The organism is Bacillus sp. 2CMS4F, assembly GCF_023161785.1.
Taxonomy (GTDB): Bacteria; Bacillota; Bacilli; order Bacillales; family Bacillaceae; genus Bacillus; species Bacillus halotolerans.
The window spans coordinates 172,356-221,706 of the sequence record NZ_JALNTO010000006.1 but is presented as its reverse complement, the minus strand read 5'-3'; the positions used below and the strand labels follow the sequence as shown (position 1 = coordinate 221,706).

Sequence of the window (49,351 nt, the reverse complement as noted above, 5' to 3'; positions counted from 1 at the left end):
CTTTCTTTTATTTTATTACATGAGAATGGATATTTTAAGAAAAAATAAAGGCTGTCGAGATTTTCTCGACAGCCTGACTGCCTTTTCATAAGGCAGTCTTTTTTTATTCTCCTGTAATCAAAAGAATGATTTGAAGCGGTTTTGGAAAATTGCTCATACACACACATCATCACATTCCGCTAATCGATTTGTCATTTGTATGACCGACAGTCTCAATCAAATTTCCTTTCACTGCGAGACGCCCTTCGGTTTCCACAGCTTTGTCGCATGTGATTAATGTAATTTCCTTTTCTTTTGTATCCTGAATCACATCTGCATCTATTTGAGAAATCATTTTTATTGATGTCACAGAGTAAATATAATCTTTTTTGAAATCTGTGATCACAATTTTGGCGCCTTTTTTTATGTTGGCCAGAGGTCCGAATAAAAGGTTCTTCTGCTTCAGGTGATGGCCTGCCAATGGATAGTTTCCCTCGCCCATTTTCTGATCCGGGCGCATTGTTGCCGCTCCGATCAACAGGTTTTCATTGGTGGTGCCTTTTAATATGGGGAGCTCCAGATCCACACTTTCAATGGTGATCCTGCCGATTATTGTCTTCGGATCCCGATCGAAGCCCGCCTTTATAGCTTCCGATAGCGTGGGCGGCTGTATGGAATCGAAATCAAATTCTGCTTCTTCCTCATTATTTTCTTGCAGCTGCTTCACAGTCAATTCCGACTCATACTGGTTTTTGCTAAGGTAAGCGATGAGACTTCCTTTTATGAAAGGAGAAAAGATAAGCAGCAGGCCGGAAAGAATAAACACCGCAATGATTATCTTTTTATACATGCAGTCCATTCCTTTCTTATGCGTCATGCTATGAGGGATGATCTGTTAAAAAAGCACCTGATCTAATCTTCAATGATCAGGTGCCATCACATTTATGCCTTTCTTTGTTTCTTTCTTGAGACATGTGCCAAAGTTCCGCCTGCTAAGAGCAGAAGAATGCCGATCATAACCGGCACCGTACTGTCTGTATCACCGGTTTTTGGAAGAGAATTGTCTGTTTTTGTGTGGCCAGCTGTATCATCGGCTTTTGGATGTGAATTGTCTGTTTTCACATGACCATCTGTACCATCGGTTTTTGGATGCTGTCCATCTCCCTTCACGTTTTTATCCGGTGTATCATTGCTCGGCGTTGGCGTTTTTAATTTTTGATTAGAGGCGATAACCTCAACAGGTTTTGACTGTCCTTTTTCAATGGTGAATCCAATTGGTGTGTCATCCAGTTTATAGCCATCGGGCGCCTTCGTTTCGATAAGCTGGTAGCGCCCCGGCGCAAGGCCTTTAATAGTGAATTGTCCATTTTGATTTGTTTTCCATAATTTGGAGATTCCTTTGCCGTTACCATCAGTTGTTACAGGCTTGCCGTTGGCGTCCAATAACTTGAATTCAGCACCCTCTAAAACGGCTTTTTTATCGTCTTGATCCACTTTTGTCAGTTTCACGTCGCCTGGTGTCAGTATATTCTCCGCGGTGATTTCGACTGGCTTTGTTTCAGTATTGGTGATCTTGAACGGTATTGGCGTTTTATCCAAACTGTAATTCACTGGCGCTTTTGTTTCGACAAACTGATACTTGCCTGCTTTAAGACCGTGTACGGTAATCTGTCCCTTGTCATCAGTTGTCAGGCCGGATTTCAGAACTTTGCCGTTGGCATCAGTCAGATTAAACTCCGCTCCTTGAAGAACTTTCTCTTTATCATGTTGATCCACTTTTGTGAGAACGACACGGTTCTCGGTGTTGACAGCTGTTACTTCAACTTGTTCTGGTTGGCCGCCATGTTCAGCCTGAATCGTGAACGGCACCGGGCTTTCGGATAGGAGATAGCCGTCTGGCGCCTGTTTTTCAACAAATTGATAACTTCCCGGAGCCAAACCTGCAACCTCAATTTTACCGCCTTCTTTTGAGACAAGGTCAGCTTTTACTGTGTTTCCGTTGTGATCAACAATTTTGAAAACTGCACCCGCTAATCCTTTTTCGTCTTGATCTACTTTCGTCAGTTGAACGGAGCCTTTATAGTTAACGGCTATCCCGGCATCTGCTGATTCCGGCTTTCCTTCTGCTGATTCGGAGATGGTGAACTCTTTTCTCTCCGTGTTCAGTACATAACCCTCAGGCGCTTTCGTTTCAACAAAAGCGTAACGTCCTGGTGCGAGGCCTGAAGCTATGATCTTTCCGTCTTTATCCGAGGTCAGCTCTTCTTGAACCGTATGGCCCTCGTCATCGACAATCTTGAAAACGGCCCCTTCAAGTTTCTGCCCTTTGGCATCTTCCTTCACCAGCTGAACGGAGCCTTTATCGTTAACGGCTATCCCGGCATCTGCTGATTCCGGCTTTCCTTCTGTTGATTCAGAGATGGTGAACTCTTTTCTCTCCGTGTTCAGTACATAACCCTCAGGCGCTTTCGTTTCAACAAAAGCGTAACGTCCTGGTGCGAGGCCTGAAGCTATGATCTTTCCGTCTTTATCCGAGGTCAGCTCTTCTTGAACTGTATGGCCCTCGTCATCGACAATCTTGAAAACGGCCCCTTCAAGTTTCTGCCCTTTGGCATCTTCCTTCACCAGCTGAACGGAGCCTTTATCGTTAACGGCTATCCCGGCATCTGCTGATTCCGGCTTTCCTTCTGTTGATTCAGAGATGGTGAACTCTTTTCTCTCCGTGTTCAGTACATAACCCTCAGGCGCTTTCGTTTCAACAAAAGCGTATCGTCCCGGTGCGAGGCCTGAAGCTATGATCTTTCCGTCTTTATCCGAGGTCAGCTCTTCTTGAACCGTATGGCCCTCGTCATCGACAATCTTGAAAACGGCTCCTTCAAGTTTCTGCCCTTCGGCATTCTCCTTCACCAGCTGAGCGGAGCCTTTATAGTTAACGGCTATCCCGGCATCAGTTGATTCCGGCTTTCCTACTGCTGATTCAGAAATGATAAATTCTCGTTTCTCGGTGTTTAATACATATCCGTTCGGGGCTTTCGTTTCGACAAAGGCGTATCGTCCCGGCGCAAGGCCTGATGCCTCTACTTTTCCGTCTTTATTCGAAGTCAGCTCTTCTTGAACTGTACGGCCTTCGTCATCGATAATCTTGAAGACGGCTCCTTCAAGTTTCTGTCCTGCGGCATCTTTCTTCGCTAAATAGGCCCTTCCTTGATAATTGACCATTTCTCCCAATTCTACGTCAGACACTTGATTCTTATCATTCTTTGCGATTGAGAAATGAATCGCCTTCGTATTCACGATAAAGCCAGCAGGGGCTTTCGTTTCTGTCAGGCGGTAATAGCCCGCCGGCAAACCATTCATTTCGATTTTTCCGTTTTTATCGCTTTTGATATCCGTTTCTACCAAAGTATAGGTGCCGTTGCCCGCCTTTTTCTCCAGCTTGAAAACAGCACCAGCTAAAGGATTTTTTTGTTCGTCTTTTTTGATAAGCGTCACCTTGTTCTGTTGATTTACGACTTTGTACAGCGCTCCTGTCTTGGATGAGTTGCTGTCTATCTTAACAGAGACTCCTTTTGCATAAGCATCGCCGATGGTATATCCGTCAGGCGCTTTTACTTCTTTTAATACGTAAGAGCCGTAGCGAATATTTCCGAATGTAAGCTTACCATCGGCACCTGTTGTGCCATTGCGCAGGAGCTGCTTGGCGTCTTCAGACCATAACTGAAACTCTGCTCCTCCAAGAGCTTTATCGTCCTCTCCTGTCTTTAAAATCGTCAGGCTTCCTTTTTCTCCAGATCCGGAACCGTCGCCGCTTGAAATGGCAACAAAGATCGAGCTGCTGGTTTCTTGGGTCTGCTCTTTCACATTTGTCCCAGAAATGGACACCTTATTTTTAACGTGCCCGTTCGTGCCGGCTATGTTAATCAGAGACCGGTATTTGATCACATAGGCACGGTCAATTTGCTTATAGCTGCCTATGAATTGCAGGACAAACGATTGTTCACCTGTTGTATTGTCGGTTTTGATGTCTACCGTGTAGTCTTTGTCTTTTTGGAGCTCGACATCGCCCGCGGTCAGATTTCCGCTGCTGTCTTTGACCACACCGTTTTCATCATATTTTGCTTGATATACTTTAAAAGAATCTGCATCTAGTATTTGATTATCATCTGGCGTGTCAGTAACTTTCACGTCATCCAGCGTTGATTGGCTGGAGTTGACGTTGATATTCCAATCAATGTAGCTGCCATTTTGTTTGCCGCCTTTGAAAACCAGGTTTCCTCCGTTCACAACTGAAACAGAACCCGTCAACGTGCGGTCTGCATAACCGTCATTATAGTATGTTGCCTTGTTTGTGTACTGGTTCTGATCAATGACCTGCCCCTTGAGTGATGTCTTAAACTCAATCAGATATGGTACAGAATCGCCTGTTTTAAGGTGTACCGTCAGAGTGCGTTCATTTTTCTCTGAAGGCTCTTCGACATCATACTTGGAAGGGTCAAGCGCGTCTCCTTCTGTGATGGAGCCGTTTTTATTGATCGTATAGCTCTTTACCACAACGGAACCCGGCACAAATTGCTGAGGATCTGTTATGGCATCTTTTATATAAGGGTTTTTCATCGGCTCGCCATTATAATTGACGCCGATTTTCCACGTGATTTCCTTTGAAACTGCGTTGTATGAACCGTTTTTGAAACCATTATTTGAAGTCTGATGATTCGGCGTAAAACCGCTTGATACCTTATTCGTGCGCTCATTGCCGTTTTGATCAGTCCATGTCGACTGAGCTGTATTCTTAACACTTTCGTTAGAATAATCGGCATTGAAAGTTGTCGTATAAATGATCTTAAACTGACTGTCTGTTTTTTTGTAATCCCCGATCAATGCCAAAGTAAAGCCTTTATGATCCGGTTTCTTTGTGAAATTGTAGTCTTTGCCTTCCTGCAATGTTTTGTTATTGGTTGTGTCTTGAATCTTGAATGACCCGTCAATTAATGCCAGACCGCCGCTGTCGAATTGATCATCTAAAGTCCAATTGTTCATTGTATAGCGGTTTTTATTAACTGTGATCGTCCAATCAACCGTCTTCTTCTCATAATCAACGTTTGAATATCCTTTGATGAGATTCTGCTGAATGGCTATGCCAGAAGCTTCTTTTGAATCCCCTGTTCCGGTCACCACGCTATTGGTGTACGTTGTCGATTTATCAATGATGACTCCGCTGTTGACCTTTGTTTGATATGTGATTTTGTAAGCGCTGGTAACGGTTTTATTAAATTTGATTTCAAATCCGCTTCCATTATCGGTCAGCGTGTAGTCCTCGCCTTCCTTTAAAGGCGTTCCCGCTTGCTCGCTCCCGTTCTGTCCAAAGGCAATAGGAATAACCTTCAAAGAATCTTTTACGAGGTGCAAATCGCCAGTTCCAAAAGAATCCTTAATGCTGGCCTTGGATTGATCGATCTGTTTCTCACCGTAGTTGTATGAAAGAGCCCAGCTGAATGTTTGAGATTCTCCATCATATCCTGTTGATGATTTCGCGATCATTTTTCCATATTTGGCTGCAACAGTGGCTTCGGCAGAGATGGGTTCCAGGTCATCTCCGCTGAATGCTGCCTTGTTCGTCAGCGTTAGATTTCCACCTTCACTCGGCTTCGCACTATTATCAATGTCAGTTTCATATACAAGGCGGTAGGCTGAATCGATTGTCCCGTCAAATGTGACATTTCCTTTTGAATCAACGCTGTAACCGGAAGAAACTTCATTTCCTTTGCTGACAGACCCATCAATGTTCACATTGAGTTCATACACTTTAACTGAACGGTAGATTAAGCCCTCTGGAAGGCTTTCCGTGAGTTTGGCATTTTTGACTTGATCCAACTTTTTATTGACATCGACCGTCCATGTTACTTTACCGGGGTTGATGCCTTTATCCAGTGCACCTGATTTGTCAATGGTTTTACTCACATTTGGTTTAAAATAAACTGTTGTTTCAGGAGTATCGGAACTCACAGGGAATGGAATCTTTTGTGTTGTCGAACCCGTTATTTTTTTCTCGTTGAACTGTGTATTGATAACCAATGTGCCTTTGACATTAGAACTTTCTTTTACCTCGCCGTTAAATGTCATCACCACATGTCCGTTCGTATCAATAGAAAATGTCCCGTAGGTGGTGTCTCCGGCGCTTAACGGCAGGTTCAAAATGTCATTATGCATAATAAATTCTTTAGGCAAATCAAATTCATATTTATCGCCGGCATTGATTGTTTTTCCCAAATCATCAGGAATGGCCCAATCAATTGAAATTTTCACCGAAGAATTCGTATCGGCGCGATTGCCCTTGTCATATGGCTTTCCGTTTTCATCCGTCAATGTCACGCCGGTTAAAATATGTTGCGTGATTTGTTTTTCTTCAGTTTGCAAGCTTTTGAAAGCTGATTGACTTGAGGATGACACGTTTTTTGAATCATCGCTCTTAGGAGAATCACTGCTCTTAGAGTCTGCCGATGGTTTTGGTTCCTCTTCTTTTTGATCCTTGCTGACTGAAGGCGCAGATTTGTCATCTGTCCCTTTCTGATCTCCCGCAGTATCAGAAGAGTCGTTTTTTGGCTCTTCCGCCTCGGCGTCTGGTATCTCATCTTTCTTGATAGGGATAATCACCTGCTGGGTTTTGCCTCCCCCTAGTTGAAAAAGGGCTGCTGCTGTATGTTCATCGTCTTTTACATCTGCCGTAAACGCGGCTGGCAGTGTAATGGTCCCCTTGGCATTCGGAGAATCCGCGGATGCAGTTATTAATTTCACCGTCATGGTGCTGCTGCCCGCCGGCACTTGATAGCTGCCGATGACCTGATCAGCAGATTTGATCTCACCTTCTGCACCTTTATCAAATGTAAAGCTTTCAGGTATCTCCACATGGATATCCTGTTCGCTGTCAGCTTCTTTATCCTTTTTCAATGACCATTCATATGTCAGTGTCACTTCATCCCCCGGCTTTAATGCCGGTTCGTTTCCTTTTGACCCGTCAACTACCTGATGATTGACGTCTTTGACCGTCACCGAATCGAAGAATTGGCTGTCGTTTGACGATACGCCCACAGCCTCCGCTGTAAGAGTATAGCTGGCAATCTGGCTGAAAAAGAATAAGATGGCCAGACCGATGATCATAACGATCCGCCCGCTTTTTTTCAGCCCTGAGGGAAAGCTCCTACTTCTCAACTTTTCATTCCTCCCTTTTCATATCTATTTTTCACTTGCCGATTGATCCGCGAGACCATAACTCATGTCTCATCCCCAAAAATAACTGTTCATGCCGAATGAGTGTAACAACTAAGATTTGCCATCCGAACCAAACTACATTGTATGAAATGAAACTATACAAATTCTGTACAACTAAAACATCATGTATGATTCAAGTGAATGTGAGATTTGAAGTTTCAAGCGGAGACATATGGAGAGGGACTGCCCTGAGGATGACATGTACAAAAAGCGTATCCAGCCAGTGTGCATTGATAGGGCACACTGGCTGGATACGCTTTTTGTTATGAACATTTTTTAATTAATCTGATCCTTTATTTGTTTGTAGCGCTGATATTCTTTTATCGCCTCTTCTATTTTCCCGTTTTTGTTAAATAGCTTCAGCTTAAATTGCATAATGTTATGATCGAAAGGCTCAATTTTCTCTGCCTGCAGGCAGATGTCCATCGCTTGATGATCGTTCCTTTCACGAATGAGATAATCGATCAGTTCATAAGCCTTTCCAAGCCAAAGCTGGGCAAGACGCGCCTTTTCCGGTTCTGCCCACAGATATCCGTGCTCCGTCAGGTAATGATTTTGATAGGACATGAACATATCCATGTGCAGATGTAATGTAGCTGTATTTAGCGAGGGCGCCTCTTTTAGTGACTGTTCCCATTCCACAACATCGATTTTTGCGCCTGAGAGCCGTAGAATATACCCTGTTTCGGTCTTCTCGATTGTTTGGCTGAAAGGGATTTGGCTGATTACTTTCCGTATCTGATATATGGTAGAGTAGAGTTGGGTGCTTGCTTTTGTGACATCATAATGAGGCCAAAACAGATCGATTAATGAGTCTTTACTGACTACACGCCCTTGGTTATGAAGTAAAAAGGTGTATATTTCGCGTGCTTTAGATGTTCTCCACTTGACGGAAATGTTTGTTTTGACACCTTTTAAAATCTGATGAAACTGCAGGTTTCCAAAACATTGGATCAAATAATGCGCCTCGTTATTTTCTACAGATGCTTTAAGCATGTTATTCGTTTTGATTCGCTCAACAGTTGTTTCGAGCCGCTTGTAAATAACAGGCTTTAGCAAATAATCGATAGCATTAATCTCAAACGCCTTAATAGCAAACTCATTATAGGCCGTGATAAAAACGACTTGGATGTTCTCATTCAATGATTGAATCGCTTCAGCAAGTTCAATGCCATTTACCCCCGGCATTTCAATATCAAGAAACACCGCATCTACAGCAGCAACCTCAGGTGACTCCAGAGCTTCAATCGGATCTTGATACGCCATAATCGATTGAAAGGCGTTTGTCCGTTCAAGCAAATTTTTAAAGTGAAGCAATGCCAGGTGCTCATCATCAACAATTAACGCTTTCACAAAACATCCCCCCTATATGTAGAATCAAGATATTAGTAAATAACTTCTATTATATCATGCCAAATAGCCCCTTTAATTGGATTCTTTTTCTTTCTATTGTAGCTTTTGAAAGTTTACATTTACAATATTTATAAAAAATAGGAATGTAGAATGATCCTATTATAAAGGAGCATTGATATGAAAGAAAAATTCATTTTCATTTCGATTATTTTCGGTTATGCCGCTTTTTTTATGGCTTTTATAGCGATTGATCATTTTACTGGATCAACACTTCCTGAAGCAAAGCATGGGGTCATGAACTTGGAGAACTGGGATTTTCAGAAGGATGGGAATATACAGCTGAACGGAAAGTGGACATTATATCCAAATCAGATTTTATCGCCAAAAGAGATTGCTTCAGCAAAAGGAAAAGATCCCCTCTTCGTTGATGTCCCCAGTAATGTGAAGCTGGCCAAGCAAGGTATCAACGTGGATTACGGAACGTACAAGCTGACGATCAGATCAAAGCTAGACAATCAGGTTTTCGGGATCAGCACGTCGTTTATTTACAGTGCAAATCGCATCTATTTTAATGGACAAACCATAGGGCAAAGCGGCAGCCCCTCAAATAAGCCTGATTTTACAGCACAAAACAGACCGTATACGAGCTTTTTTTCGCTTCACAAGGGCGATAATGAACTTGTCGTACAGTTTTCGAACTTCGGAAAAACGCCGGGGTGGGGAATCGCAAAGCCGATTACCTTTGGAATCCAGGACCAAATAGTGCGTGAAAATAAAATTTCCTTTCTTAATGATACGGTCATGATTACGGCATTTTTCATTACCGGATTATATTTTCTGGGCTTTTACCTGCAAAGAAAAAAGGATAAACATTTGCTGTTTTTTTCTGTTATGTGCCTTCTGTTTTCATTCATTATTCTGATGATCGGAAAAGAGCGGATTATATTCCTCCTCTTTCCGTCCATTTCATTTTCATTGTTAAATTCAATGAGGGCAATCTCAACTGTGTTTGTCAGTATAGCGGTCTTTCTCTATCTCTATTTTGCTTACAGAGAGATTGTGTCAAAACGTTTTATTCTCATAGCCACTGTTTCTTGCGGGCTGGTCTTGATCATAGATTTTTTAACCGTTGGGTTTATCGGCCACTCCTCATACATATTACATTCTGTGCTAGCCGTTTCGACCCTGGTTTATATCACATATATTTTTACGATCGCAGCGATCCGCAAAATGGAAGGAAGCCTGTATCTGACAATCGCTTCTATATCAATGAGTGCTTTTGTCATTTTAACGACCATCTCCGCTTACACAGGAAAAACGGCTTTTTCTTTTAATTCGATCTACTCTTTGCCGACAGTCATTGCGTTGCTGGCGATTGTTCTTCTAATGGCACAGCAGTTTGCCGGTGCATTCCGCGAAAATGAAGTGCTGTCGTGGAAATTACTCAGGGTTGACCGGCTGAAGGATGAGTTTATAGCGAAGACATCGCATGAATTTAAAACACCGCTGAACAGCATTATTAATATATGCCAAACGTTGCTGGCCGGGAAAGGGAAAAGAACGATAGAAGAAGAGAAAGAAAACATGCAGCTTGTTATCCGCATGGGTTATAGGCTGTCCAATCTGGTAAATGACATCCTGGATTTAGAAAAAATAAAGCAAGGCATGCTTCAGATTCACCCGGTTCCTGTTGATATTTATACTTTAGTTTGTTCGGAAATGAATTTCTACAATCTCTTATCAAGACATAAAAACTTAAATATTAAGAATGTTATTCCAGATGATCTTCCTTTAGTGCTCACAGATGAAAACCGTTTTCGTCAAATATTGACCAATTTAGTAGACAATGCAATCAAGTATACAGCGGAGGGTCAAATCACACTTTCTGCTTCAAAGCTGAACGATAACATGATCAAGGTGACAGTTACCGATACCGGAAGCGGCATTTCCAAAGCCGATCGCCAAACCATTTTTGAGTCTTTTCAGCAAGCAGAAACGAATAAAGACGACGGAGCCGGTCTTGGCCTTAGTATTGTCAAACAGCTGGTCCAGCTCCAAAACGGAGACATTTGGGTTGAATCAGAAGAGGGAAAAGGTTCGGCGTTCCATTTCACATTGCCCGTTGTCCATCATGAATCTGTGCCCGAAACCAAAACAAGTCTTCCAGAATTACAGTCCGGGCTAGAGATGTCAGGTATCTCTTTAAGCACGCCCTATTACTCTGAGAAAATTGACGCTCCAACCATTCTGATTGTGGATGATAACATTGACAGTTTAAAAATTTTAAGCGATATGCTTGAAGGTGTCCCCTACAATGTAATTGCTGCAAAAAACGGAACGGAAGCATTAGAAGTGGTTTCTTGCACGAAGCTTGATTTAGTGATTCTGGACTTGATGATGCCGGATATGACTGGTTTCGAAGTCTGTACGAGAATTCGTGAACGATTCAGTATGGTCGATCTTCCGGTTCTCATCATTACAGCAGCCATTATCGGCCATGACAAATACAAGGCTTTTCATTCCGGAGCGAATGACATTTTGCAAAAACCTTATCATTACTCTGAATTTATGGCGCGTATCAAAAACCTGATTATGATGAAGCATACAGCAAATCAAGCCACAAGAATGGAGATGGCTTTTCTCCAGTCGCAAATTAAGCCTCATTTTCTTTACAATGTATTAAACACAATTATTTCGCTCAGTCATTTGGATATTGAAAAAGCGCGAGAGATAACAGCTGAATTCACCAACTATTTAAGAATGAGTTTTGATTTCCAAAATACATCAGCCATCAGTTCATTCAGAAACGAGCTTTCTATTATCAATTCCTATCTCTCCATAGAAAAGACGCGCTTCGGCAATCGGCTGGACATTCTTTTCGATATAGACAAAGACATTGACTTCATCCTTCCGCCTTTAATGATTCAGCCATTGGTGGAGAATGCAGTTCATCATGGCGTCAGCAAGAAAAGAGGCGGTGGATGGGTCAAGCTGACAGTTAAAAAACAAAGCGGGAATGAGTATTACATTAGAGTAGAGGACAACGGCGTCGGTATGCCTCCGGAACAACGAGAAGATCTCCTATCCTCCGATTTCGATCGCAGCGTCGGATTAAAAAATATCAACCAGCGGCTGAAACATTTTTGCGGAAGTGAATTGAAGATCAAAAGCACCCCGGATGTCGGCACCTCTGTTTCGATGCTTATTCATCTTGCTGAAACAATAGAAAGCCACGAAACATTAAACGAAGTGAAGGGTCCAGAACTGACCTGAAAGAGAACTCTCCCTTTCCAAACAAAAAGACCGCCGTTTTAAACGGCAGTCTTTTTTTATTCCGGCGATTTTATTTGCTGCTTCAGCAGGTCTCTGATTTCTTTCAGCAGCTCTTCTTGCGCATCCGCCGCTTCCGCCTCAGCCTCTTCTTCCGCTTCTTTCTTGCGCTTCAACTGATTCAAAGTCCGAATCACAATAAAAATAGAGAACGATATGATTAAGAAATTTACAATGGTTTGAATGAAGCTGCCATATTTGACGACCGCATCACCGAATGTAAAGGACAGCCCCGAAAAATCAAGCCCGCCCAGAAGCAAGCCAACTAAAGGCATAATGATATCATTAACGAGCGATGTGACGATCTTACCGAACGCGCCCCCTATTACAACACCAATCGCAAGGTCAACAATGTTCCCGCGCATGGCAAAGGTCTTAAACTCTTTCCACATACAATCACCTGCTTTTTTTTGTTTTGAAAGAAAAAAAGACAAATGTGCCGCTGCCCATCTGTCTCTTTTCACTTACTCGCCGAGGGCAAAAGTCAGTTCAACTTCGCAAACCACTTCGCCGTCAACTTGAGCCACGCCTTTTCCGCGCCCGATTGTACCGCGCGCACGTGTGATTTCAACCTCAAGGTGAAGCTGGTCACCAGGTTTCACTTGTTTTTTAAACCGGCAATTGTCAATGCCGGCAAAGAAAGCCAATCTGCCGCGGTTTTCTTCTTTAATCAGCATCGCAACAGCCCCGACTTGAGCAAGCGCTTCTACAATTAATACGCCGGGCATTACCGGATACTGTGGAAAATGTCCGTTAAAGAACTCTTCATTAGCAGTTACATTTTTATAGCCTTTCGCCCGTTTGCCCTCTTCAACTTCCGTAATCCGATCTACGAGCAAAAACGGATAGCGGTGAGGAATAATTTCTTTAATTTGCTGAGTATCAAGCATTCTCTTGACATCTCCTTCATCTGCGTTAGTATGTATAGCAATCATGTATGATCTAATCTGTACATTTGAAAAGTATATTATGAATTAACCTCTTTTTCAACCGACGCCTAAAGTGTAACCAACTGTCAATGAGAGCCGTCAAAAGTTGTGATATGATAATTATAGATTTTACCATTAGCAAAGAGGTAGGAAAATGATTTCGAAGTTTATTGAGAAAAGAATTCAAAAAATGTTAGACGAGTGGTACACCGCTATTGGCAAACGTAAAATGGATGACGCAGCAGCACTTAAAGAGAAAATCGACCAGCACCTTCCGAAACTGAAAAAGAACACAAAACTTTGGATGCGTTATCAATTGTTCTTCGCACGCCACCAGCTCCTTTTTGAAAACCAGGACGGGATGGATTCATTATTCCATGAGTTATATGAACAGGAAGACAAAATGGATGATGAATTGAAATATTATCTGCATTTTTTCTCAGGGTTATATGAAATGGTCAAAACCGCTCCGAAGCATGCGGTGAATGGTTTTAAGAAAGCTGAGCAGTATCTGCACGCGATTCAAAACGCATTTGAAGCCGCTGACTTTTATTATCAAACCGCCGGCGCCTATTACTTGATGAAATCACCGCCGCTTTCCATCCAATATGTTGAAAAAGCATTAAATATCTACTTGCATCAATTCGGCTATGTCAAAAAGGTGATCAGCTGCAAACTGCTCCTCGCTGTAAACTATATTGATCAAGAGCGCTATGATGAGGCTGAACAGCTTTTCAAAGAAATCATCAGGAAAACCCAGCAAGTAAATGACGATAATCTGCTGTGCCACGCTTACTATAATTTGGGCTTTTTAAAAGCAACCGAAAAGAAGGACCATGAAGCGCTTCTCTACTTTAAAAAGGTATTGAAGAATCATGAATTTGAAACCAATTCTCCAGTATCCTATCTGCACTGCGTGTATGAATCCGTCAGAGCCCTTTTTAAAACAGAAAAGATCTCAGAAGGAAAAGCGGTTTTGCAAAAAGGGAAAGAATTATCTGAAAAGGTAAACATTCAAACAATTCAATTGAAACTAAAAACACTTGAAGCGCTCTACACGTCTGCTGAAGATCCTTATGATACCTTGCTTGAATATGTGCTTGAATTAGAAAAAATCGAAGCTTGGGTGGATTTAGAGGTGCTTTTGGAGGACATCACGGAATACTATAAAAAAAAGGACGATTTCGAAAAAGCCGCCTTTTTTATTATGCGCGGCTGATTGAAAACGCCCATCTTTCTATTATCTGACAGAATTAATCAAACCAAGCATCTGATCACCCATTGTGATCGTTCTGCTGTTCAGCTGATAAGAACGCTGAGACGCAATCAAATCTGTCATTTGCTTAGAAATATCCACATTTGACATCTCAAGTGCACCCTGCTCCATGCCGATGTTTTGTCTGTTTGCGCCATTCAGCTCTTCAAAGGCTGCCGCATTATCAATGGAGAAAAGATTATTTCCTTCGAATTTCAGCTCTTGAGGATTGTTCACTTGGACAACCCCGAGATTAAACCGCTGCACCGTATTCCCGTTAGATGCGGTTAAGGTCCCGTTTTCATTGATCGTGATTTTTTTCATTGAGCTGTCTATGTTTACTGTATTGCCGTTTTCATCAAGCACGGGATGACCGTTGCCTGTCACGAGCTGAAGCTGGTTGGCATTATCAGCGGAAGGCGATAAATAAAGCGCTCCGTCCCTCGTATATTGGCGATTGCCATTCACGTTAACCTGGAGGTATTGGTAAGGAGACGTAAAAGCGATATCCAGATCGCGCTCCGTCTTCTTAATGCTTCCTTGATCGGATACGAGCCGTGAATTCATCATCGCTCCGACGCCAAGGCGCAAGCCGGGCGGCGTTTTTCGGGATTGTGCCACTTCTTCATTTTTTTCATCAACCTGATCGAATTGCTGTCTGACGAGCTCAGAGAAATTCGTATCCTTAGCCTTATAGCCGGTTGTGTTGCTGTTGGAAAGGTTGCTGCTGATTGTGTCAATCTGCTGCTGCAGCTGGTTTAAGGTTGTTGATGCCGTTAGCATTGACCTGAGCATAGTTGATGTCCCCCGTTTTTTCTTCCGTTATCTTATATTTTTCCGATTTCATTGGCTGCTTTGTCCATACTTTTGTCATACGCTTGAATGACCTTTTGGTTTGCTTCAAACGATCTGTACGCTTCAGTCATTTCTGTATAGGCGCTCGTTACATCAACATTCGAAAGCTCAGAAACGCCTTGTTTTAATGAATAGGATACTTGGTTATTGCCAGCCGCACTCGGCAGGTCATTTCCGTCAGCCGTGCTGTACAAATCATTGCCATCTTTTTTCAGATTTCTGACGTCCTCTGCCATTCTGACATCAATCTGTCCGGCTGTCCGTCCATTCGCAGTAACAGTACCGTTTTCAGACACAGTGAAATTTTCATTATCGACCGTAATCGGCTGTCCTGTCGTTGATAAAATGGTATTTCCGTTGATTGTCAGCTGATTGTTCTCATTTAAAGAAAACGTGCTGCTTTTGGAATAACGGACACCATTCGCCGTTTGAACCGGATAAAAAAGGGCCGCATTTTCATTTGTTTCTGCATTTACCGGAACTTGATGTTCAATCAATGTGATGTCTGTAGGCTGATCCGTCGACTTAAGGCTTCCCTGTGTGAAAAGAGGCTTAAGCTCCTGCATATATACACCGGTATTAACGGAACCGATTTCTGTTTTCGATGTGCCGGCCGGAGATTTTGCTTCAATTCTGCTGAGAAGCATCTCAGGGAACGCACGCATCGAGCCTTGTTCTGCTTTATATCCGGATGTATTTGCGTTTGCGATATTATTTGAAAGCATTTCCGTTCTGCGCTGCTGGGCAATCATTGCGGATGTTGCGGTATATAATCCTTTTAACAAGTTTTCCACCTCTAAAATGGCATTTTTTCCAGTTGTCATGTAGGAACATTCGTTCTATAATACAAATAAGTATTTTATCCTATTATCGGCATTTCTCATCAATTCGTGAAGAGTTTTCATAAAAAAACCCCATTCTTTTTCAGAATGAGGTTTGAGTGATCAGCTTAGTTTGCGTTTAGGAAGCTTGTCCATATTATCAAGCATAACACCTGTGCCGACCGCCACACAATCCATTGGATTTTCAGCGACAAGCACCGGAACCTTCAGCTCTTCAGCGAGCAGCTGGTCGAGGCCGTTTAAGAGCGCGCCTCCGCCGGTAATGATAACGCCGCGGTCAATGATATCAGCGGACAGTTCAGGCGGTGTTCTTTCAAGCACTTGTTTCGCTGCCTGCACAATAACAGCTACAGATTCACGAAGGGCTTCTTCTACTTCTTTGCTGTTTACTGTAATTGTTCTTGGAAGACCGGAAACCATGTCCCGTCCGCGAATGGAAATTTCTTCTTGACGTGCGTCTGGGAAAACTGTTGCGACTTTAATCTTAATATCTTCCGCAGTACGTTCGCCGATCAGCAGCTTGTACTCGCGTTTGATGTAATTTAAGATTTCCATGTCAAACTTGTCCCCAGCCATTTTAATAGAAGAGGAGGTGACAATATCGCCCATTGAGATGACTGCGATATCCGTCGTCCCGCCTCCGATGTCTACAACCATGTTACCGCTCGGCTGGAATATTTCCATACCCGCGCCAATAGCGGCAACTTTCGGTTCTTCTTCAAGGTACACATGTTTACCGCCGCTTTTTTCAGCAGCTTCTTTGATTGCTTTTTGCTCAACTGATGTAATATTCGTCGGGCAGCAAATAAGCATGCGCGGTTTTGAGAACAGGCCTTTTACGTTCAGCTTGTTAATAAAATGTTTCAGCATTGCTTCTGTTACTTCAAAGTCAGCAATAACTCCGTCTTTCAGCGGGCGAATCGCAACAATATTCCCAGGTGTACGTCCAACCATTCGTCTTGCCTCTTCGCCAACCGCCAGCACTTTGCCGCTGTTTTTATCAAGTGCAACTACGGAAGGTTCATTCAGAACAATTCCTTTACCTTTAACATGGATCAGTACATTTGCAGTACCGAGGTCAATACCAATATCCCTTGCAAACATCTATTTATATCCTCCTTGAAAATCTGTTTCACAGTAAATATCCACATTGTGCCCTAATTATATATATTATCATAAAATATAGAAAAAAAGTTGGAAGCACATTAAGTTCTTTACAAATTTTTGCGGATGATCTACAAACGATTTCCGGAAGACAATGCAGTTGATTTGTCCTAAGTGATTATGGCTGGCGAACGGGCTCTCCTTCAAGAATTTCATCCTTTTTATACTTGAGTTTTGTTGCTTCTCCTCCTCTTAAATGCCTGATGGATTTATGATAATCGAGTATTTCTTTCACTTCGTTTGCCAAGTCAGGATTGATTTCAGGCAGACGCTCTGTTAAATCCTTGTGTACTGTACTTTTGGAAACACCAAATTCCTTCGCAATGACACGAACGGTTTTCTTTGTCTCCACGATGTACTTTCCTATCTTGATTGTTCGCTCTTTGATGTAATCGTGCACACCACTCGACCTCCCTAAAATGGATGTGAGAAGTGTGAAATGAGATCCGTATTCTGTAAAGAGTCATTCATTATGCAGCTTCTTTGTTGTATGGTTTTAAAAGTAAGTTTGTGAAATATGCCCACGATCCCTCACCTCAAACACTCTCTTTGTTAGGTTTGTAACAGTGTATTAGCATTCTTGTGGGAATATGCTAAAAACTCAATAAGGACAAGGGGTGAAACGAACTTTTCAACTTCCGCTAATTATTTCGCGTCACTAAATTTATATCTTTACATCCTTTCATCGCTCCTGTAAAATGAAAAAAGCAATTAGTTACTTAGGTAAGTTTTTTTTAGAAGGAGACCGAAATGACCTACGTCAACAGACACCTCATTCATCAAATCAACCAAAGCGCCCGCCTGATTGCCAAAAAAGCCAATGAACAGCTGGAGCCATTCGGCCTTTACTCATCTCAATGGTCAATTTTATATTGTTTGCGTACGATCGGACCAATGACTCAAAAGGAGATTTGGTCCTATTTAAATGTGGAAGCGCCAACGGTGACCCGGACGATCAAACGCCTTGAAGAAAACGGATGGGTACAGAGACGGCAAGGTGAAGACAAACGGGAAAAACTCGTTGTCCTCACAAAAGAAGCAGAGAAAAAATACGAAGAAATCAATGTGAAAATGCTTAAATTTGAGGAAGAACTGCTTGCAGATTTCCGTGATGAAGATAAAGAAGCATTTTCTCATTTATTTCGTTTGTTTTTACAACAATGAAATAAGGAAGTGACATACATTTGAAAAAGTCTGAACCGATTTGGACCAAAGATTTTATTATGGTCGTTCTCGTGAACTTGTTTGTTTTTGTGTTCTTTTATACATTTTTAACTGTTCTGCCTATCTATATGATGCAGGAGCTGGGAGGTACTGAATCTCAGGGAGGGCTGTTGATCAGTCTGTTCCTGTTATCCGCCATTTTCACACGTCCTTTTTCAGGAGCTATTATAGAACGGTTTGGGAAAAAGAGAATGGCGATTGTATCGATGGCGATTTTTGCCCTTTCGTCTTTTCTTTACCTGCCAATCCATAACTTCTATCTGCTGCTAGGATTGCGGTTCTTCCAAGGAATCTGGTTCAGTATTTTAACCACTGTAACCGGCGCGATCGCAGCTGATATCATTCCAGTTAAACGCCGCGGCGAAGGGCTTGGATACTTTGCCATGTCTATGAACCTCGCAATGGCTATCGGTCCGTTTCTCGGATTGAGCCTGGTGAAAATTGTGCCTTTCTCTGTCTTCTTTACAATTTTTGCAGTGTTTATGATTGTCGGGCTGTTTGTTACATTACTCATTAAAGTGCCAAACAGCATCAGCAGCGGAACGACTGTATTCCGCTTCTCTCTGTCGGATATGTTTGAAAAAGGCGCGCTTAAGATTGCGATTGTAGGGTTGTTTATATCATTCTGTTATTCAACAGTTACGGCATTTTTGTCCGTTTTTGCTAAGTCTATTGATCTATTAAATGTCAGCGGCTATTTCTTTGTATGCTTTGCCGTTACGATGATGGTCGCGCGTCCGTTTACAGGCAAGCTGTTCGACAAAGTCGGACCGGGGATTGTGATTTACCCTTCAATCCTGATTTTCTCTGTCGGACTTTGCATGCTTGCCTTTACGCACAGCAGCTGGATGCTGCTATTATCCGGAGCGGTGATCGGGCTCGGATACGGCTCAATCGTGCCGTGCATGCAAACGCTGGCGATACAAAATTCACCGGCACACCGTTCAGGATTTGCGACAGCGACGTTCTTTACGTTCTTTGACAGCGGAATTGCCGCTGGATCGTATGTGTTCGGATTATTCGTTGCTTCCGCTGGCTTCTCATCTATTTACTTAACAGCGGGTCTATTCGTTCTGATTTCTCTTCTCCTCTATGCATGGAGCCAGAAAAAAACGGCTGTAGCCGAACCTGAAGGAAAAGTGTCGATTGCAGAATAGCTTGTCAGACTGCCGGAGTTTGCGGCAGTCTTTTTTTGCAGAAAAAAACGGCATTCTGCTCCGTTGAACGGAATAGAATGCCGCTTCTTTCATGATTCAATAATCGGACGCGCAGGTGAATCCGGATCTAATGTAAAATCAAAAGACTCTTCGTCACGATACATCGGATCTGCATAAATAGAACCGACATCATTTTTCGTTGCTTTTTGATAAGATGAAAATGAGTCGTATTCAGTCTTTTTCCACATCCATAAGCCGTCCTTACCTGCTTCCTTATGGTAAACGTTATGATTGACTGTATTTCCTTCATTGGCTTTAAATTCGTTGGCAATAAACAGCCTTGAATCACTTGCCGTCATGATGTTCTTTTCTATTACGTTGTTTTTTGTATCGTGCTGCAGCAATAGCTGTCCGCCATACAGCTCTTTTGTATCGTTGCGGAAAATAATGTTGTGAGCAATCACAGAACCGGTGGTGCCGCCACGCTCTTTGTCATATCCGCCGATTGAAATACCCGTGTACGCATTCTGGTACACTTTGTTGTCGGTAATGTTTATATCCTCAGCATATTTTCCTTTGTGCTCAGAGGTTGCTTCAATACCGATATCGTTTCTGTAAACCGTGTTTTTCCTTATGTCAATATGGCGTCCTCCGTCGACATATATTCCGCCCGCTGAGTACTCATCTCCATAAGCGGGATTTCCGAAAGTTGAATGATGATAGACAGTATTGTTTTCTACGACGCCGTTTCGAACATAATCGTTTTGATCTGCCGTTCCTTCATATCCGATAAGATCGATGCCAATATTGTTATTATCACGGACCAGATTGCCTGCAATCGTAAAGCCGTCAATGTTTCCGTTCAGCACAACCGCTTCACTCGCTCCGAGTGTCAGCTTTTCAACGGTATTATCCGTAATCTTAATGTCTTTCATGCTTCCCGTCCCATAAACTGCAATTCCGTGGGCATTGCCCTCATCCGCCGTTGTTTTGATATTCCGAACATGATTATCCTTAATCGTGATATGGCTGCTGGACCCAGTCACATAAATTCCCATGGCGGTTGCTTCTTCAGATGAAACAGAGAGATTCTCAATCGTTAAACCGCTGATTGTGATGTAATGTTTATTGTCTATGCGGATTAACGGCGTTTCATATTCTGCACTCGTCATCGTTTTCCCGGTAATGACTGCTTTCTCGTCCTGATAGTTTCGAAACGTGATAGGCTTCCCGTCCGCGCCGCTATGCTTCACATCAAGCGGTTCATCATACGTGCCTCCCCGGATGATTACGGTTGTTCCGGCAACAGCTTCCTTAGCGGCATGCGCCAGTGTACGAAATGGCTTTGTTTTCGTCCCTTCATTTTGATCATTGCCGTCAGGAGAAACATATAAGCAGTTCACTGAGTCTTGTTCATTTGCTGCCGTCTTATCATAGGTTAAAGCGATAATAACAGCAGTTAATACGGCTGCCGCAGAAATAAAAAATATTTTCATATTGGATTCTCATTTCTATTTAGTATGGATTTTCTTATATCATTATAAGTTATCCATTTATGGAAAACCATCTCAACTTTCACCTGCATAAGTTCTTATTCGGCTCGACGCACCTGCCCAGAATCATACTTTCCAATAGCCGATGATACCGGCGGGTGAATCCGCATCAGAGCAATATAGACAAGAAATGATGTCAGCACACCTACAAACCATGAGATGTCATATAAGCCTTTTAATGCGGGGACATACATTCCGATTAATGAGATCAGTGCGCCTAAAAGCGTGGCTGCGAATGCCCGGTAGTTATACCCTTTAAAATACACATACCGTCCGGTTTCGGAATAAAGGTCATCAACCGAAAGCTCCTGCTTGCGAATAATAAAGTAATCAGCCATCATGACGCCCGCCACCGGACCGAGCATGCCGCCGATTAAAGCGAGAAACGCATAAACGCTGGTTGCGCTCCATGAGCTTCCACGGAACCGTAAATAAAGCGAGCAGGGCTGTAATAAAGCTGCCTCGTTTAAAATTAATATATTTCGGCAAAGCATTCGCAATATCATAAGCCGGAGAGACGATGTTTGCTGCGACATTAACTGATATGGTGGCAATACAGAGTGTAATCACAGATAATACGATGACATAAGGATTATCAAATCTCGCCAAAATATCAACCACGTCCCAAATTGGCTCGCCGAAAGCAACCTGCGAACCGGAGGTCACCGTAATACTGGCAAACGCAAATAATGCGAAGGTTCCCGGCAAGCCGTAAAACTGGCCTTTAATCTGCTCTTTTTGCGTTTCAGCAAACCGTGTAAAATCAGGTATATTTAAAATTAACGTCGCCCAGATGCCGATAATGCCGGTGACCCCTGCAGCAAACGGCCAAAATGTTTCTGAAAACGTATGAAATTTTCCAGGTTGCGAATAGATCGGCCCGAGTCCTCCGGCTATATCGACCGCCCACCATACCATGCCGCCAAACACCACATATACTAAAGGACCTGCCCATACCTCGAAACGCTTAATCGATTCCATGCCGTGATGCAATACGAGTAAATGCACAGCCCAAAAGAATACGAAAGAGAGGAAACCAGACAAGTGGATACCCAGAATATTCCACTCCCCGCCAATCTCTCCCCAGCCGGGCCACATATTTAACAGCAAAATGTTCAGCGCCGTGCTTCCGGCAAAGGTTTGAATGCCAAGCCACATAATGGCCGTAAAAGCCCTCAGAAGCGCCGGAATGTTTGCGCCGTAAATTCCATATGAAGCCCGGATAATCACAGGAAACGGCAGCCCGTATTTTGTCCCTGCATGCCCGTTTAAGGCGAGTGCGCCAAACAAAATAAGCGAGGCCGTAATAATGATCGCCATCACCTGCCACGGTGAAAGCCCGATTGCAATTAATCCGCCCACTGTCGCGTAGGTCGGTATATTATGTATGCACCCCATCCAAATCGAGGCAAAGTTCATTGCTTTCCAAGTGCGTTTTTCCTGCCCTAAAGGCAGCAGATCCTCATTGCTCAGCCTGTTTGATTGCTGCTGACTCTCTTTTAACTCCATAGCCGGCTCCCCTTTCAGTATTGTCTATCTTCCGTTATATGTATTGTTTCCTAACATCATATGTTACGTAATATAACTTAAGAGTCAGACAAATACATTGGCTATGGTACACAATCCTTTTATTCATTTTTGAGCATTCTAAACAAGAAAAAGAGACAGACTCGCATATCTGTCTCTTTTCTCATGATCTTGTTTTCATTAAGGCCGTGAATCTCAAAGCCATGAAGAGACTCAATGCGCCTACAGCAATAAGGATCATTCCCATGATATCAAAATGAGCCGCTGTAATCTCTTTACCGAACAGGAGGCCCAGAATCACAGAGGATAAAATTGAGCCGAGGTAACGGCACGTTTGGAACAGGCCCGAGGTCGTTCCCACCATGTCTGAAGGGCTCGTTTTCAGCATCGCCGCCTGAAGCGCCACGTTTCCAAGTCCGTAACCGATGCCGAGCAGCGACAGGATCAAGCCTTTCCCGATGACCGGAACGCTGATAAAAAAGACCGTTAAGAGTACAGCGCCGGCCGTCATCAGAAGCGCCCCCGCCAAAATCGGCTTGATGACTCCCGATCGGTCAATCCACTTGCCTGTAATGGGTGATACAGCGATGCTCATTCCTGACATGAACAGCATAAACAGACCGCTCGTTTGGACAGAAAGATGCATTTCATCCTGAAAATAACTCGGCAGGCCGAAAAATAAACAGTAGAAGAATACATTGAGTAAAATAAACTGAACGTATACCGCTGACAGGCTTCGCTGCGTTTTAAACAAACGGACATCAATAAACGGCTTATCCGTTTTCAGCTCACGCCAGATAAATGCGACAAGCAGAATGATACCAATCACACCTTCTGACGCATGCGGGGATGTGCTGAATGAAAGCAAAAAGGACAAAAGCAAAATAATCCCTCCGGCAAACAAAAGGATTCCCGGAACATCAAGCTGCCGGATAACCGCTCTGATCCCCACCCCTTTTTTCTGATCCTTCGGGAACATGTACATCCCCAATAGGAAGCTGAGGATAATAAACGGCAGATTGACGATAAAAATCGCCGGCCAGCCGCCCCACACAATCAAAAAGCCGCCAACTGTAGGCCCCAGCGCCGTCATTGCAGACGCAAATATAGAAAGCACCGCCAAGGCTGAAGCCTGACGCTCATGTATGTGACTTCGTATCAGCCCGACTCCCGACGGATAAATCGCACTGCTCCCCACCGATTGAAACAGCCGCATGACCAATAATGTCATAAAGGTTGGCGCAAACGGCGCCCCGATGGCAGAAACCGCCACAAGAATAAGCCCGAATAAAAACAAACTTTTGCGCCCAATCAAATCGCCAAGCTTTCCCGTCACGGGCTGGGCCACAGCACTCGCCAAATAGAACGAGGAGATCAGCCAGGAAACCGTTGTAAATGACAGGTGAAACTCATGCTGGATGCTGTGGAGCGCCAGAGAAATCATAGACGAGTTCAACGGATTCAGCATCGTTCCTGAAGCTACCGCCGTTAAAAAGACAGCACGGCTCTTTTTTGATATTTTCATTTCACTTGTGATAAAAATTCTTCTGTTGTCCGCGATTTACCGATTCTCGGAAAAATAAAACGCAGTGTGGCTTCATGCTCTTCCTCACTGAACGTGGACATCGCGTCAGTAATAAAAATCTGCTGATAGCCAAGCTGAAAGGCCTCGCGAGCCGTACTTTCCACTCCGATATTTGTGGCAATGCCGCACAGTACAATGGTATCAATGCCGCGGCGTCTCAGCTGCAAATCTAAGTCCGTGCCAAAAAATGCGCCCCACTGGCGTTTGGTCACTGTGTAATCTCCGTCCTGCACACCGATTTCCGGAACAAATTCCGCCCAATCCGCCGGCATTTCACCTGAACCTCCCTGCGCCTGTTCATCCGTTTCCGGCTTTAGCGCATCCGCTCCGTCATGGAAGGCTACATTCACAAAGCTGATAAAGCCGTTATGTTTCCGGAATTCATCAACAAGCTTTTTCGCATTCGGGACAACCTGTCCGCTTTTATCTATTGGCACGATTCCTTTTTGCAGATCAATGATAACCAATGCTGTGTTTTGAAAATCAATGTTAAGTGTGTTCATTTGCGTTTCCTCCTGATGCTGTTAGTGTTTCTCGCATTCCATATTTTACTCTTCACTTCACATGAATTCTTGCAAGACGCTTGTGAAATTCTCAGGAGAATCGCTTAACTCACGATTTTTCTTTTATATAAAAATAAAAGGTGGTGCATACAAACATACCGGCAAGCACTGTGATCATAAAAGTTGTCATAGCTTCGTCACCTACCTGCCGTTAATCGGCTGCTGATTAAACATGCCCATAAATTTGCGGCGGTCAATCCAAAGCAGAATCAAACACATGATCATTAATATCGTACTGAGATCCTGCACGCCAATATCAAAACAATAGTTAATCATGACGATGTTCACAATAATCGGCATAAATACAACGGCGCCTAACGCAGATGTTCTTGGAATCAACAGCAAAACTGCAGCAATGATTTCTCCAAAGCCTATAAATACTTCATAGACATGAGAATAACCAAAAAATGTCCACGCAATTGTAAATCCCTTTCCCTTTCCCACCGCAGCTGCAATTTCAGGTGTTACTCCCCCAAACTGCCCTATGACCACTTTCGCCAGGCCGTACACAACAAAATTAAAGGCCAAAAACAACCGGAATGTCGCCGGAATGGACTTTCTTAACGCTCTCAGCAGCCTGCTGCCTTTATTCATATCGCATCCCCCTTAGTGTATTATATTAACTAGTACACTTAATACACTATACATAATTCTATTTATTGTCAATTCCCTTTTTTCTCATAAAAACAGAATTATTTTATAGACATAAAGTCTTGTATGGCAAATAGCGTTTTTTCTTTCTTCGCCCGCATCGATAACACACACTAAAAAAACATGTCAGGAAATCTCACATGAAAATGTTTTATCATTCTTTTTTCTCTATAATGAAGAAATATAATAATTGCTTTTATTCTGAAAGATACGGAGGAATGAGACATGCAAATGGGCGATACAGTATTTATGTTCTTTTGCGCTTTACTCGTGTGGCTGATGACCCCGGGGTTAGCGTTATTTTATGGAGGAATGGTAAAAAGCAAAAATGTGCTGAGTACAGCAATGCACAGTTTCTCTTCCATTGCCATCGTTTCCATCGTTTGGGTGCTGTTCGGATATACACTTGCCTTCGCACCAGGCAATTCAATCATTGGCGGACTGGAGTGGGCCGGTCTGAAAGGGGTCGGATTTGATCCGGGTGATTACAGCGACACGATTCCCCATTCATTATTTATGATGTTTCAAATGACGTTCGCGGTTCTGACAACCGCCATCATTTCCGGGGCTTTCGCAGAACGGATGCGATTCGGCGCTTTTCTTTTATTCTCGGTTTTATGGGCTTCATTGGTTTACACACCGGTTGCTCACTGGGTATGGGGCGGCGGCTGGATCGGCCAGCTTGGCGCACTTGATTTCGCGGGCGGAAACGTTGTTCATATTTCCTCCGGGGTGGCTGGCCTTGTTCTGGCTATCGTGCTCGGCAAACGGAAAGACGGCACAGCGTCTTCTCCGCATAACCTCATTTACACCTTCTTGGGAGGCGCCCTGATTTGGTTCGGCTGGTTCGGTTTTAACGTCGGCAGCGCCCTGACATTAAACGATGTGGCCATGTACGCCTTTATTAATACAAACACGGCAGCTGCAGCGGGGATTGCCGGCTGGATATTGGTTGAATGGATCATCAACAAAAAACCGACGATGCTCGGCGCGGTATCAGGAGCAATCGCAGGGCTTGTGGCCATCACGCCGGCGGCCGGGTTTGTCACACCGTTTTCTTCTATTATCATTGGCATCATCGGCGGAGCGGTTTGTTTCTGGGGGGTCTTCTCGCTTAAACAGAAATTCGGGTATGATGACGCGCTTGACGCCTTTGGCCTGCACGGCATCGGCGGCACATGGGGCGGCATCGCGACGGGATTGTTCGCAACAACTTCAGTCAACTCCGCTGGTGCAGACGGTTTATTCTACGGGGATGCAAGTTTAATATGGAAACAAATCGTAGCGATCGCTGCCACTTATGTTTTTGTATTTATTGTCACTTTCGTTATTATTAAAATAGTAGGCCTCTTCCTTCCCCTTCGCGCAACCGAAGAAGAAGAATCCCTTGGGCTTGACTTAACAATGCACGGGGAAAAAGCATATCAAGATTCTATGTGAGGAGTGACGTTATGAGCGGTCAAATGTTCAAGGTAGAAATTGTAACGCGTCCGGCAAATTTTGAAAAGCTGAAGCAGGAACTCGGAAAAATCGGAGTCACCTCTCTGACCTTCTCCAATGTTCACGGCTGCGGGCTTCAAAAAGCACATACGGAGCTTTATCGAGGGGTAAAAATCGAAAGCAATGTATATGAACGGTTAAAAATCGAAATTGTGGTCAGCAAGGTTCCTGTTGATCAAGTAACTGAGACCGCTAAGAGGGTTCTGAAAACGGGATCACCGGGTGACGGTAAAATCTTTGTCTATGAAATCGGCAATACAATTAATATCCGCACCGGCGAAGAAGGGCCTGAAGCGCTGTAATATCGTTAAGAGATTCGGACACTCCGGATCTCTTTTTTCGCGCGGAGAAAAAACCCCCAGAAACCGTGATCACCATTCGAATCCTCTTCAAGCGCCATGATTTGAGACAATCTATCTTTTATTTGAAACTTTTCCTGAGTAAGATGAGTCTACTTAATATAAAAATGTAAAAGGTGATTATTTGAATTACGAAATATTTAAAGCTATCCATGGATTATCTCATCACAATTCTGTTCTCGATTCCATTATGGTTTTCATAACGGAATACGCGATCGTTGCCTATGCGCTTATCTTATTGGTGATGTGGCTGTTCGGGAACACACAAAGCAGAAAGAACGTGCTTTACGCAGGAATTACGGGAATTGCGGGTCTTGTGATCAATTACTTGATTACACAAGTTTATGTTGAACCGCGCCCTTTCGTCGCTCACACGGTTCATACGCTGATCCCGCACGATGCGGATGCTTCTTTTCCGAGTGATCACACAACGGGAGCGCTAGCCATTTCGATCGCAATGCTTTTCAGAAACCGTAAAATCGGCTGGCCGCTCGTCATCTTCGGGCTTTTGACCGGTTTTTCACGAATTTGGGTGGGACATCACTATCCGGTAGATGTGTTGGGCAGCCTTGTTGTCGCGATCATTATCGGGTTCCTGTTCTTTAGATTTTCAGATCTTCTTCGCCCGTTCGTTGATTTCATCGTTCGAATCTATGAAGCGATTATCAACAAGATTACGAAAAAACCAACCGATCAAAATTTCTAAGCAAAAAAGCCGGCCTCTGAATGCAGAGCGCCGGCTTTAATATTTTTCATACACCTCATGTTTTTTCCGCTTTGCGATAACAAATAATCCAAGAAACAGGGCAATCCCAACACTGTCAATGAGCACATCCCGGATACAGCCGTTTCTGCTGAAGAAAAGCTGAATGATTTCCGTAAAAACGGCAAACACGAATGCTCCGGCCGAGACCCATTTTATACAGCTCCATTTCTTCCAGAGCAAATATGTCAGCACAAAAAAAGAAAACGCGTGCCCGATTTTTTGAATAACAGCTTCGGGCGTAGTCAGCTGAGTAAAATCCATGTCTAAAAAACGGTTTAGATCAGGATGCGGATGAAAGTGAAATGCCACTTTCTGCGACACCACCATATCACTGAAGCTTTCTGTACAGACAGAGAGTAAAATGAAGAAGATCCAGCCTGCGAGTAATAGACGATGCATAAAAACAGCCTCCTTTCCAGCGGCATCTTGTGCATGTAAATACATAGACGGCACAATAAACAAAAAGTAACAAAAAAAAACGCCTATCACACCGATAGACGTTTTCTTCATTAGGACTGTTCAGTGCCTTCTGTTGTGCTGCTTTCTTTGGAACCTGATTTGTCAGTTGAATCATCCGTTTTGTCCTCGGATTTTTCGTCAGTTCCTTTTTCAGTCGAACCATCCTTTTTTTCTGATGATTGCTGAATGGATTCTTCTGTTTCCTCAGTTGCAGCTTTTTCTTCTGCAGCTGCCGCTTTTTCAATAGAAGAAACCGGCTTGTCCATAAAGTTCAGCGGGTTCATAGCAACTCCGTCTTTACGGATTTCAAAGTGTACGTGGTTGCCGCTTTCTTCGCTGTAAAGGTTCTTGCCAGACTTTCCGATGACCTGGTTTTGCTTCACCTTATCGCCTTGCTCAACACCTACTTCAGAAAGTGATTGATACACAGTAGATAACCCATCAGCATGTTCGATTTCCACAACATATCCCAGCACTGGATCTTTTTCAGCTTTCACAACCGTACCGCTTAGAGAAGCAGAAACATCGAAATCTTTTCCGTCTTTCTCAGCTAAGTCAATTCCTTTGCTTAGGCTGTACGTGTTATTATAGGTAACGAGTGCTGCTTCTTTTTCTTCTTTTGCGGCATCAGTTTCATAGAACTTTTTCACAACAGAAACATTTTCAGAATCAACAACCGGCATTGCGACATTTTCCATAGACTTTCCTACTTCAACTGCATCGTCGTTGTTGTCATACGCGGAGCTTCCGCCGTTATCAGCTAACTGATCCTTTACCTCATCATTTGATACAGATTGATACCAAAGGACAGCTGTTAAAATGACGGCCGCACTGACTAAGTAAATTGCAGGGAACACCCAGCGTTTACGAAAAAACTGCTGAAGTTTTTTGACTTGAGAAGTTTTCTTTTCTTCCTCTCTCATTGTTTCATCACCTCAGCAACATTCTGAACACTTTTCTGAAAATATATACACCGATATAAAAAACTTTTTTAGATATAGTTTGTGCAGGCTGATAAGAAAGTATGTAATTTTTTTTTGAGAGGAGAACCAAATACGTATGAACTTAACATTACGTCTTGCTGAAAAAAAGGATATAGAAGCGGTTGTAGCGATTTATAACTCCACGATTGCCTCACGAAAGGTAACAGCCGATACTGAACCGGTAACTCCGGAAGACCGGATGGCATGGTTTTTGGGACATACAGACGAACGGCCGCTATATGTTGCTGAGGATGAAAGCGGTGACGTGGCTGCCTGGATCAGCTTTGAAAGATTTTACGGCAGGCCTGCTTATAATAAAACAGCCGAGATCAGCATATACATTCATGAATCATGCCGCGGCAAAGGCGCCGGAACGCATTTGCTTCAGGAAGCGCTCCGCATCGCGCCGGAGCTCGGCATCCGCTCGCTTATGGCCTTCATTTTCGGACATAATAAGCCTAGCCTGAAGCTGTTTGAAAAGCACGGTTTCAAGGAATGGGGGTTATTCCCCGGCATTGCCGAAATGGACGGCAAGCGATATGACTTAAAAATATTAGGGAGAGAGCTATCATGATTAGTCTTGATAAAGATGAAAACCATATTGAAAATCACCACGAGGAAAACAGCGTGATCGAGCAGGAGAACAACAGCACAGAGGGCGAAAAACGGGAGCTGAGCGCTGCTGCTGTCAAATCGCTTTCAGACATTGCAAAGTGGGGCAAAATAACAGGAATTCTTTTGATTGTCATGGGCGCGCTGGCTGCCCTGTCGGCTTTAATGACAGTCATAGGCGCTATTCCAGGCGTTCTGCTCATTATTTCAGGCGTATTTCTGATGCGGTCAGCAAAATCAGCAAAAGAGGCGAGCGGAAATCTGACCGGCAGTGCGGGTGAAAGCATGCTGGAGAACTACGGAAAATTTATTAAAATGCAATTATTCTACGCTGCATCAAGTATCGCCGCAGGCCTTATCGGAATCATTTTGCTCATTTTCTTCCTCGTATTTGTCGGCATCGCCGCTTTTGAGGATATGGATACGTATGAAGACCCGGATTCCTATTATTATGAAGATGAGCCCGTATTTGAATAAAAAGAGCTGACCCATGTCAGCTCTTTTTTAATACAGCATTTTCTTGCGTCTGTCTTCTTCAGTCAAAAACTCAACAAAGCTCCGCATCGCAAACGGTTCTTCCTTGATCTGGCGTGTATACGTGTTTTTGCGCTCTTCTGAAAGAATTTCGCTCTTTTTGATTCTGTTCAGCATATAAATATGAACGGTCTTTTGAATTTGTTTATGCTGATAGCCCGCTTCTTTAAAAAATGCTAATCCAAGTGCAGCAAGAAGCGCAAAAAGTCCGGCGCTGATCAGAGACTCTCTGTCTGCTGAAGCATGAAAAAGGAAAGCAGCCAAATTAAAGAGAGAGAATGCAGCAAGCGGAACAGCAAGAAAACGGTAGATGACAGTTTTCTTCATTAAAGGCTGTACAGCCTTTTGAATTTTTTGCATTTCTGTTTTAATGAACCCCGGCATTTGTTCAATTCTGTAAAAGTTCATGTAATTCTCCCCCTTTATTTGATTTTGCAAGGCTTCACGAACGTTATCATATGAGTTTATTTTAACGCAGGTGCAAGCTGGTTTTAAAGAAATCTGCCCGTGTTTTTCGCGAAGAATCTGGATCAACACACTTTATTCTTTTAAAAAGTCAGTGTTATAATTTGTAATGGGAATCAGATTGCTGTTATTCATGGAATACTAATGGCAATCTTCTTGATAAATATGAATTAGCGGGGTTACAAAGTGAGTATTTCTTCCATCCTTTTGTCACTTTTTTTCATTTTGAATATTCTTTTGGCCATCATTGTCATATTCAAAGAACGGCGCGATGCCAGTGCATCATGGGCTTGGCTGCTTGTTCTTTTCTTTATTCCCGTTTTAGGCTTTATTTTATACCTATTATTCGGTCATAATCTCAGACGCAAGCATTTGTTTCAATGGGAGGATCGAAAGAAAATCGGAATCGAAAAGCTGCTGCAGCATCAGCTTGAAGAATTAGAAAACAGGCAATTTCAGTTCAACAACCGGGCAACCTTTGATAATAAGGATTTAATATATATGCTCATCATGAATAATCACGCTGTCTTTACAGAGGATAATTCAGTTGATGTCATAACAGACGGACGTGATAAGTTTCAGCGGCTTTTACATGACATATCAAAGGCAAAGGATCATATCCATCTACAATATTATATTTACAAAGGTGATGAATTAGGAAAAAAATTGCGGGACGCCCTCATTCAAAAAGCGAAAGAAGGTGTTCAGGTCAGGGTTTTGTATGATGAGCTCGGGTCCAGAACGCTGCGCAAAAAGTTTTTTAAAGAACTGCGTGAGGCCGGCGGGCATGTGGAGGTCTTTTTCCCTTCAAAGCTCAGGCCGATTAACCTTCGGCTGAATTACCGCAACCACCGAAAGCTTGTTATCATAGACGGCATAACCGGTTATGTCGGAGGGTTTAATGTCGGGGATGAATATCTCGGGCTCAATCCGAAGTTCGGCTATTGGCGCGATACCCATATTCGATTGCAGGGAACGGCCGTTCACGCCATTCAGACACGATTCATCCTTGACTGGAACCAAGCTTCACATCATCATACGCTCACCTATATCCCGAACCACTTTCCCGATTGCAGCCCAAAGGGAAACGTCGGGATGCAGATTGTTACGAGCGGGCCCGATTCCGAATGGGAACAAATTAAAAATGGCTACATCAAAATGATCTCAAACGCCAAGCGGAACATTTTGATACAAACACCTTATTTTATTCCGGACGCAAGCCTGCTGGATGCATTGAGAATCGCGTGCCTGTCAGGCATTGATGTCAACATTATGATACCGAACAAGCCTGATCATGCTTTTGTATACTGGGCCACGCTTTCATATATCGGGGATCTTTTAAAAGCCGGAGCCACCGTCTATATTTACGATAATGGCTTTATCCATGCGAAAACAATTGTTGTGGATGACGAAATTGCGTCGGTCGGTACAGCGAATATTGACGTCCGAAGCTTCAGGCTGAATTTTGAGGTTAATGCATTTATTTATGATATCAACATTGCCAAAAAACTGGTTTCTACATTTAAAGAAGATTTGCTCGTATCCAGAAAATACACCTACGAGGAATATCAGCAGCGGTCATTATGGATCCGCATCAAGGAATCCGTGTCACGGCTATTGTCGCCGATTTTATAAGATGTGCCAATCCCCCCGGCCTTTATGGCCGGGTTTTTCAGCATGGTCATAATCTATCATCACGCACCCCGTAAAAACGCGCGTGACCTTTCCCATATAGCGTACAACCGTAATAAAAAATCACTAATATGATCACGGTATTTATCAACAGCGGCTTGCACCTCCGGATCGTCAGGCCAAACCCCATTCACACCGCGGCAAATTCCATTCACTATTTTTATTTCTTTATACAAAACTTCTCACAAATAGTGTATAAAAGAAAAGTGAGTATTTTTTTGTAAAGGGGACCCGTGTCAATGAATCCGGAAACGGTCAACAAAACCCTCATCAGTATTTCAAAATGGGGAAAAGCAACAGGCATCTTATTTATTATTATGGGCGCTTTTACTGCGCTTTCAGGCGCTTTCTTTTTTCTTATCGGCGCAGTGCCGGGCGTACTGCAAATCATTTCAGGCATCTTTTTGATGCGGTCAGCAAAAGAAGCAGGCTTAATGGCTGAAAAGCATAGCGGGCAATCTGAGGATTTAATGCTGGAGAACTATGCGAAATTTGTAAAGATGCAAGGGATTTATTTAATCGTGAGCATCGCTGTATCGATTCTGGCGATCATCGCATTCTTCATCTTTCTCATGCTTGGAATTGCCGACGGCATATTCAGCGATTATGATACGTACAGCACCTATTAATTAGAAAAACCCGGAGGATCCTCCGGGTTTTTCTTGTTATTCCGCTTCGCTTACTACTGTGAAGCGTTCATTTTTGTGTGACGGATGTTCAAGCTCATCCAAAACAGCAATCGCATAATCGGCATAGCTGATATAACTGTCGCCTTTTGCGTTTACGATCACATTGTCTTTTCCTTTTTGGTAAGATCCCGTCCGCTTTCCTGCCGGATCAAAAAACGCCGCCGGGCTGAGGAACGTCCAGGAAATAGAGTCTGCCTTTTGCAGGTCTTTCAGGTTCTCTCCTTGATTTGATGCAGTCGGAAGATATTCTTTCGGGAATTCCGGTGTATCCATTAAACGTGTTGTTTTGGCTTCATCAACAAACAGGCTTCCCGCTCCGCCGACGACAAACAATCTTGTATGTTTTGCATCCTTTAGCAGGCTGATTAATGTTCTGCCTGCTTCAACATGAAGATGTTCCTGGCCAGGCGCAGCTCCAAAAGCGTTAACGAGTGCATCGAAAGGCTTGAGATCTTCTGCCGTCAGTTCAAAAACATCTTTCTCTAAAATCGCTGTATCCTGATCCTGCACTTTAGATGCATTTCGGACAATGGCAGTTACCTCGTGACCTCTTTCCTTGGCTTCTTTCAAAATCAGACTTCCCGCTTTTCCGCTTGCACCGATAATCCCTATTTTCATTTTTGATTTCCTCCTTTTTGTAACAATTTTAGTTACATGTTAGTGGTGAGAAGTCATCCCTTTTGATCAAAAGAGATGATTCATTACATCTTTTAATGACTTGCTTGCCAGCTCATTTTCCATCGCTTTTTGCACACTTTCAAATGTCTCATCCAGCGCGCACTGAATTTTTTTGCCTACCGGACACTTCGGGTTCGGGTTTTCATGAACCGCAAATAGTTCCTCTTGGTTTTGAACAGCCCGATATACTTCTAAAAGAGAAATATCAGCCGGATCTTTTTTGAGGCTCGCGCCCGGCACCCCGGCGCGTGATGTGAGAATATCGCCCTTTTTCAGCAGGCTGATCATCCTTCTTACAACAACCGGGTTGGTGTTGACACTGTCAGCGATGATTTCCGAAGACGCTTTTTCATCCATCGAAATGAGAGATAGAATATGAATGGCGACAGCAAGACGGCTGTTAATCATGTTTTTTCACCACCGTTGTAACTATAATAGTTACATTTAATTCGTTTGTCAACATATAATATACACTAAATTTGCGCTTCTTGTGCATCCGTTTAGTCAAAAAACGGCCGGATGCACTCCGGCCGCGTCTTGTCAGAATAAGAAATATCGCTGTCCCAGCGGAACATAATCGACAGGCTGGCAGGACAATTCTTCTCCGTCAGCAAAGACCTGATACGTTTTCGGATCGACTTCAATCTTCGGCAAAGCAGCGTTTAATTTCATATCCAGCTTGCTCAGCTTGCGGATGTTTTTCACAGGAGAAATTCTTTTTTCCAGCCCTAACCTTTCCGCCACACCGCTTTCAATGCCCGCCTGGGACATAAATGTGATGGAAGTTGAGCGGTTGGCTTTACCATAGGAAGCATACATTTGGCGCATGAACACCGGTTCCGGAGTCGGGATAGACGCGTTCGGATCCCCCATTTGCGCGCGTGCTATCATGCCGCCCTTTAAGACCAATTCCGGTTTCACGCCGAAAAATACAGGATCCCACAGGACAAGGTCAGCGAGCTTTCCTTTTTCTACAGAACCGACTTCATGGCTGAGGCCGTGAGTAATTGCCGGATTAATCGTATATTTGGCAATGTAGCGTTTCGCACGTACGTTATCGTTTCCGTTTTCTCCAATGAGAGCGCCGCGCTGTTTTTTCATTTTGTCAGCCACCTGCCAAGTGCGGATAATGACTTCGCCAACCCGCCCCATTGCTTGGGAATCCGATGATGTCATGCTGATCGCGCCGATATCATGGAGAATGTCCTCTGCCGCAATCGTCGCAGCCCTGATTCTGGAATGGCTGAACGCCACGTCCTCGGGCACCTTCGCATCTAAATGGTGACAGACCATCATCATGTCAAGGTGCTCATCCATCGTATTGACGGTGTAAGGGATTGTCGGCGTTGTGGATGACGGCAGAATGTTCGCGTAAGAGGCGAGCTTCATAATATCCGGAGCGTGGCCCCCGCCTGCTCCTTCAATGTGATATGTATGAATCACCCGGTCTCCGATTGCGTCAAGCGTGTTTTCCAGGAAGCCCGCTTCATTGATCGTATCCGTATGGATTGCGACTTGAATATCGGCTTCATCCACAACTTCCATACACGTTTTGATAGCGCTTGGCGTCGTGCCCCAGTCTTCATGAAGCTTCAGGCCGATGGCGCCGGCTTCCACCTGTTCGATCAGCGGCGCTTTATCGGATGCATTCCCTTTTCCTAAGAAGCCGACATTGATCGGGAATTCCTCGGCCGCTTCCAGCATCCTTGCCATATACCATGCACCTGACGTACATGTTGTCGCTTTGCTTCCTGTAGCAGGTCCCGTTCCGCCTCCAAGAAGAGTCGTCACTCCTGAAGAAAGCGCAACTTCCATCTGCTGAGGACAAATAAAGTGAATGTGCGTATCCACTCCTCCAGCCGTTAAAATTTTGCCTTCACCGGAAATCACCTCTGTACCCGCACCGATGACCATATGCGGATCGACTCCATCCATGATATCGGGGTTGCCGCTCTTTCCGACACCCACGATCCGGCCGTCCTTTACACCGACATCCGCTTTAACAATGCCTGTGTAATCCAATAACACGACGTTGGTGATCACCAAATCCAAAGCGCCGTCTTTTCCTGTGATGCTGCCGTTTTGGCCCATGCCGTCACGGATCGTTTTTCCGCCTCCAAAGATCATTTCTTCACCATAAACAGTGAAGTCCTTTTCGACTTCGATCCATAAGTCCGTATCGCCCAATCTGATTTTATCGCCCGTTGTCGGACCAAACAGCTCCGCGTATTGCTCCCGTGACATTTTCATCGAATCACACCCTCCATCCAGCCGGCTTTCTTTAAGTTGGCTAACGTTTTTTCTTTCCCGCGTTCATCGATATACGTATCGGCCATTCCGTTCAGTCCTCTTACTGTTTTTCGTCCGCTGAATTCAACAAGCGTGACCGTTTTCTCCTCACCTGGCTCAAAACGGACCGATGTGCCTGACGGAATGTCGATACGCATGCCGATGGCTTGTTCGCGGTCAAACGATAGCGCACCATTGGCTTCCGCAAAATGAAAATGTGAACCGACCTGAATGGAACGTGATCCGGTGTTTTTCACCGCTATCTCCCGTGTCTGGCGGCCTTCGTTAATCGTAATGGTCCCCTCAGCAATCTGAAATGCTCCCGGTTTCATGACTTCACCTCCGCAGAAATCGGCTGGTGTACTGTGACAAGCTTCACTCCGTCAGGGAATGTAGCTTCCACCTGAATGCTGTCCAGCATCTCAGGCACGCCCTCCATGACATCTTTTTCAGTCAATACATGGCGGCCGGCTTCCATCAGCTCCGCCACTCCCTTTCCATCACGCGCGCCTTCCATGATAAAACAGGTGAGATAAGCGGCAGCCTCGGGATAGTTCAGCAGAACGCCGCGCGCCTTTCGCTGTTTGGCTAATTCTCCCGCTGCAAAAATGAGCAATTTCTCTTGTTCAACCGGTGTCAGTTTCATCTTAGGTCCTCCTTATTATCGTCATTCATAAAGCGGATTGCGTTACATGAATCTCCGGAACGATGCAGGCGGGCCATCACCTCCCTTTCTCAGGATGCTGATCATACGGTGAGATGCCTTTCAAAACAGCGAGCCGTCTCTTCGTCAGCCTTTCCGTGAGCGACGACCGTTCCCCTGTCCATGACGTAAAGATAATCAGCGCACGTTAAGGCGTTCTCTAAGCTGTGTTCCACCAAAACAATTGCAGTCTCTTCTTTTCTGGAAATTTCTAAGATGACTTTTTGAATCAATTCCACGATAGAGGGTTGAATTCCTTCCATTGGTTCATCAAGTAAAATAATTTTTGGATTTCCCATCAGCGCTCTGGCAATCGCAAGCTGCTGCTGCTGTCCTCCGCTTAAATCGCCGCCTTTCCGGTCGAGCATGTCCTTCAAAACAGGAAACCACTGAAAAATCTCTTCCTTGATCCGCCCTCTCCGCTCCTTCTTAGGAAGCGGTTCTTCTCCGAGCAAAAGATTGTCGCGAACAGTTAAAGCGGGGAAGATGTCTCTCCCTTGGGGCACGTACGCAATTCCAGCTCTTGCCCGTTTTTCCGTCTTTTCGTTTTGAACAAACGTTTGATGAAAACGGATCTGCCCCTGTTTGGCCGGGATCAGGCCGATGATCGTTTTCAGCAAAGTGGATTTGCCGACTCCGTTTCGGCCTAATACAGCGACGATCTGCCCGGGGCGGACCTCCATGCTGAGGTTATGCAAAACCATGGATTGATCGTAACCGGATGTCACATTACTGACCGCTATCATGACGCTCCGCTCCTTCCTAAATACACCGCTGCCACCTCTTCATTGCTTGTAATCTCATCCATCGATCCTTCACAAAGCACTCTCCCTTCATGCATCACCGTGACTTTTTTAGAAAACGAGCGGACAAATTCCATATCGTGCTCCACAATTAAAACGGAACACGTTTTGGCAATCTCCTCAAGGAGAGCCCCGGTTTTATCCCGCTCTTTTCCCGTCATACCGGCGATCGGTTCATCCAGCAGCAAAAGCTTCGGCTCCATGGCGAGCTGCATGCCGATTTCGAGCCATTGTTTCTGCCCGTGTGACAGGCTGCCGGCTTCTGCATCCCGCTTCTCTTCTAACCCGATCAGCTTCAGGATGTCTGTCACCCTGTCACGCTGCTCTCTTGTCATACGCGCCATCAGCAGAGAGAGAATCGTTTTTTTCTGCTTCATGGCAAGCTCGATATTTTCAAACACGGTCAGCTGCGAAAAGACACTCGGAGCCTGAAACTTTCTGGCGACGCCCATTTTGGCGATCTGATATTCCGGAACCTTTGTCAGTTCAGCCGTTTCCTGAAACACAATCTCGCCCGAATGCGGCTTTGTTTTCCCGCAAATGATATCCAGCATGGTTGTTTTCCCGGCGCCATTCGGCCCAATCAAAAAGTGAATATCACGTTCCTGTACACTGATATCTGCCCCCTGCAGCGCCCAAAACCCGTCAAACTGAACCTTCACGTCACGGCAGATAAGTATCGGTTTCATATGCAGCCGCTCCTTTCTTTTTAGAGAAGGAAAGCTGGGTTCCAAGCTTTTCAAACAGTCCGACAATCCCTCTTGGCAAGTAAAGCACGACGATCATAAACAGCGCACCGAGGAAATACAGCCAAATGTCAGGATAATATTCGCTTAAATAGCTTTTCATGCCGTTCGTTAACAGCGCGCCCAGCACAGCTCCGAAAATGGAGTGCCTGCCGCCGATCGCCACCCACAGCACCATTTCCACTGAAGGGATGATGCCCATCATTTCCGGCGAGATCATCCCGTCCTGAAGCACAAACAGCATCCCGGCAATTCCCGCCATCGCAGCGGACACACAGTAAATAAACACTTTAAAAACGGTGGAATGATAACCGAAAAAACGCACCCTGTTCTCTCCGTCGCGAACCGCCTGCAAAAGCCGGCCAAAGCGGCTTCTCGTAAGAAACAAAGCGAACACAACAGTAAGGCCGAGAAAAAAGACTGTGGCAAAATACAGGATCTGCTTCAAGGCAGGATCAGCCAGAGAATATTGAAAAATCGTATAGAAGTTGGTAAGTCCATTGGTGCCGCCGGTGATTTCCTGGCTGCCGATGAACAGTGTGACCACCACAACGACGACAGCCTGTGATATCAATGAAAAATAAACTCCCTTTATATTGTTGCGAAACGTAAAATAGCCAAGCAGAAACGCCAGTAGCACAGGCACAGCGACAGCCGCCGCAATTGCAGCGAAAGGGTGCCTGAACAAAGCCCAGATCCACGGCAGTTCGCTGACACCCGCCCACTCCATAAAATCAGGAATGCCGGACGGTGAGGCTTCTATTTTTAAATACATCGCCATGCAGTAGGCGCCCAATCCGAAAAAGACGCCGTGCCCCAAGCTCAAAATGCCTGTATATCCCCAAATCAGGCAAATGCCGACCGCCACAATCGCAAAGCATAAAAACTTCGCCAACAGCCCCAATCGAAACTCCTGAAGAAAGAACGGAGCGGCGATAAAAAGGGCAAACATCACAACATACGGACTGAATTGCGAAAACCGCTTCATCCGGCACCCCCCTAATCAAGTAATCTCGTTCTGACGCTTGCGAGACCCGAAGGCCGCCATTGCAGAAAGAGAATAATAAACGCAAACACCACAACCTTGGCTATGGTGGCGCTTGTCGAATACTCTACAAATGTACTGAGTAATCCCACCATCACAGCCCCGATAATCGTTCCTTTTAATTTTCCGATCCCGCCTAAAATGACGATCATAAAAGCATCGACCAGATAAGACGAACCGAGAGTAGGCCCGATTGACCCGAGCAATGTGAGTGAGCTCCCCGCAATACCGGCCAGCCCGCTTCCAAGCGCAAAAGCCAATGTATCTGTTTTTCTCACAGATACACCAAGACAGGATGCCATACTCCGGTTCAGCGTAACAGCCTGCATCCTCCGCCCCGCCGGAGTTTTAAACAAATAGAATCCCAGCAGCGCAAGCGTAAAAAGAACAAGCGCCAAAATAAACAGCCTTTTATATGGAAAGGTGACCGAAAACAGTGTCACTCCTCCCGACAGCCACTCAGGAGACTGAACAGCGACATTGGGCGCGCCAAAAATGGACCTGGCCGTCTGCTGAAGGATCAAGCTTACCCCCCATGTTGCCAAAAGGCTGTCGAGCGGACGGTCATATAATCGCCTGACAATCACTTTTTCAATGACAATGCCAAGCAGTGCCGCAACTGTAAACGACATGATGACCGCAATAAAAAAGTAATAGGAAAAGAGAGAAGCCGGCAAATAGCTTAAAAACAGCTGCTGAATGACATATGTCGTGTAGGCTCCCGCCATCATCAGCTCACCGTGCGCCATATTCATAATGTTCATCAAACCGAATGTAACGGCCAATCCAATCGCAATGAGAATCAAAATAGAACCGAGACTGATCCCGTTAAATAATTGAGTCACGACGACAGACATGTTCCGCCTCCTCTCCCGCAAACGGCTTTCATTTATTTAGATAACCCCTTTGCCCAGTCGTACGTTTTTAAATACGGATCAGGTTTTACCGGATCACCTGAGTTCCATACTTCTTTAAACTGTCCATCCCCCGTGATTTGCCCGATTCTAACTGTTTTGTAAAGATGCTGTGTATCCCCATCGATTTTCACTGTGCCGCCCGGGGCCTTGAATGCAATCCCGTCAGCCGCTTTCTTCACTTTATCGATCTCAAAGGACTTGGCTTTTTCAACGGCTGCCGCCCAGAGATACACTGCATTATAGCCGGCTTCAATCGGATCACTGGTCACCCTCTTATCTCCGTTCTGCTTTTTGTAATTCTTCACGAATGTCTGATTTTCTGCTGTATTTGTTGTTTGGAAGTAATTCCACACCGCATAATGCCCTTTTAGCACATCTGTCCCGATCCCCCGAATTTCTTCCTCTGCGACACTCGCCGACATGACAGGAATATCATCAGCTGTCACGCCCGCATCTTTCAGCTGTTTGAAAAACGCCACATTGCTGTCACCGTTTAGCGTATTAAAAATGACATCCGGCTGCTTTTCTTTGATTTTGCTGACCAGCGTACTGTAATTAATGTGGCCGAGCGGCGTATACTCTTCACCAGCAACTTCTCCCCCAGCAGCTTTTACTTGTGCTTTAATGATTTTATTGGCTGTTCTCGGGAACACATAATCCGAGCCGATCAGAAAGAATGTCTTGCCTTTATTCTTCAGCAGCCAATCGACAGCCGGCACGATTTGCTGATTTGTCGTTGCTCCGGTATAAAAAATATGAGGCGATGACTCCATGCCTTCGTATTGCACCGGATAGAACAGCAGCCCGTTATTTTGCTCCACAACCGGAAGCATCGCCTTGCGGCTCGCTGATGTCCATCCTCCGAATACAGCCGCCGCTTTGTCCTGCTGAAGCAGCTTTCTCATTTTTTCGGCATAGGTAGGCCAGTCAGATGCCCCGTCCTCCACGACGGGTTCAAGCTTTTTGCCGAGAACGCCGCCTTTTTGGTTGATTTCATGAATAGCCAGCAGCTCTGCATCATGGACGGATACCTCGCTGATTGCCATTGTCCCGCTTAATGAGTGAAGAATCCCAACCTTCACTGAATCCCCGCTTGTGTCAATTTCAACTGTTTTTTTCGCATCTCCGCTGGCTTCCGACACTTTCTTCGGCGCCGTACATCCCGTGATCAGAATCATGATAAGAAACATCAGAAAGACAGCCTGTATTCTAACCCCTTTGCTTTTCATTCAGAACCTCCTTTGTCTGATTGAGTCAACTGATGTCACAAAAGTTAACAACTTATGTCATTTATTATATAGAACAGGCGCATCACTTTAAAGAATATTTAAAAAATTTAGATACTTTAACCAAATCGATTGTCTTTTTTGTTATATTTATTCACATAAAAAAAGGCAAGAAACAATGTTTCTTGCCTTGCCGATCTGATTAATCTTTATCTGTGAATTTATCCTTCGCTTCACCGATACCCTTTTGGACCTCGCCTTTTGCCTTATCTTTTTTGCCTTCAGCCTGCATGTCCGTTTTGTCGGTCATATCTCCGACTTTATCCTTCACTTCTCCCTTTGCTTTATTTAAGCCGCCTTTCATTTTATCTTTTACACTATCGTTACCCATGTGTCATTCTCTCCCTTCATTTAAGTGTGTACTTGTTACCTTCCCGATCTGAGCAGCGGTAAACATTTGAATATTATTTATCGATTTCATAACGCTCTCCGTAACGGAGCACCTTGTAGAGCGCCAGCCCGTCAGATGATTTATTTTCTGAGTAACGGACCGGCAGCAGGGCAAAAAACACATAATACGTAGAAAAGTAGACAAACTGATAGAAAAACACATTTGGCTCCAATACACTGTGTATAATGAGCAAATTCACTGCGAAAATGGTTATTAAGTTAAACAGGCAGCCTCCCGCATAAACGAGTGCGTGTGAGAATCGGTTGTCGATCTTCAGCTCACCGTACCGGCAAAACGAATCCATAAAATAAATGGTTCTGACCTGTATCGGCCCGATCTTGAACAGTTTTTTGCCCATTCCGATATCCAATGAACCCTTCCCGCCAAAAACAAAAGCCATAAAGCTGTGCCCGGCAACATGTATAATAGATACAAGCGGCAGAACGATGAGGAAAGACCATAGAAACTTCACCATATCATCAAATCCAAACATTGAATTCCCCCTCACGCTTGTCATAAACAACAACACATATGCACTCCGCCATTTCTCTGTTTCACAAAATCGCGGCTTTCCATTCGTTTGTGTTCAAAAACAGTATGTAGCGATTTTTCCTGTTCTCCACGGAAATAAACGTCCCGATGCTCCCCTTTTTTTGTATAAAAAAAACCATCCGGCATCAGATGGTTTCGTCTTACACTTGATATAAACAGTCTTCCTTCAGAATCAGCGCTCTCATGCTGACCGCTTTTTCATAGAAAAACACCGCATCTTTATAGTTTTCATGAAGGCTGGAATATGCAGCCGCATCCAGAGCAAATTCCTCAATATACACATACAGGGACTTGGCTTCCATATAATCAAATACCTCTTGAATCATATCCATATTAACGGATTCCACATATAGAGCCTGCAGAAATTTATATTTTTCCAGACTGAAGCTGTCGTTTCGTTTTCGGGCGATGGCAATCCCTTTTTCATAATAATGCATAGCCGCCTGTTCTGCCTGTTTTTTGAAGAGTACACGCGTTAAGCTGAACAGCGCTTTCGGGAGCTGCTCCAGCTGGTGTTCTTCAAAGACAGGAAGCGCTTTTTCAAAGTATGCAGCCGCCTGGTCCAGCTCTCCTTTTTCATCATAACAGTTCCCCATGTTGTAGAGGGCTGATCCGATCAAGCGGGGCTGTCCTTCCAGTAAAGCCAAACGATAAGCGTCATCGAGATGCTCGAGCGCTTTTTCATAATTTCTGTAGTCTATATAGTTTCCTGATATGACAAAATGGCATTGAATTCTTCTGACCCTGTAAAAATCATGAGCCTTGTAGGTCTCAAGCGCCTGTATCGCATGATTCATGGAAAAGTGGGTCTGCTTCATAATATAAAATACTTCCGCTACTTTAAAATGAAATTCCGCTCTTTCAATATCATCCTCTACAAACGCAAGCATTTTCTCAGCTTTCCGATAGAAAGATATGGCTGAGATGTAATTGTTCTGTTCAAATTCATACATCCCTCTGAACAAATGAAAATAATACTCAGATAATCCCGAGATGCTGTCCTTGCTGCTTTCCAGCCTCTCGATCAATTCACGATATTGGAGCTGAGATTCCTCGTGCAGGTCGGGCTTTACATAATCAAGCATAATTTGATGACGGTAGCTGATCAGCTGATAGTACAACAGAAGCAGCTGATCCTCTTCCATATGTTCTATATCATGATCAATCTCTTCCTTCAGCTGAACGGCATCAGCCACTTGAAATGCTAAAATGTGCTTATACCACTGATTGATTTTTACTCCTACTTGAGATGACGGGATCTCGTAAGCGGCCATGCCTCTCCAACCCTTTCTATGAACTAGTGGTTATATTTTATCATATTGTATGGCTTTGGAATTAAAATTTCTTCCAGTGATTCCTTCTTTTTGCCTATCCTTATATTTTTCGGTTTCTGATTGGATTTTCTGCACTTTTTTGTGCATTACAGTTTTTGACACAAAAAAGCTTACCGGACTTAGCCGATAAGCTTTTATCATATTAACCGCCAATATAAGACATTTCCACTTTCTTTTTGCCCGCTGTTTTTGAAAGAGTCCGGTCAACTGAATATTGGTCTATCCGATTCTTCCACACTGTACCGATCATCGCTGTCAGCTCGCCGTCACTTAATCCCTGCCGAACCGGTGCTCTGAGGTCATATCCGCTTGAAGCAAACAGGCAAGTAAACAACTCACCGCGCGCAGACAGGCGGGCCCTGTTACACGAGCCGCAGAACGCATCAGATACAGAAGAAATCACGCCGATTTCGCCAGATCCGTCCAAGTAGCGAAACCTTGAAGCAACTTCCCCTTTATAATTAGGCGCAATCGGCTCAACAGGCATGTGTTCATTGATTACATCAATGATTTCCGCCTTTGTCATGACGTCTTTCTTTTCCCATTGGTTGGTGTTGCCGACGTCCATAAATTCGATGAATCTCAAGATATGCCCTTTTTCTTTAAAATAGCGCGCCATAGGCAGGATATCTTTTTCATTGACGCCCCTTTGGACGACCATGTTGATTTTAACGCCGAGCCCTGCTTGTTTCGCCGCTTCAATGCCTTCAAGCACCTTGCTGACAGAAACCCCTCGCCCGTTGATCATTTTAAAGCGTTCGTCCTCTAATGAATCAAGGCTGATGGTCACCCGTTTCAAGCCGGCTTCTTTGAGCTTCTCGGCATAAACAGGCAGCAGCGACCCGTTTGTCGTCATCGCAATATCACGGAGACCCGGAATGCGGGCCAGTTTTTTGATTAATTCGGGCATGTCCTTTCTCATGAGCGGCTCTCCGCCGGTCAAGCGGATTTTCTCCACTCCGAACCTGGTGACAAACAGCGTCGCAAGCCGTTCCAATTCCTCAAATGAAAGCAGCTCCTCTTTCTTTAAAAAAGGATAATCCGGGCCGAATAACTCGGCTGGCATACAGTACGTGCATCGGAAGTTGCAGCGGTCTGTAACAGAAATGCGAAGGTCTCTGAGCGGTCTGTTCCTTTTATCTAACATCTGGCGAGATTCTGTATTCATTGCTGCAGCCCCTCCTGTCCCTCAATTCTCTCGGGATGTGTATACACATTAAAAGATCCGTCTCTCACAAAACCGATCGCTGTAATATTTAATTCTTCTGCCATTTGAATCGCAAGCTCTGTCGGGGCCGATTTTGAAATCACAATCGACACGCCGATTTTTGCCGCTTTTAACAGCACTTCTGATGAGATTCTTCCGCTGAAGACAATCAGTTTATCGCGGACGGACATCCCATTCAGCAGACAATGTCCGTATAATTTATCAAGCGCGTTGTGACGGCCGATATCTGTTCGCATCAAAAGCACTTTCTCCGTATCGCAAAGCGCCGCATTATGCACGCCTCCCGTCTCCTGAAATGTCCCGCTCCCTTTTTGCATGTCTTTCATGAGCGCCAGACAAGATTCAGGTGAAATCTTCATTTGGCTGACAGCCGTCTTGGCGGTTTTGACATCCTGCTGAAAATAAAAATGGCGGCCCTTTCCGCAGCACGAGCCGATTACCCGTTTCGTATATTCCTGTTGATCCAATGTCTCAGGATGAACGAGATCGACATACACAAAACCGAGACTTTCATCTATTGTAAACCTTTTAATCTCTTTTTGAAATCGAATAACACCCTCAGATGCGAGAAATCCGATGACGAGCTCTTTGATATGCTCCGGTGTGCAAACGAGCGTGACAAACTCACTGCCGTTCACCATCACCGTCAACGGATATTCTGTCACCATCCGGTCGGTTTGCCTGCTCATTTCCCCTTGTTCATAACGCCATATCTCCCTGACCGCAGTTACTTTATCGTTCAATGTCTCTTCCCCTCCGCAATGTTCCTGCCTTTATATTTTTTCACACTCCTCAGATTTTGTCGAATCCTGTTATAAAAAAAAGAGCCCATTCTAAAGGACTCTACGTTTGGTTATGCTGATTCTTTTTCAGGATCATAAACAGCACAAGAGCTGCGATCAAAGTGAGCATGCTGACAAAAAAGAAAGCTGCCAGTTTCAGAAAAACACCGAGCAATATGAAAACCACGGCGGCTATAAGGAATATCAGTCCTAACAATCTCATGTTTTCAACCCCTTTTACGGGTATCATTCCCGCCGGCCCTGTTTTTAAACCAATAGAAAAAGGCGCCTGGGGGAGCGCCTTTTCATTCGGTTACTCAGTAAATTTTTGTGCTTCTTTTTCCCAGGCCTGCTCAAATTCTTCCGCGCTGTCAGCTGAAATATATTCTCCGCCGCCAGCAACAGCCGCCTGTTTCATTTCCGCGTTTCCTTTCACATCAAAGTTGAAGCCGATAATATTTACAATCGTATCTACATTCGCTTCACGAAGCTTTTCAATTTCATCAGCAGGATTTCCGCCGCATGTTTCTTCACCGTCAGTGATTAAATACACCACGTTTTTCCCGTCTGCATCAAACGCTTCAAATTCTTTTCTTGTATCAGAAAGCGCTTTGGCAATTGGCGTCCAGCCGGTCGGTTTGACGCCGCTTAATGAATGGTCAAAGAGCGTTCCTTCATATGGATGGAGGCCGTAAATCGTTTCTGTTGTGCTGCATGAAAGAGCCTTTCCGGAAAGTTTATTGTTTCCCGCATGTCCAAAGACGCGAAGCATCAGATTTGTATCCTCAGGAAGCAGCTCGGCAAAAGACTTTACAGATTTTTTTGCAATGTCTATTTTTCGTTCTCCTCCTGTTTTTTGAACCATACTTCCGCTTCCATCAAACAGGACAGCTACATTCGTGTCGGCTTTTTTCTCAGCGGCAAAAGACGGTGACGCAATGGAGACAGTCAACAGTCCAATAATACCGGCAGTCAGTAATTTTTTCATGTTCAACTTCCTTTCTTTATCATATTTTCCAACCATTTGTTGGATACTTCTTTATGCTAGAATATGAAACCGCAAAATGATATAGGGCAAGCTGCCTTTTATCTCCCTTTCACTCTCTATTCAAAATCGCTGGAAACCTCAATATTTTTTAGCCATTTCCGCCCAAAAAATATAGAAAGAATGTAACACCATTCATTCTTTCTTCTCCGTGATCAGGAGAGAAAAGCTGAAATCTGCTACTATGCTACAGGCGGGCAGCTGCTTACTTTTGAACGTTTTGTTAAAAACAAAAAAGAGGCTGACCTTTCAGCCTCTTTTTTTCTTATTTAGATAACATCAGTGATTGCTGAGTGAAAATTTTCTCAACATCTTTTTGCGTATAAGCAGGGAAATATTCTCCGCCGCCGACTTTAGCAATTGCGTTCAGCTGGCCTTTATACCCTTCTTTATAGTCAAATCCAATCACATTTACTGTGATGTTGTCTTTATGAAGTTCTTTTGCTGTTTTGATCGGGTTGCCGCCGCATGTTTCCTCACCGTCTGTTAGCAGGTAAACGACTTTTTCTCCTTTTGCATCAAGCTGATCGAAAGAAGATTTTGCCTCGTTCAGTGCTTTTGCGATCGGTGTCCAGCCAGTCGGCCCGATTGTGTTAAGAGAATTGAGGAAGCTCTGTTCGTTAAAGCTTTGGAAGCCGTATACGTTGCGAATGGCTTCGCATGATTGAACTTTTCCGGAATTCTTATTGTTTCCTTCTGAACCAAACACACTCATTTTCACTTGAGTGTCCGCAGGCAGTGAGCTTGCAAACTTTGAAATTTCTTTTTTGGCTGAATTAAATTTAGATACACCGTCTATTCTTTTCGCCATGCTTCCGCTAGCATCTAGCAAAACCGCCACGTTTGCCGGAGCTTCAGCCTTCGGTTCTGTTTTTTCAGCAGCAAAAGCAGGTGACGTCAGTCCAAATAGCAATCCTGTCATCATGATCAGTGAAAATCTTTTCTTCATGTTCGTGCCCCTTTTCAAGTTTGTTTCTGCGTGCAGATGTTCAACGCTGAACATAACTAATCGTAATCGACAAAAACAGAGAAATAAATAGGGCGGGCTTCCCCATTACCGCTGTTTACTTTTGCATAGAAACCTTTGTTTTTATTAGTGATTTCCGCCTAACAGCAGGATGAAAAATCATGATTGTCCGCCTTTCGCCTTTCGTTATATGAGTCTGTCGAAGTCTGTCGATCAATGTGGATTACTTTACCACAATCTCAGTGTCAGCAAATATGAAAAAGGAACTGATTCCCTCATCATCATATAGGCTGTAAAATACGCAGGAGGCCTTTAGAAGGTCTTTAACCGCTCTTACATAAAAATAGACTAAGGAACAGAATATACGCTTAAAAACGGCAAAAAAGACGCTTTATGAAGCGTCTTTTTATTTCTTCGCCATATACTTATTCAAAAACGAATCGGCGGTTGAAACCTGTGTTCCTTGATAATAGTACTTCACAATCTCATCAACTGTTTTGCCCTCTTTCGCCATAAAATTGGCTCCATACTGGCTCATTCCCACACCGTGGCCAAAGCCTTTTGTGGTAATGGTAATGGTGTCTCCGTTTCGTTTCCATTCAAAATCAGCTGAATTGAGGCCAAGCTTTTCGCGTATGTCCCTTCCTTTCAGCGTCTTGCCGTTAATGACAGCTGTTGCCACCTGATGGCCCGGTGTCTCTCCGGTAATTTTTCCGACTGTATTTGACCCATTCAGCCGGACGCCAAGCTTTTGTTCAAATTGCGCCACTGTAAAGGTTCTGGTGGCCTTATACTTCGGAGACTTTTTATCCCAAGAGCTTTTGACGCTTTTTAAATAAGGAATGGCACTTGTCCAATATGCTTCCGCATTTTCTGTATAACCGTTGCTTGTGGAGAAAAAGGAGGCTTCAATCGGCTGGTTGTTGTACGTTAAGATTTTGCCTTGCGTACTGGCAACCGCATCTGTGATTTTTTTCAGCTTTGCTTCATAATCTGCGCCCCACTGTTTCTTCAGCTCCGCTTTGCTTTTGTACACCTGGAACATCTGAGTATCATCCACCAGCGAGCCTTTAGGGGCCTCTACTGCAGAATTTGAGACCATCAGTCTGACAATAAACGTTCTTGCGGCGAGAGCCTGAGCCTTCAGCGCTTCAGGTTCAAAGGTAGCCGGCATTTCGGAGGCGACGACTCCGATGACATACTCTTCAAGCGGAATATCTTCTACGGATTGATTGGCGGTTCGATAGACTGGAATAGAAACAGGCGATGCTTTCAATGTTTCCGCTCCTTTTG

Annotated in this window: 47 protein-coding genes and 2 pseudogenes (1 of these 49 running past the window's edge); 12 read left to right on the top strand and 37 right to left on the bottom strand. The window is 44.2% G+C overall.

The features are described from left to right. Positions 1–169 precede the first annotated feature (169 nt). From MTN95_RS11595 to MTN95_RS11585, 3 genes are all read right to left on the bottom strand, one after another. On the bottom strand, positions 170–829 hold the full coding sequence (locus MTN95_RS11595; protein ID WP_248338211.1) for a class A sortase: 660 nt from the start codon (positions 827–829) through the stop codon (positions 170–172). A 92-nt stretch (positions 830–921) separates the two neighbouring features. Then, positions 922–7,185 (bottom strand): SpaA isopeptide-forming pilin-related protein, encoded by a 6,264-nt coding sequence (locus tag MTN95_RS11590; protein WP_248338210.1) that lies wholly within the window; start codon positions 7,183–7,185, stop codon positions 922–924. Positions 7,186–7,521: 336 nt separating this feature from the next. Further along, positions 7,522–8,598 (bottom strand): response regulator, encoded by a 1,077-nt coding sequence (locus MTN95_RS11585; RefSeq protein ID WP_248338209.1) that lies wholly within the window; start codon positions 8,596–8,598, stop codon positions 7,522–7,524. A 177-nt stretch (positions 8,599–8,775) separates the two neighbouring features. Here MTN95_RS11585 and MTN95_RS11580 point away from each other — a divergent pair. Next, positions 8,776–10,662 (top strand): annotated as a pseudogene (locus tag MTN95_RS11580) (sensor histidine kinase); the annotation flags it as partial. A 123-nt stretch (positions 10,663–10,785) separates the two neighbouring features. After that, positions 10,786–11,871 (top strand): response regulator, encoded by a 1,086-nt coding sequence (locus MTN95_RS11575; protein WP_312842976.1) that lies wholly within the window; start codon positions 10,786–10,788, stop codon positions 11,869–11,871. A gap of 56 nt (positions 11,872–11,927) precedes the next feature. On the opposite strand, the gene mscL is transcribed toward MTN95_RS11575, so the two are convergent. Next, a complete protein-coding gene (gene mscL / locus MTN95_RS11570) occupies positions 11,928–12,320 on the bottom strand; it encodes a large conductance mechanosensitive channel protein MscL (protein WP_105954080.1) in 393 nt (130 codons plus the stop codon). A gap of 72 nt (positions 12,321–12,392) precedes the next feature. Then, positions 12,393–12,818 carry a 3-hydroxyacyl-ACP dehydratase FabZ gene (fabZ, locus tag MTN95_RS11565; protein WP_105954081.1) on the bottom strand — a complete coding sequence of 142 codons (426 nt, stop codon included), beginning with the start codon at positions 12,816–12,818 and terminating at the stop codon, positions 12,393–12,395. 193 nt (positions 12,819–13,011) lie between these two features. On the opposite strand from fabZ, the gene rapD reads away from it, so the two are divergent. After that, complete coding sequence (gene rapD, locus MTN95_RS11560) at positions 13,012–14,076, top strand: aspartate phosphatase RapD (RefSeq protein WP_213418070.1); 1,065 nt, start codon at positions 13,012–13,014, stop codon at positions 14,074–14,076. A 21-nt stretch (positions 14,077–14,097) separates the two neighbouring features. On the opposite strand, the gene MTN95_RS11555 is transcribed toward rapD, so the two are convergent. The 5 genes from MTN95_RS11555 to MTN95_RS11535 all read right to left on the bottom strand — a co-directional run bounded on the left by MTN95_RS11555 (position 14,098) and on the right by MTN95_RS11535 (position 17,498). Beyond that, entirely contained in the window at positions 14,098–14,907 is an 810-nt protein-coding gene (locus MTN95_RS11555; RefSeq protein WP_248338208.1) for a flagellar hook-basal body complex protein FlhP, read from the bottom strand. A gap of 32 nt (positions 14,908–14,939) precedes the next feature. Next, positions 14,940–15,752, bottom strand: coding sequence for a flagellar hook-basal body complex protein FlhO (locus tag MTN95_RS11550; RefSeq protein WP_105990828.1), 813 nt, complete (start codon positions 15,750–15,752; stop codon positions 14,940–14,942). Positions 15,753–15,911: 159 nt separating this feature from the next. Further along, complete coding sequence (gene mbl / locus MTN95_RS11545) at positions 15,912–16,913, bottom strand: cell shape-determining protein Mbl (protein WP_014115458.1); 1,002 nt, start codon at positions 16,911–16,913, stop codon at positions 15,912–15,914. A 178-nt stretch (positions 16,914–17,091) separates the two neighbouring features. Next, the gene (spoIIID, locus tag MTN95_RS11540; RefSeq protein WP_010332180.1) at positions 17,092–17,373 is read right to left on the bottom strand and encodes a sporulation transcriptional regulator SpoIIID; all 282 of its coding nucleotides are present in this window, start codon (positions 17,371–17,373) and stop codon (positions 17,092–17,094) included. Positions 17,374–17,387: 14 nt separating this feature from the next. Then, on the bottom strand, positions 17,388–17,498 hold the full coding sequence (locus MTN95_RS11535) for a protein usd (RefSeq protein WP_082687840.1): 111 nt from the start codon (positions 17,496–17,498) through the stop codon (positions 17,388–17,390). Positions 17,499–17,723: 225 nt separating this feature from the next. On the opposite strand from MTN95_RS11535, the gene MTN95_RS11530 reads away from it, so the two are divergent. Continuing rightward, a complete protein-coding gene (locus MTN95_RS11530; protein ID WP_044159667.1) occupies positions 17,724–18,137 on the top strand; it encodes a MarR family winged helix-turn-helix transcriptional regulator in 414 nt (137 codons plus the stop codon). A 20-nt stretch (positions 18,138–18,157) separates the two neighbouring features. Continuing rightward, a complete protein-coding gene (locus MTN95_RS11525; RefSeq protein ID WP_044159669.1) occupies positions 18,158–19,354 on the top strand; it encodes an MFS transporter in 1,197 nt (398 codons plus the stop codon). Positions 19,355–19,443: 89 nt separating this feature from the next. Here MTN95_RS11525 and MTN95_RS11520 read toward each other — a convergent pair whose 3' ends face one another. From MTN95_RS11520 to MTN95_RS11500, 5 genes and pseudogenes are all read right to left on the bottom strand, one after another. Continuing rightward, on the bottom strand, positions 19,444–20,850 hold the full coding sequence (locus MTN95_RS11520; RefSeq protein WP_248338207.1) for a right-handed parallel beta-helix repeat-containing protein: 1,407 nt from the start codon (positions 20,848–20,850) through the stop codon (positions 19,444–19,446). A 95-nt stretch (positions 20,851–20,945) separates the two neighbouring features. Further along, positions 20,946–22,416, bottom strand: a pseudogene (pucI, locus tag MTN95_RS11515) (allantoin permease). A gap of 181 nt (positions 22,417–22,597) precedes the next feature. Next, positions 22,598–23,959, bottom strand: coding sequence for an MFS transporter (locus MTN95_RS11510; protein ID WP_248338206.1), 1,362 nt, complete (start codon positions 23,957–23,959; stop codon positions 22,598–22,600). Then, on the bottom strand, positions 23,956–24,522 hold the full coding sequence (locus tag MTN95_RS11505) for a hydrolase (protein WP_044159675.1): 567 nt from the start codon (positions 24,520–24,522) through the stop codon (positions 23,956–23,958). The genes MTN95_RS11510 and MTN95_RS11505 overlap by 4 nt, the downstream gene beginning before the upstream one ends. Positions 24,523–24,723: 201 nt before the next feature. After that, positions 24,724–25,176: a hypothetical protein gene (locus tag MTN95_RS11500; protein WP_248338205.1), complete on the bottom strand. Its 453-nt coding sequence runs from the start codon at positions 25,174–25,176 to the stop codon at positions 24,724–24,726. Positions 25,177–25,458: 282 nt separating this feature from the next. Between MTN95_RS11500 and amtB the strand changes: the two genes are divergently transcribed. From amtB to bcrC, 3 genes are all read left to right on the top strand, one after another. After that, complete coding sequence (gene amtB, locus MTN95_RS11495; protein ID WP_059335124.1) at positions 25,459–26,673, top strand: ammonium transporter AmtB; 1,215 nt, start codon at positions 25,459–25,461, stop codon at positions 26,671–26,673. An 11-nt stretch (positions 26,674–26,684) separates the two neighbouring features. Continuing rightward, a complete protein-coding gene (locus MTN95_RS11490; RefSeq protein WP_010332189.1) occupies positions 26,685–27,035 on the top strand; it encodes a P-II family nitrogen regulator in 351 nt (116 codons plus the stop codon). Positions 27,036–27,216: 181 nt separating this feature from the next. Beyond that, positions 27,217–27,798 carry an undecaprenyl-diphosphate phosphatase BcrC gene (gene bcrC / locus MTN95_RS11485; protein WP_105954088.1) on the top strand — a complete coding sequence of 194 codons (582 nt, stop codon included), beginning with the start codon at positions 27,217–27,219 and terminating at the stop codon, positions 27,796–27,798. A gap of 36 nt (positions 27,799–27,834) precedes the next feature. Here bcrC and MTN95_RS11480 read toward each other — a convergent pair whose 3' ends face one another. Both MTN95_RS11480 and spoIIQ read right to left on the bottom strand, forming a co-directional pair. Then, positions 27,835–28,257 (bottom strand): VanZ family protein, encoded by a 423-nt coding sequence (locus MTN95_RS11480; RefSeq protein WP_248338203.1) that lies wholly within the window; start codon positions 28,255–28,257, stop codon positions 27,835–27,837. 110 nt (positions 28,258–28,367) lie between these two features. Continuing rightward, on the bottom strand, positions 28,368–29,240 hold the full coding sequence (gene spoIIQ, locus MTN95_RS11475) for a stage II sporulation protein SpoIIQ (protein WP_024123130.1): 873 nt from the start codon (positions 29,238–29,240) through the stop codon (positions 28,368–28,370). A gap of 136 nt (positions 29,241–29,376) precedes the next feature. On the opposite strand from spoIIQ, the gene MTN95_RS11470 reads away from it, so the two are divergent. Next, entirely contained in the window at positions 29,377–29,874 is a 498-nt protein-coding gene (locus MTN95_RS11470) for a GNAT family N-acetyltransferase (protein WP_105954090.1), read from the top strand. Next, a complete protein-coding gene (locus tag MTN95_RS11465; protein ID WP_105990822.1) occupies positions 29,871–30,389 on the top strand; it encodes a DUF5362 family protein in 519 nt (172 codons plus the stop codon). The genes MTN95_RS11470 and MTN95_RS11465 overlap by 4 nt, the downstream gene beginning before the upstream one ends. A gap of 27 nt (positions 30,390–30,416) precedes the next feature. Here MTN95_RS11465 and MTN95_RS11460 read toward each other — a convergent pair whose 3' ends face one another. After that, positions 30,417–30,854, bottom strand: coding sequence for a DUF5392 family protein (locus MTN95_RS11460; RefSeq protein ID WP_024123133.1), 438 nt, complete (start codon positions 30,852–30,854; stop codon positions 30,417–30,419). A 243-nt stretch (positions 30,855–31,097) separates the two neighbouring features. Between MTN95_RS11460 and cls the strand changes: the two genes are divergently transcribed. Together cls and MTN95_RS11450 are read left to right on the top strand one after the other, a co-directional pair. Continuing rightward, positions 31,098–32,546 (top strand): cardiolipin synthase, encoded by a 1,449-nt coding sequence (cls, locus tag MTN95_RS11455; protein WP_024123134.1) that lies wholly within the window; start codon positions 31,098–31,100, stop codon positions 32,544–32,546. A 296-nt stretch (positions 32,547–32,842) separates the two neighbouring features. After that, positions 32,843–33,232, top strand: a complete 390-nt coding sequence (locus MTN95_RS11450; RefSeq protein WP_024123135.1) for a DUF5362 family protein — start codon at positions 32,843–32,845, stop codon at positions 33,230–33,232. Between the two features lie 36 nt (positions 33,233–33,268). Here MTN95_RS11450 and MTN95_RS11445 read toward each other — a convergent pair whose 3' ends face one another. From MTN95_RS11445 to spoIID, 19 genes are all read right to left on the bottom strand, one after another. Then, positions 33,269–33,910 (bottom strand): NAD(P)-dependent oxidoreductase, encoded by a 642-nt coding sequence (locus MTN95_RS11445; RefSeq protein WP_024123136.1) that lies wholly within the window; start codon positions 33,908–33,910, stop codon positions 33,269–33,271. Between the two features lie 66 nt (positions 33,911–33,976). Next, complete coding sequence (locus MTN95_RS11440) at positions 33,977–34,378, bottom strand: Rrf2 family transcriptional regulator (protein ID WP_024123137.1); 402 nt, start codon at positions 34,376–34,378, stop codon at positions 33,977–33,979. Positions 34,379–34,510: 132 nt separating this feature from the next. After that, a complete protein-coding gene (ureC, locus tag MTN95_RS11435; protein WP_069486802.1) occupies positions 34,511–36,220 on the bottom strand; it encodes an urease subunit alpha in 1,710 nt (569 codons plus the stop codon). Next, positions 36,217–36,591, bottom strand: a complete 375-nt coding sequence (ureB, locus tag MTN95_RS11430) for an urease subunit beta (protein ID WP_024123139.1) — start codon at positions 36,589–36,591, stop codon at positions 36,217–36,219. The genes ureC and ureB overlap by 4 nt, the downstream gene beginning before the upstream one ends. Continuing rightward, positions 36,588–36,905, bottom strand: a complete 318-nt coding sequence (ureA, locus tag MTN95_RS11425) for an urease subunit gamma (protein WP_024123140.1) — start codon at positions 36,903–36,905, stop codon at positions 36,588–36,590. The genes ureB and ureA overlap by 4 nt, the downstream gene beginning before the upstream one ends. Before the next feature lie 101 nt (positions 36,906–37,006). Then, on the bottom strand, positions 37,007–37,708 hold the full coding sequence (gene urtE, locus MTN95_RS11420; protein ID WP_202853141.1) for an urea ABC transporter ATP-binding subunit UrtE: 702 nt from the start codon (positions 37,706–37,708) through the stop codon (positions 37,007–37,009). Next, positions 37,705–38,454: an urea ABC transporter ATP-binding protein UrtD gene (gene urtD / locus MTN95_RS11415; RefSeq protein ID WP_105954095.1), complete on the bottom strand. Its 750-nt coding sequence runs from the start codon at positions 38,452–38,454 to the stop codon at positions 37,705–37,707. Before urtD ends, urtE begins: the two co-directional genes overlap by 4 nt. Continuing rightward, complete coding sequence (gene urtC / locus MTN95_RS11410; RefSeq protein WP_248338202.1) at positions 38,429–39,499, bottom strand: urea ABC transporter permease subunit UrtC; 1,071 nt, start codon at positions 39,497–39,499, stop codon at positions 38,429–38,431. The genes urtD and urtC overlap by 26 nt, the downstream gene beginning before the upstream one ends. 11 nt (positions 39,500–39,510) lie before the next feature. Continuing rightward, positions 39,511–40,413, bottom strand: a complete 903-nt coding sequence (urtB, locus tag MTN95_RS11405) for an urea ABC transporter permease subunit UrtB (RefSeq protein WP_105954097.1) — start codon at positions 40,411–40,413, stop codon at positions 39,511–39,513. Positions 40,414–40,445: 32 nt separating this feature from the next. Next, the gene (urtA, locus tag MTN95_RS11400) at positions 40,446–41,702 is read right to left on the bottom strand and encodes an urea ABC transporter substrate-binding protein (protein WP_248338201.1); all 1,257 of its coding nucleotides are present in this window, start codon (positions 41,700–41,702) and stop codon (positions 40,446–40,448) included. 199 nt (positions 41,703–41,901) lie between these two features. Continuing rightward, the gene (csbD, locus tag MTN95_RS11395) at positions 41,902–42,090 is read right to left on the bottom strand and encodes a stress response protein CsbD (protein WP_024123146.1); all 189 of its coding nucleotides are present in this window, start codon (positions 42,088–42,090) and stop codon (positions 41,902–41,904) included. A gap of 73 nt (positions 42,091–42,163) precedes the next feature. Then, positions 42,164–42,643 (bottom strand): hypothetical protein, encoded by a 480-nt coding sequence (locus tag MTN95_RS11390; protein WP_024123147.1) that lies wholly within the window; start codon positions 42,641–42,643, stop codon positions 42,164–42,166. Between the two features lie 199 nt (positions 42,644–42,842). Beyond that, positions 42,843–43,976, bottom strand: coding sequence for a response regulator aspartate phosphatase (locus tag MTN95_RS11385; protein WP_059353697.1), 1,134 nt, complete (start codon positions 43,974–43,976; stop codon positions 42,843–42,845). Between the two features lie 202 nt (positions 43,977–44,178). After that, positions 44,179–45,204 (bottom strand): GTP 3',8-cyclase MoaA, encoded by a 1,026-nt coding sequence (gene moaA, locus MTN95_RS11380; RefSeq protein ID WP_059292355.1) that lies wholly within the window; start codon positions 45,202–45,204, stop codon positions 44,179–44,181. Then, a complete protein-coding gene (gene fdhD, locus MTN95_RS11375; protein WP_248338200.1) occupies positions 45,201–46,007 on the bottom strand; it encodes a formate dehydrogenase accessory sulfurtransferase FdhD in 807 nt (268 codons plus the stop codon). Before fdhD ends, moaA begins: the two co-directional genes overlap by 4 nt. 100 nt (positions 46,008–46,107) lie before the next feature. Next, the gene (locus MTN95_RS11370) at positions 46,108–46,269 is read right to left on the bottom strand and encodes a hypothetical protein (protein WP_010332220.1); all 162 of its coding nucleotides are present in this window, start codon (positions 46,267–46,269) and stop codon (positions 46,108–46,110) included. 90 nt (positions 46,270–46,359) lie between these two features. After that, a complete protein-coding gene (locus MTN95_RS11365) occupies positions 46,360–47,034 on the bottom strand; it encodes a vWA domain-containing protein (RefSeq protein ID WP_229044178.1) in 675 nt (224 codons plus the stop codon). 322 nt (positions 47,035–47,356) lie between these two features. Beyond that, positions 47,357–48,040: a vWA domain-containing protein gene (locus MTN95_RS11360; RefSeq protein ID WP_024123154.1), complete on the bottom strand. Its 684-nt coding sequence runs from the start codon at positions 48,038–48,040 to the stop codon at positions 47,357–47,359. A 424-nt stretch (positions 48,041–48,464) separates the two neighbouring features. Beyond that, on the bottom strand, positions 48,465–49,351 hold the 3' portion of the coding sequence (gene spoIID, locus MTN95_RS11355) for a stage II sporulation protein D (protein ID WP_248338199.1). It continues 145 nt past the right edge of the window; 887 of the gene's 1,032 nt are visible here — the last part of the coding sequence; its start codon lies beyond the right edge, outside the window; it ends in the stop codon at positions 48,465–48,467.

What these genes read in the sequence shown, in the direction of transcription:
- MTN95_RS11595 (WP_248338211.1), bottom strand. Translation starts at nt 829, where the DNA reads ATGTATAAAAAGATAATCATTGCGGTGTTTATTCTTTCCGGCCTGCTG.
- MTN95_RS11575 (WP_312842976.1), top strand. Translation starts at nt 10,786, where the DNA reads ATGTCAGGTATCTCTTTAAGCACGCCCTATTACTCTGAGAAAATTGAC.
- mscL (WP_105954080.1), bottom strand. Translation starts at nt 12,320, where the DNA reads ATGTGGAAAGAGTTTAAGACCTTTGCCATGCGCGGGAACATTGTTGAC.
- fabZ (WP_105954081.1), bottom strand. Translation starts at nt 12,818, where the DNA reads ATGCTTGATACTCAGCAAATTAAAGAAATTATTCCTCACCGCTATCCG.
- rapD (WP_213418070.1), top strand. Translation starts at nt 13,012, where the DNA reads ATGATTTCGAAGTTTATTGAGAAAAGAATTCAAAAAATGTTAGACGAG.
- MTN95_RS11555 (WP_248338208.1), bottom strand. Translation starts at nt 14,907, where the DNA reads ATGCTCAGGTCAATGCTAACGGCATCAACAACCTTAAACCAGCTGCAG.
- mbl (WP_014115458.1), bottom strand. Translation starts at nt 16,913, where the DNA reads ATGTTTGCAAGGGATATTGGTATTGACCTCGGTACTGCAAATGTACTG.
- MTN95_RS11530 (WP_044159667.1), top strand. Translation starts at nt 17,724, where the DNA reads ATGACCTACGTCAACAGACACCTCATTCATCAAATCAACCAAAGCGCC.
- MTN95_RS11520 (WP_248338207.1), bottom strand. Translation starts at nt 20,850, where the DNA reads ATGAAAATATTTTTTATTTCTGCGGCAGCCGTATTAACTGCTGTTATT.
- MTN95_RS11510 (WP_248338206.1), bottom strand. Translation starts at nt 23,959, where the DNA reads ATGAAAATATCAAAAAAGAGCCGTGCTGTCTTTTTAACGGCGGTAGCT.
- MTN95_RS11505 (WP_044159675.1), bottom strand. Translation starts at nt 24,522, where the DNA reads ATGAACACACTTAACATTGATTTTCAAAACACAGCATTGGTTATCATT.
- MTN95_RS11500 (WP_248338205.1), bottom strand. Translation starts at nt 25,176, where the DNA reads ATGAATAAAGGCAGCAGGCTGCTGAGAGCGTTAAGAAAGTCCATTCCG.
- amtB (WP_059335124.1), top strand. Translation starts at nt 25,459, where the DNA reads ATGCAAATGGGCGATACAGTATTTATGTTCTTTTGCGCTTTACTCGTG.
- MTN95_RS11490 (WP_010332189.1), top strand. Translation starts at nt 26,685, where the DNA reads ATGAGCGGTCAAATGTTCAAGGTAGAAATTGTAACGCGTCCGGCAAAT.
- MTN95_RS11480 (WP_248338203.1), bottom strand. Translation starts at nt 28,257, where the DNA reads ATGCATCGTCTATTACTCGCAGGCTGGATCTTCTTCATTTTACTCTCT.
- spoIIQ (WP_024123130.1), bottom strand. Translation starts at nt 29,240, where the DNA reads ATGAGAGAGGAAGAAAAGAAAACTTCTCAAGTCAAAAAACTTCAGCAG.
- MTN95_RS11470 (WP_105954090.1), top strand. Translation starts at nt 29,377, where the DNA reads ATGAACTTAACATTACGTCTTGCTGAAAAAAAGGATATAGAAGCGGTT.
- MTN95_RS11465 (WP_105990822.1), top strand. Translation starts at nt 29,871, where the DNA reads ATGATTAGTCTTGATAAAGATGAAAACCATATTGAAAATCACCACGAG.
- MTN95_RS11460 (WP_024123133.1), bottom strand. Translation starts at nt 30,854, where the DNA reads ATGAACTTTTACAGAATTGAACAAATGCCGGGGTTCATTAAAACAGAA.
- MTN95_RS11450 (WP_024123135.1), top strand. Translation starts at nt 32,843, where the DNA reads ATGAATCCGGAAACGGTCAACAAAACCCTCATCAGTATTTCAAAATGG.
- MTN95_RS11445 (WP_024123136.1), bottom strand. Translation starts at nt 33,910, where the DNA reads ATGAAAATAGGGATTATCGGTGCAAGCGGAAAAGCGGGAAGTCTGATT.
- MTN95_RS11440 (WP_024123137.1), bottom strand. Translation starts at nt 34,378, where the DNA reads ATGATTAACAGCCGTCTTGCTGTCGCCATTCATATTCTATCTCTCATT.
- ureC (WP_069486802.1), bottom strand. Translation starts at nt 36,220, where the DNA reads ATGAAAATGTCACGGGAGCAATACGCGGAGCTGTTTGGTCCGACAACG.
- ureB (WP_024123139.1), bottom strand. Translation starts at nt 36,591, where the DNA reads ATGAAACCGGGAGCATTTCAGATTGCTGAGGGGACCATTACGATTAAC.
- ureA (WP_024123140.1), bottom strand. Translation starts at nt 36,905, where the DNA reads ATGAAACTGACACCGGTTGAACAAGAGAAATTGCTCATTTTTGCAGCG.
- urtE (WP_202853141.1), bottom strand. Translation starts at nt 37,708, where the DNA reads ATGATAGCGGTCAGTAATGTGACATCCGGTTACGATCAATCCATGGTT.
- urtD (WP_105954095.1), bottom strand. Translation starts at nt 38,454, where the DNA reads ATGAAACCGATACTTATCTGCCGTGACGTGAAGGTTCAGTTTGACGGG.
- urtC (WP_248338202.1), bottom strand. Translation starts at nt 39,499, where the DNA reads ATGAAGCGGTTTTCGCAATTCAGTCCGTATGTTGTGATGTTTGCCCTT.
- urtB (WP_105954097.1), bottom strand. Translation starts at nt 40,413, where the DNA reads ATGTCTGTCGTCGTGACTCAATTATTTAACGGGATCAGTCTCGGTTCT.
- urtA (WP_248338201.1), bottom strand. Translation starts at nt 41,702, where the DNA reads ATGAAAAGCAAAGGGGTTAGAATACAGGCTGTCTTTCTGATGTTTCTT.
- csbD (WP_024123146.1), bottom strand. Translation starts at nt 42,090, where the DNA reads ATGGGTAACGATAGTGTAAAAGATAAAATGAAAGGCGGCTTAAATAAA.
- MTN95_RS11390 (WP_024123147.1), bottom strand. Translation starts at nt 42,643, where the DNA reads ATGTTTGGATTTGATGATATGGTGAAGTTTCTATGGTCTTTCCTCATC.
- MTN95_RS11385 (WP_059353697.1), bottom strand. Translation starts at nt 43,976, where the DNA reads ATGGCCGCTTACGAGATCCCGTCATCTCAAGTAGGAGTAAAAATCAAT.
- moaA (WP_059292355.1), bottom strand. Translation starts at nt 45,204, where the DNA reads ATGAATACAGAATCTCGCCAGATGTTAGATAAAAGGAACAGACCGCTC.
- MTN95_RS11370 (WP_010332220.1), bottom strand. Translation starts at nt 46,269, where the DNA reads ATGAGATTGTTAGGACTGATATTCCTTATAGCCGCCGTGGTTTTCATA.
- MTN95_RS11365 (WP_229044178.1), bottom strand. Translation starts at nt 47,034, where the DNA reads ATGAAAAAATTACTGACTGCCGGTATTATTGGACTGTTGACTGTCTCC.
- MTN95_RS11360 (WP_024123154.1), bottom strand. Translation starts at nt 48,040, where the DNA reads ATGAAGAAAAGATTTTCACTGATCATGATGACAGGATTGCTATTTGGA.